The 46,462-nt window shown below is 62.8% G+C and carries 43 protein-coding genes and 2 pseudogenes; 21 read left to right on the top strand and 24 right to left on the bottom strand.

The window, feature by feature from the left end; genetic code table 11:
* The coding region (locus AC1DXX_RS23240) for a dihydrodipicolinate synthase family protein (RefSeq protein WP_478136568.1) at nt 1-638 on the bottom strand (638 nt) is incomplete at its 3' end.
* A gap of 240 nt (nt 639-878) precedes the next feature.
* The gene (locus tag AC1DXX_RS23235; protein ID WP_478136567.1) at nt 879-3,182 is read right to left on the bottom strand and encodes an NADP-dependent malic enzyme; all 2,304 of its coding nucleotides are present in this window, start codon (nt 3,180-3,182) and stop codon (nt 879-881) included.
* A gap of 228 nt (nt 3,183-3,410) precedes the next feature.
* On the opposite strand from AC1DXX_RS23235, the gene AC1DXX_RS23230 reads away from it, so the two are divergent.
* Nucleotides 3,411-4,748 carry an NAD(P)/FAD-dependent oxidoreductase gene (locus AC1DXX_RS23230; RefSeq protein ID WP_478136566.1) on the top strand — a complete coding sequence of 446 codons (1,338 nt, stop codon included), beginning with the start codon at nt 3,411-3,413 and terminating at the stop codon, nt 4,746-4,748.
* A 9-nt stretch (nt 4,749-4,757) separates the two neighbouring features.
* On the opposite strand, the gene AC1DXX_RS23225 is transcribed toward AC1DXX_RS23230, so the two are convergent.
* The 3 genes from AC1DXX_RS23225 to gcl are packed head-to-tail and all read right to left on the bottom strand — an operon-like array spanning nt 4,758 to nt 8,283.
* Nucleotides 4,758-5,669 (bottom strand): 2-hydroxy-3-oxopropionate reductase, encoded by a 912-nt coding sequence (locus AC1DXX_RS23225; RefSeq protein WP_478136565.1) that lies wholly within the window; start codon nt 5,667-5,669, stop codon nt 4,758-4,760.
* 20 nt (nt 5,670-5,689) lie between these two features.
* Nucleotides 5,690-6,475, bottom strand: a complete 786-nt coding sequence (hyi, locus tag AC1DXX_RS23220) for a hydroxypyruvate isomerase (RefSeq protein ID WP_478136564.1) — start codon at nt 6,473-6,475, stop codon at nt 5,690-5,692.
* 14 nt (nt 6,476-6,489) lie between these two features.
* The gene (gcl, locus tag AC1DXX_RS23215) at nt 6,490-8,283 is read right to left on the bottom strand and encodes a glyoxylate carboligase (protein WP_478136563.1); all 1,794 of its coding nucleotides are present in this window, start codon (nt 8,281-8,283) and stop codon (nt 6,490-6,492) included.
* A gap of 112 nt (nt 8,284-8,395) precedes the next feature.
* Here gcl and AC1DXX_RS23210 point away from each other — a divergent pair, with 112 nt between their 5' ends.
* Entirely contained in the window at nt 8,396-9,298 is a 903-nt protein-coding gene (locus AC1DXX_RS23210; RefSeq protein ID WP_478136562.1) for a LysR family transcriptional regulator, read from the top strand.
* A 33-nt stretch (nt 9,299-9,331) separates the two neighbouring features.
* Here the strand turns inward: AC1DXX_RS23210 and AC1DXX_RS23205 are convergent, their stop codons facing one another.
* The 5 genes from AC1DXX_RS23205 to AC1DXX_RS23185 form a co-directional block, all read right to left on the bottom strand.
* Entirely contained in the window at nt 9,332-10,828 is a 1,497-nt protein-coding gene (locus AC1DXX_RS23205; protein ID WP_478136561.1) for a carotenoid oxygenase family protein, read from the bottom strand.
* Nucleotides 10,829-10,835: 7 nt separating this feature from the next.
* On the bottom strand, nt 10,836-11,282 hold the full coding sequence (locus tag AC1DXX_RS23200) for a DUF2141 domain-containing protein (RefSeq protein WP_478136560.1): 447 nt from the start codon (nt 11,280-11,282) through the stop codon (nt 10,836-10,838).
* A gap of 111 nt (nt 11,283-11,393) precedes the next feature.
* Nucleotides 11,394-12,491: an AI-2E family transporter gene (locus AC1DXX_RS23195; RefSeq protein WP_478136559.1), complete on the bottom strand. Its 1,098-nt coding sequence runs from the start codon at nt 12,489-12,491 to the stop codon at nt 11,394-11,396.
* A gap of 92 nt (nt 12,492-12,583) precedes the next feature.
* Nucleotides 12,584-13,288, bottom strand: coding sequence for a GntR family transcriptional regulator (locus AC1DXX_RS23190; RefSeq protein WP_478136558.1), 705 nt, complete (start codon nt 13,286-13,288; stop codon nt 12,584-12,586).
* 8 nt (nt 13,289-13,296) lie between these two features.
* A complete protein-coding gene (locus AC1DXX_RS23185) occupies nt 13,297-14,628 on the bottom strand; it encodes a C4-dicarboxylate transporter DctA (RefSeq protein ID WP_478136557.1) in 1,332 nt (443 codons plus the stop codon).
* 551 nt (nt 14,629-15,179) lie between these two features.
* On the opposite strand from AC1DXX_RS23185, the pseudogene AC1DXX_RS23180 reads away from it, so the two are divergent.
* From AC1DXX_RS23180 to AC1DXX_RS23160, 5 genes and pseudogenes are all read left to right on the top strand, one after another.
* Nucleotides 15,180-15,520 (top strand): annotated as a pseudogene (locus tag AC1DXX_RS23180) (transposase); the annotation flags it as partial.
* A 534-nt stretch (nt 15,521-16,054) separates the two neighbouring features.
* Complete coding sequence (locus tag AC1DXX_RS23175; RefSeq protein ID WP_478136556.1) at nt 16,055-16,276, top strand: hypothetical protein; 222 nt, start codon at nt 16,055-16,057, stop codon at nt 16,274-16,276.
* Nucleotides 16,277-16,395: 119 nt separating this feature from the next.
* A complete protein-coding gene (locus AC1DXX_RS23170) occupies nt 16,396-16,773 on the top strand; it encodes a PH domain-containing protein (RefSeq protein ID WP_478136555.1) in 378 nt (125 codons plus the stop codon).
* 839 nt (nt 16,774-17,612) lie between these two features.
* The gene (locus AC1DXX_RS23165) at nt 17,613-17,951 is read left to right on the top strand and encodes a CPCC family cysteine-rich protein (RefSeq protein ID WP_478136554.1); all 339 of its coding nucleotides are present in this window, start codon (nt 17,613-17,615) and stop codon (nt 17,949-17,951) included.
* Nucleotides 17,952-18,010: 59 nt separating this feature from the next.
* Nucleotides 18,011-18,265 (top strand): hypothetical protein, encoded by a 255-nt coding sequence (locus AC1DXX_RS23160; protein WP_478136553.1) that lies wholly within the window; start codon nt 18,011-18,013, stop codon nt 18,263-18,265.
* A gap of 45 nt (nt 18,266-18,310) precedes the next feature.
* Here the strand turns inward: AC1DXX_RS23160 and AC1DXX_RS23155 are convergent, their stop codons facing one another.
* The 4 genes from AC1DXX_RS23155 to AC1DXX_RS23140 form a co-directional block, all read right to left on the bottom strand.
* Nucleotides 18,311-18,622, bottom strand: coding sequence for a hypothetical protein (locus tag AC1DXX_RS23155; RefSeq protein WP_478136552.1), 312 nt, complete (start codon nt 18,620-18,622; stop codon nt 18,311-18,313).
* A 66-nt stretch (nt 18,623-18,688) separates the two neighbouring features.
* Nucleotides 18,689-18,973, bottom strand: coding sequence for a hypothetical protein (locus AC1DXX_RS23150; protein ID WP_478136551.1), 285 nt, complete (start codon nt 18,971-18,973; stop codon nt 18,689-18,691).
* A gap of 237 nt (nt 18,974-19,210) precedes the next feature.
* Nucleotides 19,211-19,465 (bottom strand): GlsB/YeaQ/YmgE family stress response membrane protein, encoded by a 255-nt coding sequence (locus AC1DXX_RS23145; RefSeq protein ID WP_478136550.1) that lies wholly within the window; start codon nt 19,463-19,465, stop codon nt 19,211-19,213.
* Nucleotides 19,466-19,498: 33 nt separating this feature from the next.
* A complete protein-coding gene (locus AC1DXX_RS23140; protein ID WP_478136549.1) occupies nt 19,499-19,858 on the bottom strand; it encodes a DUF3761 domain-containing protein in 360 nt (119 codons plus the stop codon).
* 396 nt (nt 19,859-20,254) lie between these two features.
* On the opposite strand from AC1DXX_RS23140, the gene AC1DXX_RS23135 reads away from it, so the two are divergent.
* Complete coding sequence (locus AC1DXX_RS23135) at nt 20,255-20,410, top strand: HHHH-motif protein (protein WP_478136548.1); 156 nt, start codon at nt 20,255-20,257, stop codon at nt 20,408-20,410.
* A gap of 184 nt (nt 20,411-20,594) precedes the next feature.
* Here AC1DXX_RS23135 and AC1DXX_RS23130 read toward each other — a convergent pair whose 3' ends face one another.
* From AC1DXX_RS23130 to AC1DXX_RS23100, 7 genes are all read right to left on the bottom strand, one after another.
* Nucleotides 20,595-20,978 (bottom strand): hypothetical protein, encoded by a 384-nt coding sequence (locus AC1DXX_RS23130; RefSeq protein ID WP_478136547.1) that lies wholly within the window; start codon nt 20,976-20,978, stop codon nt 20,595-20,597.
* 372 nt (nt 20,979-21,350) lie between these two features.
* Nucleotides 21,351-21,602 carry a GlsB/YeaQ/YmgE family stress response membrane protein gene (locus AC1DXX_RS23125; RefSeq protein ID WP_478136569.1) on the bottom strand — a complete coding sequence of 84 codons (252 nt, stop codon included), beginning with the start codon at nt 21,600-21,602 and terminating at the stop codon, nt 21,351-21,353.
* A gap of 218 nt (nt 21,603-21,820) precedes the next feature.
* Nucleotides 21,821-22,228, bottom strand: coding sequence for an Imm45 family immunity protein (imm45, locus tag AC1DXX_RS23120; protein WP_478136546.1), 408 nt, complete (start codon nt 22,226-22,228; stop codon nt 21,821-21,823).
* A 95-nt stretch (nt 22,229-22,323) separates the two neighbouring features.
* Nucleotides 22,324-22,737, bottom strand: a complete 414-nt coding sequence (locus AC1DXX_RS23115; protein ID WP_478136545.1) for a hypothetical protein — start codon at nt 22,735-22,737, stop codon at nt 22,324-22,326.
* Complete coding sequence (locus AC1DXX_RS23110; protein ID WP_478136544.1) at nt 22,738-23,148, bottom strand: hypothetical protein; 411 nt, start codon at nt 23,146-23,148, stop codon at nt 22,738-22,740. It lies immediately after the preceding gene.
* Nucleotides 23,149-23,185: 37 nt separating this feature from the next.
* Entirely contained in the window at nt 23,186-23,431 is a 246-nt protein-coding gene (locus AC1DXX_RS23105) for a hypothetical protein (RefSeq protein WP_478136543.1), read from the bottom strand.
* Nucleotides 23,432-23,999: 568 nt separating this feature from the next.
* Nucleotides 24,000-24,458, bottom strand: coding sequence for a hypothetical protein (locus AC1DXX_RS23100; protein ID WP_478136542.1), 459 nt, complete (start codon nt 24,456-24,458; stop codon nt 24,000-24,002).
* Between the two features lie 974 nt (nt 24,459-25,432).
* Here AC1DXX_RS23100 and AC1DXX_RS23095 point away from each other — a divergent pair.
* The 12 genes from AC1DXX_RS23095 (at nt 25,433) to AC1DXX_RS23040 (ending at nt 42,467) form a co-directional block, all read left to right on the top strand.
* A complete protein-coding gene (locus AC1DXX_RS23095; RefSeq protein WP_478136541.1) occupies nt 25,433-34,672 on the top strand; it encodes a two-partner secretion domain-containing protein in 9,240 nt (3,079 codons plus the stop codon).
* 1 nt (nt 34,673) lies between these two features.
* Nucleotides 34,674-34,928, top strand: coding sequence for a hypothetical protein (locus AC1DXX_RS23090; protein WP_478136540.1), 255 nt, complete (start codon nt 34,674-34,676; stop codon nt 34,926-34,928).
* 80 nt (nt 34,929-35,008) lie between these two features.
* Nucleotides 35,009-35,611: a hypothetical protein gene (locus AC1DXX_RS23085; protein WP_478136539.1), complete on the top strand. Its 603-nt coding sequence runs from the start codon at nt 35,009-35,011 to the stop codon at nt 35,609-35,611.
* Between the two features lie 5 nt (nt 35,612-35,616).
* Complete coding sequence (locus tag AC1DXX_RS23080) at nt 35,617-35,805, top strand: hypothetical protein (protein WP_478136538.1); 189 nt, start codon at nt 35,617-35,619, stop codon at nt 35,803-35,805.
* 80 nt (nt 35,806-35,885) lie between these two features.
* Nucleotides 35,886-36,098 (top strand): hypothetical protein, encoded by a 213-nt coding sequence (locus AC1DXX_RS23075; RefSeq protein ID WP_478136537.1) that lies wholly within the window; start codon nt 35,886-35,888, stop codon nt 36,096-36,098.
* Nucleotides 36,099-36,235: 137 nt separating this feature from the next.
* Nucleotides 36,236-37,966 (top strand): ShlB/FhaC/HecB family hemolysin secretion/activation protein, encoded by a 1,731-nt coding sequence (locus AC1DXX_RS23070; protein WP_478136536.1) that lies wholly within the window; start codon nt 36,236-36,238, stop codon nt 37,964-37,966.
* A 783-nt stretch (nt 37,967-38,749) separates the two neighbouring features.
* A complete protein-coding gene (locus AC1DXX_RS23065) occupies nt 38,750-39,574 on the top strand; it encodes a hypothetical protein (protein ID WP_478136535.1) in 825 nt (274 codons plus the stop codon).
* Nucleotides 39,575-39,682: 108 nt separating this feature from the next.
* Entirely contained in the window at nt 39,683-39,838 is a 156-nt protein-coding gene (locus tag AC1DXX_RS23060; RefSeq protein WP_478136534.1) for a hypothetical protein, read from the top strand.
* A gap of 20 nt (nt 39,839-39,858) precedes the next feature.
* Nucleotides 39,859-40,269, top strand: coding sequence for a hypothetical protein (locus AC1DXX_RS23055; protein ID WP_478136533.1), 411 nt, complete (start codon nt 39,859-39,861; stop codon nt 40,267-40,269).
* 90 nt (nt 40,270-40,359) lie between these two features.
* On the top strand, nt 40,360-41,085 hold the full coding sequence (locus AC1DXX_RS23050; protein WP_478136532.1) for a hypothetical protein: 726 nt from the start codon (nt 40,360-40,362) through the stop codon (nt 41,083-41,085).
* A gap of 115 nt (nt 41,086-41,200) precedes the next feature.
* Nucleotides 41,201-41,614 carry a hypothetical protein gene (locus tag AC1DXX_RS23045; protein WP_478136531.1) on the top strand — a complete coding sequence of 138 codons (414 nt, stop codon included), beginning with the start codon at nt 41,201-41,203 and terminating at the stop codon, nt 41,612-41,614.
* 454 nt (nt 41,615-42,068) lie between these two features.
* Nucleotides 42,069-42,467 (top strand): hypothetical protein, encoded by a 399-nt coding sequence (locus tag AC1DXX_RS23040; protein WP_478136530.1) that lies wholly within the window; start codon nt 42,069-42,071, stop codon nt 42,465-42,467.
* Nucleotides 42,468-42,573: 106 nt separating this feature from the next.
* Here AC1DXX_RS23040 and AC1DXX_RS23035 read toward each other — a convergent pair.
* The 3 genes and pseudogenes from AC1DXX_RS23035 to AC1DXX_RS23025 all read right to left on the bottom strand — a co-directional run.
* Nucleotides 42,574-42,915, bottom strand: a pseudogene (locus tag AC1DXX_RS23035) (ATP-binding protein); the annotation flags it as partial.
* 182 nt (nt 42,916-43,097) lie between these two features.
* Nucleotides 43,098-44,849, bottom strand: a complete 1,752-nt coding sequence (locus tag AC1DXX_RS23030) for an ATP-binding response regulator (protein ID WP_478136529.1) — start codon at nt 44,847-44,849, stop codon at nt 43,098-43,100.
* A gap of 84 nt (nt 44,850-44,933) precedes the next feature.
* Nucleotides 44,934-45,464, bottom strand: coding sequence for a response regulator (locus AC1DXX_RS23025; RefSeq protein ID WP_478136528.1), 531 nt, complete (start codon nt 45,462-45,464; stop codon nt 44,934-44,936).
* A gap of 198 nt (nt 45,465-45,662) precedes the next feature.
* On the opposite strand from AC1DXX_RS23025, the gene AC1DXX_RS23020 reads away from it, so the two are divergent.
* Nucleotides 45,663-46,462, top strand: an 800-nt coding sequence (locus tag AC1DXX_RS23020; RefSeq protein ID WP_478136527.1) for a two-partner secretion domain-containing protein, incomplete at its 3' end; no start/stop codon positions are given.

The following is a 46,462-nucleotide window of genomic DNA, read 5'->3' as shown; positions in this document are numbered from 1 at the left end:
GCGCAGCCCACACCGGCCAGCAGGCCGTCGGCGCCCAGCGCCAGGCCTTCGTAGGCCAGGTCGTCCACCCCCAGGAACAGCTGGTAGCGATCGCCCACCGTGTTGCGCAGGTCCGTGATGCGGCGGATGTCGTCGGTGCTCTCCTTGATGGCCGCGATCCACTCGCAGTCCGCCAGCGCCAGCATGTGCTCGGGCTTCAGGTCCACCCGGTAGGCGACCGGGTTGTTGTAGACCATGATGGGCTTCCGGGCGGCATTGGCGATGGTGCGCACATTCAGCATGGCCTCGCGCGCATCGGCCACGTAGATCACCGAGGGCATCACCATGAAGCCGGCCACGCCGAGCTTGTTGGCCCCGTCCACGTAGCGCAAGGCTTCGCGCGTGCTGGTCTCCGACACATTGGCCAGCACCGGGATGCGGCCGTCGGCGGCCTCCAGGGCGATCTTGGCGACCTGGAGCTTTTCCTCCAGCGTCAGCGTGCTGGCTTCGCCGAGCGAGCCGCAGGTGACCAGGCCGTGGATGCCGTTGCGGATCTGGAAGTCGATGTGGCGGGCGGTGCCCTCGGCGTCGATGCTCTCGTCGGCGTGGAACTTGGTGGTGATGGCGGGGAAGATGCCTTGCCAGCGGGGGGTGCTCATGGGGGATGCCTCAGGGTGAATGGAGTTCGATTTAAATATATTAGTAAGATATTTGAAATATCCGATCAGGGTATTAGCAGATTGCATGCCAGCCGAAATGGTGGTTGGGGTGCCTGGAAAGGGCGTCCGGCAGCCATGACGGCACCGTCCTGGCGCATGCAGGCACCGCCGATGCGGCGGACGAAAAAAAGCCCCGCTGCGTTCACCGCAGCGGGGCGTGGGATTCAAGCCGGGCGCAGGCTACTTCAGCGCCGTCGTCGCATTTGCCACGGCCAATGCCGTCATGTTCACCACGCGACGCACGGTCGACGAGGGCGTCAGCACATGCGCCGAGCCGGCCGCACCCAGCAGGATCGGCCCGACCGTGATGCCGTTGGCACCGGTCATCTTCAGCACGTTGTAGAGGATGTGCGCCGAGTCGAGGTTCGGGCACACCAGCAGGTTGGCTTCGCCGGTGAGCGTGCTGTCGGGCAGGGCGGTGCGGCGCACCTCTTCGGAGAGGGCCGCGTCGCCGTGCATCTCGCCGTCGCACTCGATGTCGGGCGCCATCTGCGCGAACAGGTCGCGCGCCAGGCGCATCTTGCGTGCCGAGCCGCGGCTCGAGGTGCCGTAGTTCGAGTGCGAGAGGAAGGCCACCTTGGGCGGCAGGCCGAAGCGGCGCACTTCCTCCGCAGCCATCTGCGCGATGCTCGCCAGCATCTCGGCGCTCGGGTCTTCGTTGACGTTGGTGTCGGTGATGAACACCGTGCGCTTTTCCAGCGTCAGCGCATTGAGCGTCGCAAAGCCCGGCGCGCCGCGCTTCAGGCCGATCAGGTTGCGGATGTGCTCCAGGTGCACGTCGAAGCGGCCGACCAGCCCGCAGATCATCGCGTCGGCGTCGCCCAGGTGCAGCATCAGCGCCGCGATGGTGGTGTTGGAGCGGCGCACCATGGTCTTGGCGGCTTCGGGCGTCACGCCGCGGCGGCCCATGAGCTTGTGGAAGCTCTCCCAGTAGATGCGGAAGCGCGGATCGTCCTCGGGGTTGACGATTTCCACGTCGGTGCCGATGCGGATGTGCAGGCCGGCCTTCTTGATGCGGGCCTCGATCACGGCGGGGCGGCCGACCAGGATCGGCTGGGCCAGGCCTTCGTCGACGGCCAGTTGCGCGGCACGCAGCACGCGCTCGTCCTCGCCCTCGGCGTAGGCCACGCGCTTGGCGGTGGCCAGCTTGGCGGCGGTGAACACCGGGCGCATGAACATGCCGGTCTGGTAGACGAAGCGCGTCAGGTGCTGGCGGTAGGCCTCCATGTCCTCGATCGGGCGCGAGGCCACGCCCGAGGCGGCGGCCGCCTTGGCCACGGCCGGCGCGATGCGCAGGATCAGGCGCGAATCGAAGGGCTTGGGAATGATGTAGTCGGGGCCGAAGGCCAGTTCCTGGCCGGCGTAGGCGGTGGCCACCTCTTCGCTGATGTCGGCCTTGGTGAGATCGGCGATCTCGCGCACGCAGGCCAGCTTCATTTCTTCCGTGATCTTGCTCGCGCCGCAATCGAGCGCACCGCGGAAGATGTACGGGAAGCACAGCACGTTGTTGACCTGGTTCGGGTAGTCCGAGCGGCCGGTGGCGATGATGCAGTCGGGCCGCACGGCCTTGGCCAGTTCGGGGCGGATCTCGGGCTCGGGGTTGGCCAGCGCCAGGATGATCGGCTGCGTGCCCATGGTCTTGACCATCTCGGCCGTCATCACGCCGGGCGCCGAGCAGCCGAGGAACACATCGGCGTCCTTCACCACGTCGGCCAGGGTGCGGGCGCCGGTGTCTTTCTGGGCGTAGCGTGCCTTGGATTCGTCGAAGCCGCCCGCGCGGCCCATGTAGATCAGGCCCTTGGAGTCGCAGGCGTAGATGTTGGCGGGCCTGGCGCCCAGGCCGACCATCACGTCGAGGCAGGCGATGGCGGCCGCGCCGGCGCCGGAGACGGCGATTTTCACGTCCTCGATCTTCTTGCCCACGAGCTCGAGGCCGTTGAGCAGTGCCGCGGCCGAGATGATGGCCGTGCCGTGCTGGTCGTCATGGAACACCGGGATGTTCATGCGCTCGCGCAGCTTCTTCTCGATGTAGAAGCACTCGGGCGCCTTGATGTCCTCGAGGTTGATGCCGCCCAGCGTGGGCTCGAGCGCCGCGATGATGTCGACCAGCTTGTCGGGGTCGTTCTCGGCCAGCTCGATGTCGAACACGTCGATGCCGGCGAATTTCTTGAAGAGGCAGCCCTTGCCTTCCATCACCGGCTTGGCGGCCAGCGGGCCGATGTTGCCCAGGCCCAGCACCGCGGTGCCGTTGGTGACCACGCCCACGAGGTTGCCGCGGGCGGTGAACTCCACCGCGAGCGACGGGTCGGCCGCGATGTCGAGGCAGGGATAGGCCACGCCCGGCGAATAGGCCAGCGACAGGTCGCGCTGGTTCAGCAGGGGCTTGGTCGGGGTGATCGAGATCTTGCCCTTGACGGGCGAACGGTGGTACTCGCGCGCTGCTTCGCGAAGTGCTTCTTCTGCGGGAGAGAGGGGTGCAGCCATGAAAAATCTCCTTGTTTCTGACGGGCAATGAGGCTACCGCAAAAGCGAAACCTCTTCTCTTGGTGGGAACGACAACAGCCGCATCTTCCGCCCGAAGGGGGCGGCCGGCCGACTCGCTAAACTCCAACACTGTTACCCGAGGTTAACTGGGGTAAACGCCATGCCGCGCGCGAACCGCGCGGCAAGCCATCGTCAACACAAAGACAAAACGACTCGGAGGGGCAGCGCATGACACCCGGACCTTTCACCAGCAACGACCCGGACGTCGTGGTCATCGGCGGCGGCCCCTCGGGCTCCACCGTGGCCGCGCTGCTCGCCGACAAGGGCCACGACGTGGTGCTGATCGAGAAGGCGCAGCACCCGCGCTTCCACATCGGCGAATCGCTGCTGCCGATGAACATGCCGCTGTTCGACCGGCTGGGCGTGCGCACCGAGGTCGAGGCCATCGGCATCCGCAAGCACGGCGCCGAGTTCGTCTCGCCCTGGCACGACCACAGCAGCCACTTCCACTTCGGCGAGGCGATGGACAAGAGCTTTCCGTACGCCGTGCATGTGCGCCGCTCGGAATTCGATGAACTGCTGTTCCGCCACGCCGGCCATCGCGGCGCGCGCACTTTCGAGGGACAGCGCGTCACCGGCGTCGACATGGATGCAGGCAAGGGCAGCCCCGACAACCGCCCGCTGGTGAAGGTCAAGGCCGACGACGGCACCGAGACCCACTGGCGCCCGCGCTTCGTGATCGACGCGAGCGGGCGCGACACGCTGCTGTCGAACCAGTTCGACGTCAAGCAGCGCAACCGCAAGCATGCGAGCGCTGCGCTCTACGGCCACTTCGCCAATGCCGAGCGCCGGCCGGGCCGCTTCGAGGGCAACATCACGCTGTTCTGGTTCGACCACGGCTGGTTCTGGTACATCCCGCTGAAGGACGGCACCGTGAGCGTCGGCGCGGTGGCCTCGCCCGCCTACTTCAAGCGCCGCAAGGGCACGCTCGAAGAGTTCCTGATGGAAACCATTGCGCTCGCGCCCAAGCTGGCGGAACGCCTGAAGAATGCCACGCTGATGGAGGGCGCCACCTCCACCGGCAACTACGCCTACGACTCGAAGTTCTGCCGCGGCGACCGCTTCATGATGGTGGGCGACGCCTACGCCTTCGTCGACCCGATGTTCTCCTCGGGCGTCTACCTGGCGATGAACAGCGGCTTCGAGGCCGCGACCGCGGCCGACCACTGGCTCAAGGGCGAGGCGAGGGAGGCCGCGAAGGCCTTCCGCCGCTACGACAAGGTGATGAAGCACGGACCGAAGATGTTCTCGTGGTTCATCTACCGCATCACCTCGCCGGCGATCCGCCGGCTGTTCATGAACCCGCGCAACGTGTGGCGGATGCAGGAGGCGATGCTGTCGATCCTGGCCGGCGACCTGTTCCGCGACACCCCCATCGGCCCGCGCTTCTGGGGCTTCAAGGTGACGTACTACGTGTCGTGCATCGGCATCCTGCCGCAGGCCGTCAAGACCTGGGCATGGCGCCGGCGCAATCTCAAAGAGTCCCTCGAGACTGCAAAGACCTGAGCCGGAGGCTCAGTCCGGGGTCACGGTGTGCTGGGCGAGCGCTTCGAGCGCGCGCACCAGTGCCGAGTGGTCCTGCTGGCCGTAGCCCAGCGCCGCACAGGCGTTCATCAGCTGCGCAGCGCCCGCCGTCTGTGGCAGCGCCACACCCAGCGAACGCGCACTCTGCAGCGCAAGGTTCAGGTCCTTCTGGTGCAGCGCGATGCGGAAGCCCGGCGCGAAGGTGCGCTTGATCATCCGTTCGCCGTGCACTTCGAGGATGCGCGAGCTCGCGAAGCCGCCCATCAGTGCCTGGCGCACCTTGGCAGGGTCGGCGCCGGCCTTGGAGGCGAACAGCAGCGCCTCGCCCACCGCCGCGATGTTCAGCGCCACGATGATCTGGTTGGCCACCTTGCAGACCTGGCCGTCGCCCACGGCGCCGACCAGCGTCACGTTCTTGCCCATCTTGTCGAGCAGCGGCTTCACGCGCTCGAAGGTGCCTTCGTCGCCGCCGCACATGATCGTGAGGCTCGCGGCCTTGGCGCCGACTTCGCCGCCCGAGACCGGCGCATCGATGTAGCCGCAGCCCAGCGCGAGGATGCGCTTGGCGAAGCCCTTGGTGGCGATCGGATCGATGGAGCTGCAGTCCACCACGATCTTGCCGCGCGAGTCCTTCAGGCCTTCGGCCACGCCGTGCGTGCCCGGCTCGCCGAACAGCACCTTCTCCACGTCGGGCGTGTCGGGCACCATGATGAAGATGATGTCGGCCTGGCGTGCCACCTCGGCCGCCGAGGCGCAGATCGTGGCCTTCGAGATAAAGGGCTCGGGCGTGTTGCCCTGCGTGTTGACGAAGAGCTGGTGGCCCGCGTCGAGCAGGTGCCCCGCCATGGGCGCGCCCATGATGCCGAGGCCGATGAATCCGATTTTCTGTTGCGTTGCTGACATGTCTCTGCTTCCGTTGGGGTTCACTGTTGCCGGGTCAGGGCCTGGCGCCAGCCGAGGCCTTCGATGGTTGTCGCGCGGGGCTTGTATTCGCAGCCGATCCAGCCGTCGTAGCCGATCGAATCGATGTGCTGGAAGAGCCACGGGTAGTTGATCTCGCCCGTGCCCGGCTCGCCGCGGCCCGGGTTGTCGGCCAGCTGGATGTGGCCGATCTGCGAGAGGTGCTTGGTGAGCGTGTTGCCGAGCTCGCCTTCCATTCGCTGCGCGTGGTAGATGTCGTACTGCACCCGCAGGTTGGGCGAACCCACCGCTTCGATCAGCGCCAGCGCCTTGTCGGTGCGGGTGAGGAAGAAGCCCGGGATGTCGAAGCTGTTGATCGGCTCGATCAGCAGGCGGATGCCCGCGGCTTCGAGTTCGCGCGCGGCGAGGCGCAGGTTGTCCAGCACCGTGCGGTTGACGACGTTGATGTCGGCATCCGCCGGCACCTTGCCGATCAGGCAGTTGACCTGCGGGCAGCCGAGCGCGGTCGCGTAGTCGATGGCCATCGCGATGCCTTCGGCGAGCTCGCCCGTGCGGTCCGGGAGGCAGGCGATGCCGCGCTCGCCCTTGTCCCAGTCGCCGGCCGGCAGGTTGTGCAGCACTTGCTGCAGGCCGTTGGTGCGCAGGGCGGCCGTCAGCTCCTTCTTGTCGTACGCATACGGAAAGAGGTACTCGACGGCCTTGAAGCCCGCCTTGGCGGCGGCTTCGAAGCGTTGCATGAACGGCAGCTCGGTGAAGAGCATCGTGAGGTTGGCTGCAAATTTGGGCATGTGTGTCTCCTCGCTCAGTCCAGCATCTCGGCCGCGACGGCGGTGGGTGCATCGGCGGCGTTCTCGGCCAGGGGTTCGAACTCGGTGATGTTGTCGATCTCGGTGCCCATCGCGATGTTGGTCACGCGTTCGAGCATCACCTCGATCACCACCGGCACACTGAACTCGGCCATCAGGGCCTCGGCCTGGCGGATGGCCGGCGCGATCTCTTCCTGCTTGTTCACCCGGATCGCCTTGCAGCCCAGGCCTTCGACGACCTTCAGGTGGTCCACGCCGTAGCTGCTCTCGATGCCGGCGTCGGGGCCCGCGTTGATGTTGTCGAACGCGAGCTGCACGCAGTAGTCCATCTCGAAGCCGCGCTGCGCCTGGCGGATCAGGCCGAGGTAGGAGTTGTTGACCACGATGTGGATGTACGGCAGCTTGAACTGCGCACCGACCGCGAGCTCCTCGATCATGAACTGGAAGTCGTAGTCGCCCGAGAGCGCGACGATCTTGCGCGTCGGGTCGGCGGCGCGCACGCCCAGCGCGGCCGGGATGGTCCAGCCCAGCGGGCCGGCCTGGCCGCAGTTGATCCAGTGGCGCGGGTTGTAGACGTGCAGGAACTGCGCGGCCGCGATCTGCGAGAGCCCGATGGTGCTCACGTAGCAGGTGTCGTTGCTGAAGTTGTTGTTCATGCACTGGTACACACGCTGCGGCTTCATCGGAACATCCGCGAAGTTGGTCTTGCGCAGCATGGTCTTCTTGCGCTCGACGCACGACTTGGCCCACTTGCGGCGGTCGGGCAGCTTGCCGGCGGCCTTCATTTCCTCGGCCACGGCGACGAACTGCTCGAGCGCGGCCTTGGCGTCCGACACGATGCCGAAGTCGGGCGTGAAGACACGGCCGATCTGCGTGGGCTCGATGTCCACGTGCACGAAGGTGCGGCCCTTGGTGTAGACCTCGACCGAGCCGGTGTGGCGGTTGGCCCAGCGGTTGCCGATGCCGAGCACGAAGTCCGAGGCCAGCATCGTCGCGTTGCCGTAGCGGTGGCTGGTCTGCAGGCCGCACATGCCGGCCATCAGCGGATGGTCGTCGGGGATCGCGCCCCAGCCCATCAGCGTGGGGATCACCGGCACGCCGGTGGCTTCGGCAAAGCGCACGAGCAGGTCGGAGGCATCGGCGTTGATGACGCCGCCGCCGGCCACGATCAGCGGGCGCTCGGCCGCGTTGAGCATGCCGATGGCCTTCTCGATCTGGGCGCGCGTGGCGGCCGGCTTGTAGGGGGTGAGGGGCTCGTAGCTGTCGATGTCGAATTCGATCTCGGCCATCTGCACGTCGAAGGGCAGGTCGACCAGCACCGGGCCCGGGCGGCCCGAGCGCATCAGGTGGAAGGCCTGCTGGAAGACTTGCGGTACCTGGCCGGGCTCGCGCACCGTGACCGACCACTTGGTGACCGGCTTGGAGATCGACTCGATGTCGACCGCCTGGAAGTCTTCCTTGTAGAGCCGTGCGCGCGGCGCCTGGCCGGTGATGCAGAGGATCGGGATCGAATCGGCCCATGCCGAGTAGAGGCCCGTGATCATGTCGGTGCCCGCGGGCCCCGAGGTGCCGATGCACACGCCGATGTTGCCGGCCACGGCACGGGTGTAGCCCTCGGCCATGTGCGAGGCGCCCTCGACGTGGCGCGCGAGGATGTGCGAGATGGTGCCGCGCTGGCGCAGCGCGGAATACATGGGGTTGATGGCGGCACCGGGCACGCCGAAGGCCTGCGTCACGCCTTCCTTTTCCATCACCAGCACGGCGGCCTGGACTGCTTTCATTTTTGCCATGGGACTGTCTCCGTTAAGTGACGTCCACTGTAGGAAGCGGGGGCCATTCGAAGAAGACGGCTGCAGGCCATAAAACCTATTCCATGGCGGAATAAGTGACTACCATCGGCCCATGGACAGACTGTTGGCAATGGAGATGTTCGTGCGCGTGGTCGAGACCGGCAGCTTCTCGAAGGCGGCGCGCGAGTTCAACACCACGCAACCCACCGTGACCAAGCAGATCGCGGCCACCGAGGCGCGGCTGAAGGTGCGGCTGCTCAACCGCAACACGCGCGGCGTGAGCCTGACCGAGCCCGGCGCGCTGTACTACGAGAAGTGCAAGACCATCGTGCGCGATGCCGAGGAGGCCGACAGCGTGGTGCAACTGCGGCAGAACCAGGCGCAGGGGCTGCTGCGCATCGGCACCTCGGTGGCCTTCGGCCGCCGCGTGGTGGTGCCGCTCGCGCTGGAGTACATGCAGCGGAATCCGCAGGTGCAGCTCGACCTGAGCTTCGAGGACCGTTACGTGGACCTCATCGCGCAGGGCGTCGACGTGGCGATCCGCATGGGCAAGCTGGCCGATTCATCGTTGGGCGCGCGCTACCTGGGCGCTAATCCGTGGGTCATGGTCGCCGCCCCGGGCTACCTGAAGAAGCACGGCACGCCCAAACGCGCGCAGGACCTGAGCGCGCATGTCGCGCTGATCTACAGCAGCGTGGTGGGCGACGAGTTCTGGCGCATGCACACGCCCAAGGGCGAGCCGGTGACGGTGCCGGTCTCGGGGCGCTTCCGCTCGAACAACCTCTCGGCCGTGCTGGCGGCGGCGCGCGACGGGCTCGGCATTGCGCTGATGCCGCGCTACGTCGCGAGCGAATCGCTGGCCTCGGGCAAGGTGCTCGCGGTGCTCGGCGACCATGCGCTGCCCGAGCAGGAGATCCACGCCGTCTTTCCCTCGCCCAAGCTGGTGCCGAGCAAGGTGTCGAGCTTCGTGGCCTTCCTGCAGGGGCGCTTCGACGAAGGCTGGTGGAGCGCCTGAGCGGCAGGCCTGCCTTCGCTCTCTTTTTTCTCTTCAGGCCCGAACGAAGGCGCCGTGCAGACCCAGCGGCAGCGCATAAGGCAGCGTGGCCTGCGCCACCGGCCCCGCTGCCAGGTGATCTGCCGCGAAGCACGACAGCACCGTCTTCTGCCGCCCGAAGTCGAGCACCGTGCCGAGCACCCAGCCCGGGCGCGAGCCGTCCGGCACGAAGACGTGCTCTTCCACCACCGCCTCCGGCCCGTAGCCGAAGCGCTGGCTGCGGCCGGTTTCGACATCGGTGCGCGCGACGGCGCCGAACCCCGGCAGTGCGGCCCTGCTCTGCGTCGCGTGGACCACGTGGCGGTGGCGCAGGCCGACGCGGCGCGGATCGATGCGCGGGAACTCGGCGTCCTGCGCCAGCGCGGTCTGGGTGGCCCGGCCGGTGCCGAGGTTCAGCGTGGCAACCGTCAGGTGCGGCGAGGTGTTCTTCACGCGGCGCCCGCGCATCACCTCGCGGTTGGTCGTGAACACCGAGTCGGCGTTCTCCGAGCGCACGTAGTCGATGTGGATCAGCGTGCCGCGCGGCGTGTCTTCTTCCCAGGCGTTGCCCACATGGAACAGGAAGCCGGCCGGCAGCGCGAGCACCTGGCGCTTGTCCCAGTTGCGCTTGTCGACGACCAGCGCGCGCATGCCCAGTTCGGGCCGCCAGACATGGGCATCGAGAAAGCTTGCACCGGCCTCCTTGCGCTTGCCGTCGTAGACCAGCGGCGGCATCAGGAACACCAGGTGCCGCTCGGTCACCGCGAAGTCGTGAACCATCGGCAAGTCGGCCACCGGCAGCACGGCCGCGCGGCGCAGTGCGCCGTCGGGCCCGATCTCGTACAGCGCCAGCAGGCTCTGCCCGTTGCTGACGCCGAAGTTCCAGACGGTGCCGTCCGGGTCCACCTTGGGGTGGGCCGAAAAGGGCATGCCCGCGAGGTCGGCGCGCCAGGTCTTCAGGCCCAGCGTGTCCAGCGTGCGCGCGTCGATGCGCGTGGCCGAGCCGCCCTCCCACAGCGCCAGCACCTCGCCCTGCATCGGCAGCACGCTGGTGTTGGCGACATTGATGCTGTCGGCCGAGGCCGGCGGCTCGACGCCCGGCGGCATCGTGCCGAAGGCTTCCATCAGGCGGCGGCCGGCCCGCACCTCGGCCACGCGCTTGGGCGTGGCGACGTAGCGGCCCTGGTGGCGCACGTCGGCACCGTCGATCACGAAGCGATGCACCATGCCGTCGCCGTCGAACCAGTGGTGGTAGCGCTCGCCGCCCAGGTCGTGGCCCGCCGGACCGATGCGGAACAGCGTGCCGGCGACGGCATCGGGGAAGCGCCCGCGCACCGCGGCGCGGGTCAGCGGCAGGTCGTCCGGCGGCGTGGCGAAGCCGATCTTCCAGGGCGTGCCGGCGGCCTCGAAGTCGGCCTGCCAGCTGTCGGTACCGGCGGCGCGCGCCAGGGGCGCAAGAAGGGGCAGCGCACCGGCCGAGGCCAGCAGGCGAAGGAGTTCGCGTCGTTCCATGGCAGCCTCAGCGCAGGTGGATGACGGTTTGCAGGTCGGCGTCGACGCCGATCGCGGCGGCCTCGAAATCGGGCGCCCCGCGGTTGCCCTTGGCGTCGTTCGAGAAGCCGTAGCGCTCGGTCGGCATGCCCAGGAGGTTGGTGTCGAGCTTGCCGTTGCCGTTCTCGTCCGCAAACGCCCGCACGGCGTAGCGCCCTGGCGCCAGGCCCGGGAAGACCAGCCGCGCCGTGCCGGCGCGCATCGGCACCGTCTGCGCGGCCAGCGACTGGCTGCCCGTGAAGCCGGCGGCGCTGTCGTACAGCGCGACGTACAGCGTGGCGTCGGCGGCGGGGCCGTCGGCGAAGCTCAAGCTCAGGTCGGCGGCCAGGGCGCCCAGCGGCGCGAGGAGGGCGGCGGCGCACAGGGCGCGCACGGCCGGGCGGGAGAACAGGAACAGGGAAGCGGAAGGTTGCATGAGAGGCCTCGTTGCAGGTTGGAGGCCCCGACGATCCCGCAGGCGCCTCGCGGTGCCCAGCGCCATGCGACGAAATGCAGGAATGCGTGCGCGAAATGCACGCAGCGGGGGTCAGCCCGTCTTCTTGTCTTCGCCGGCTTCGGCCGGCTCGTGCCCATTGCCCACATGCCCCGAGTCGGCGAACAGGCTCCACGCGGCCATGAAGAGCGCCGCGATCACCGGCCCGATCACGAAGCCGTTGATGCCGAAGATCGCCATGCCGCCGATGGTCGACATCAGCACGATGTAGTCGGGCATCTGCGTGTCCTTGCCCACCAGCACCGGGCGCAGGATGTTGTCGACCAGGCCGATCACGAACACGCCCACGAAGATCAGCACGCCGCCCTGCCAGAAGTGCCCGGTCGCGAGGAAGTAGATGGCGACCGGCCCCCAGATCAGTGCCGCGCCCACCGCGGGCAGCAGCGACAGGAAGGCCATCAGCACTGCCCACAGCAGCGCACCCTGCACGCCGAGGAACCAGAAGGCCACCCCGCCGATGGTGCCCTGCGCGATGGCCACGGCCACGTTGCCCTTCACGGTGGCGCGGATCACGGTGGTGAACTTGTTGAGCAGGTAGTGCGTGTGCGGCTTGGCGAGCGGCACGGCGTCGCGCATCGTCTTCGACAGCGTCGAGCCGTCGCGCACCAGGAAGTACAGCAGGTACAGCATCACGAAGAAGCTGACGATGAAGTCGAAGGTGTTCTGGCCGATGGTGAGGGCCTGGCTCGCGATGATCTGGCTGGCCTGCCCGGCGGCAGCGGAGATGCGGGCCTGCCAGGCTGCCATGTCGCCGAGGTTGAAGCGCTCGACCAGGTTCAGCAGCCACTGGGGCGCGGCGTCCAGGATCTGCTGGAAGTAGGCCGCGAAGTTGATCTGCCCCGAACGGATGTTCTGCGTGACCAGCGCGATCTCCTGCACCAGCGACACGCCCACCATGGCGAGCGGAAGGATCACGATGAACAGGCAGATGGCCAGCGTCGAAAGCGCGGCCGCGTTGCGCTTGCCGGGCATTTTCTTCAGCAGCCACTTGTAGAGCGGCGTGAACAGGATTGCCAGCGCCACCCCCCAGAGCACTGCGCCGAAGAACGGCAGCAGCACCCAGATGAAGGCGACGGTGACGGCAGCAAGCAGGGCGAGGAACACGCCGCGCTGGAGTTGGGGTGAGTTCATAGGTGTCTCGGACTGTAGCCGAGCGCGGACTCAGGACCCTGTCAGCGGGCACGCCCTTGTGCAGTGCAGCGCCGCGGCACTAATGCACAGCCTCAGCGCCTGAAACGCGGCAGCGCGACCGGCGCCAGGGTGGCGCGCAGGCGGCTCGGCGCGTCGGGCTCGGCAGTGGCTTCCACCTCGAGCGAGCGCTCGACATTGCCGATGTGCTCGAGCATCAGACGGCGCGCCTGGGCCGTGTCGCCGGCTTCGAGGGCGGCAACGATGGCGCCATGCTCGGTGCACGACTGTCCCGCCTCGTGCTTCGACTGGTAGAGCGTGGCGGCCAGCGTGGTGCGCGCCGTGAGGTCGCGCAGCACGTCGACCAGCAGCTGGTGGCCCATCTGCTCGGCCAGGCAGACATGGAAGTCCGCCAGCAGGAAGGCGCGCGTCGCGGCATCGGCGCCTTCGATGGCGCGCTGCTCGTCGGCAATGTGGTCGCGCAGCTTGCGGATCACCTTGCCCAGCGGCCGGCCTTCGCTCTCGGCCAGGATGCCGGCCTCGACGATGCGGCGTGCCGAGAACGCATCGCGCGCCTCTTCCGCCGAAGGCTCCACCACGTACCAGCCGCGGCGCGACTGCACCTCGACAAAACCGCGGGCCTGCAACTGCATGAGCGCCTCGCGCACCATCGTGCGGCTAACCGCGAAGTTCTCGGCCAGGGCCTGCTCGCCGAGCCGCTCGCCCGGTGCGAGCTTCTGCGCGAGGATGGCTTCGACCACCCGTTCTGCGATGGCGGTGGGGTTGACGTCGGTGGCCATGGATGTCTTCAGTGGCTGGTCGAAGCGGTTGCGGTGCCGATGTCGACCCCGGGTTCGGCCAGCGGCTCGTCGTCCGGCGAGTAGGTGCCGTCGAGCACCGAATGCGCGCGTTCGCGGTCGATGTCGCCTTCCCAGGCCGCGATGGCCACGGTGGCCACGCAGTTGCCGATCAGGTTGCCGAGCGCGCGGGCGATACCCATGAACCAGTCGACCGACAGCACCAGCACCAGCCCGATGGCAGGAATCGCCGGAATGGCGTGCAGCGTGGCGGCCAGCACCACGATGGCCGAGCCCGGCACGCCGTGCGCGCCCTTGGAGGTGACGAGCGCGATCGCAAGGATCGTCAGCAGGTCCGCCATCGAGATCGGCGTGTTGGTGGCCTGCGCGATGAACACCGCGGCGAGCGTGATGTAGATCGAGAAGGCGTCGAGGTTGAACGAGTAGCCGGTCGGGATCACCAGGCCCACCGTCGAGTCGCGAATGCCCATGCGGCGCAGCTTGGCCATGATCTGCGGCAGCACGCTGTCCGACGAAGTGGTCGCGAACACGATGGCGAGCTCCTCGCGCAGGTAGCGCAGCAGCTTCCAGAGGCTGAAGCCCGACATGCGCATCACCAGCCCCAGCACCACGAACACGAAGACCAGCACCGCGCCGTAGAAGAGGGCGACCAGCATGCCCAGCTGCTTGAGCGAGCCGATGCCGTATTGCCCGACCGTGAAGGCGATGGCGCCCAGCACGCCGAGCGGCGCCAGCTTGATGATGATCCCCATGATCTTGAACAGCACCAGCGAGAGCGCGTCCACCACCACCGCCACCGGCTTGCCACGATCGCCCAGCAGCGTGAGCGCGCAGCCGAACAGCACCGCGAAGAGCAGCACCTGCAGCACGTCGCCGGTGGCGAAGGCGTTGACCACCGTGGTGGGAATCAGCTTCATCAAGAACTCGACCGTGCCGCCGCTCGTGAGCTTGTCGGCGTTCGAGGCATAGGCGCTCATGGCGGCCGGATCGAGCTTGGCCGGGTCCACGTTCATGCCCGTGCCGGGCTGGAACACGAAGGCCAGCACCAGGCCCATGGCCAGCGCGACGGTGGTCAGCACCTCGAAGTAGATCAGCGCCTTGACGCCGACGCGCCCCACGCGCTTCAGGTCGCCCGCGCCCGAGATGCCGTGCACCACCACGCAGAAGACCAGCACCGGGATGATCATCTTGATCAGCTTGATGAAGCCGTCACCCAGCGGCTTGAGCTTGACGGCGTACTCGGGCGCGAAGAGGCCGGCGAGCACGCCGAGCACCAGCGCGATGACCACCTGACCGAAAAGCGATTTGGCGAAGCGAGGCATGGGAGTCTCCTGTTTGTCTTGTCGAGGTTTGCATGCAAGCAACGCCTTGTCTTGCATACAAGAACTGTAGGCAAGAAGACTTTGGAGAGGTCAGAGGGTATTCCCGGGCTTCGCGGTGCTGCCTACGGGGAATTAAGTCGTGGACCGGGGAATAAAGCCCTGGACTGGGGAACAAAGCGGTGGACTGCAGGCGCGGGAGGCATCTAACCGGGGGGGGGCACACCCGACCCCAGCAGGATCTGCAGGCGTCCGGGCGACGGGAAGTGCCGCAGCATCCACGGTCCGACAGGAATTACCGGCGAGCCTTCTTGATCCGCTGTTCCCTCGGGGCGACTTCCAGGACCGAAATCGAATCGAGGCAGTCCCGCAATGATGCGTCCTCCAGCCTCTTGTGCAAGGCCTTGATCTCCAAGCCCACCTTGGAATGAACCAGCGTAGCAAAGAGTTCATCGGCTGCAGCAGAGTTGGCAACACTCTTTCTGATCAACTGACCTTGCCCCCGAAAAACGTATCCCTTGCTGAGTGTTTCAATTCAAGCAAGGAGAACGGAAATGACGCAGACGACGAGGGCGCGCTACACGCTGGAGTTCAAGCGAGAGGCCGTACGGCTGGTCGAGGGCGGCCAAAGCATCGCGGCGGCGGCGCGCACATTGGGCGTGGTCGAGCAGACCTTGTTCAATTGGGGCAAGGCGCAGCGCCAGGGCAAGCTCACCGGCGCTGACAGCAAGGTGGTGAGCGCCGAGCAGATGGAGATCAGCCGGCTGTGTGCGAAGTTGGCCCGGGTGAAGATGGAGCGCGACATCCTGGAAAAAGCGACGGCGTACTTCGCGAAAGCGCAGCGGTGAAGTACGCCTTCGTGCAACGCCACCGACGGGTGTGGCCGATCACCGTCAGCACGAGCAGTCGAGATGGTCCATGGCTCAGCCCTCGAATCTGCGCAACCCAATTACCGGCAGGATCCGAGCTCCGTCCAAGTACGGATGTAGGCATATGCCGGTATCCCACGAATGGGGGATGCACAGGCATGACGAGGATGTGCAGACTGACCTCCTCGCGAGAAAAGACCAAAAAATGGAACACATGCACTGGATGTTCGTCGGTACCGCTTTGCTGGGGATGCCCGTGGGATGGTTCCTTTTCGCTCTCCTCGGTCGCGATTGGAAATCTTGGAGCGAGCAGATGGTGGACCAGATTTCGCGATCAGCGACGTTGACGGCGACATGTGCGACGACAACTGAGGCCGAGACCTGAGAGCAGTTCGAGATCAGGTTCCGAAGCACACATTCACCCACCGCTCATGCACTGTCCGCCCTTGGTGCCGTCAGCTCACTATGGTGCTTGACGAGGCCTTCGGCGCAGGAATCCATTGGATCGTTGAGCGGGAGACGCCCGACTGCGACCTGACCTCCCCGTCACAATCAGCACCATGACCGAAACAGAGAGGCTGCCCGACGAGGAATTGGGCGTGCGGGCCGCTGAATGGCGCCGGCGAGCGCTACAGGGCGATCTGCACGCTCGCGGCGTAGCTCATCAACTGGAGGCGGAGTTGCGGCGACGCGCTGGTGCGCCCCATCCTGATTACGGCACCCTGGACCTGCGGCCGCTCGAGCATCGACAGCAGCGGCGGCGCTGGTGGAAACCTTGGTGATCTGCTTGCGCTGAGCAAGCATTCAACGCAGAGCGCCCTACTACTCACGCGCTGCGCCCCGCACAGCTTTTGAAGACCGCCAACGGTCGCATGATCAATTGAGCTTGGAGGAAGCAACAATGGGACTACTTGATGGGATGCTCGGCAACGCAGCCAAGATCGACCCGGCGAAGATCCAGCAGGAGTTCAGCCAGATCCTGGCGAAGGGGGAAGTGGTCGAGCACGCCTACCAGCTCATCCGCGACTACTTCGTGTTCACCGACAAGCGTTTCGTCCTGGTCGACAAGCAGGGCATCACGGGGAGCAAGGTCGAATACCACTCGATTCCCTACAAGAGCATCACGCACTTCAGTATCGAGACCGCCGGTACCTTCGATCTCGATGCCGAGCTCAAGATATGGATCTCGGGGACGGCCGCTCCTATCCAGAAGCAGTTCAACAAGAAGCTCAGCATCTACGAGGTGCAGAGCGTGCTGGCGAGTTACGTGCTCAGGTGAGTCGAGCGTTGGGGCTGGCGGAGTGTCCCGTTCCGACTCGGTCGGCCCGACCTGTGCTACTTCATGCTCCCCAGATCGCGGACATCGGCTCACAGAGACGCCCGTGAAACGCTCCGCGACCTTTGGCAGTGATTTGCATCGACTTTGGCAGCAAATGCCGTTGTCGTTTGCAGCGAAGTTAAACCCCGATTTGTCGCCGCCTTTGGCGGTTTGACGCCCTATTGGCAGTTCCTGGCAGCCACGAAAAAGGCCGCCCTGCGGCAGCCTGTTCGCTTGGATGGCTAGCGTATCAGGTGCTGATCCATACTGCAGTCGGATAGTCGCGTTCGCCGCTCCGACGGCCCGAGTGGTCGAACTATCCGTTCGTTGATCATGCACGTGGCCGCGACCCACGCCTCCATCTCGCTCTGGTATGGCGTGTTGTCGACCTCCAACGGCTGAAACGACAGATAGTCCGAGGCCTCGTTCACGGGCTCCAGCAACGTGAAATGAAATTCTCACGGCTCCAGCTCGTGCACAGCGATTGCGAAATGGCCCATGACGTGACTCCCCGTAGTTGTTGAACCGCCGTTGTATGCCTACGCGGCCTCAACGTGTGTCAACCACTGTCAACGCACCCGTGAGTAGTTCACGCTGGACCAGGATTTCAATATCTGCCGCACCTCGCATAATGCCCACATGGCCACGCTCGTCGGACGTGCCTCCTGGGCTGAAAGGACCCTGATCGACTGTGGCCGGTTCTACCCCGCCGACGTGAAGACCCTCGAAGCCAGGCTGCGCTTCGGTATTCCCCACTGGTCGAGGTCGACAGCAGCTACTAAGCCATCCCAGCCCAGTCCATGGTCCAGCACTGGGTCGAGCGGCCGCCACCCGAGTTCAAGAGCTGTTCAATTTTGGTCATGAATGAGCCCATGTATGTCATCCCTCCGAAAGCGCTAGGCCTTCCATGTCCCTGCTGCCACTATCTAACGCTCGAGGAACGAGGCGGGTATGAAATTTGCCCCGTGTGCTTTTGGGAAGACGACGGACAAGACGACAGTGACGCTGCTGCCATTCGAGGTGGCCCGAACGGCAATCTCAGTCTGACGAAAGCGCGAGAGAACTTCAGGGCATTCGGGGCAAGCGATTCGCGCTCTATCCGAAGTGTGCGGGGGCCCTATCAGTTCGAGCGTCCCTGACGCCTTGCACACAGCCTCGACCAGAAGCGACCGTTCGCATCTTGCCGGATATATGAGTCATGGACGAAATTCTTAAGCCTTACGTCGTGGTGCGCGTTCTCAAGTTGGTTGGACAAGCTGGCGACTATGACGGCTGGAGAGTCAACCAACGTCCTCCTGCGGTTGGAGACGTCGGAACCTTACTCGATGTCCTAGCTGTGCCTGGCGTCGCCAACAGGTACGTCGTTGAAAGCAGCCAAGGGGACGGAACCACGGTCTGGCTGGGTGACTTCCTTGCCGATGAACTAGAGGTTGTCGAGGCCCGTCCTGCGTAAAGCCGGCGAAGGGCAGAATCTGCCCTCGTAGAGGGCTGTCGCCGCTCAAATTGTGAACCTGATGACGGACCTGAGCGCTTTACCGAAAACTAGAAACAAGCCAAGCGAAAATACAGCGACCAGCCACAGGTACCAAGACACGCGGACAAAGGCGCGGAGCAGCAATTTGCAGATTAAAGGCGTGGTTGGCTCTTCCGAAAGGTACTTTGCACGTGCATAGAGAGCTTGCACCATTCGCTGTAGGCGAAACGCAGCACTGAAGATGCCTTCGCCGATATCGTGCGACTTCTCGCCAGCGATCACATACAAGAGGCCAAGCGCCATAGCAGCCAAAAGAAGTACCGATGTCCATTCCATGTGAAGACTCTTTAACGTTCTAGGTGTTTTGGTTCTGGCGTCGTGGCGAAGGTCAGGCCGCACCAATTACGCGTTCAGCTCACGCAGGACCCTGAGAGCCAGCGCTCCGCGTCCAACGCCTATTCCTCGATTGTGCTCGTTGAAGTTTTGTAGGCTTGTGATTTCCTCCCACTGCTCCACTCGCACTTCATCCGTCGTATCGATTTCAAATGCGATGAAACGATGGTCTTGCGTCACTAGCTCACCGGATATGCCGGGCATTCCTGGAAAGTCAATGCCAAGCTCAATACCGATTGATCTGCCCCAGTTGATGCCCCGCTCTTCTCCCAGGCTCGCCAGCGTCGGTGGCACGCCGTGCTGCCTCCGGTTGCTTCGGCACGCAGCGAACGCTCGACACTAGCGTTCTGTTGCGCTACGTTCAACTGCCGCGGTCTACGTGTTCGCATAGGCTGGATTGAGTTCGGTCTTGTGTGCTACGGCGTTTTTTCTGGTGTCGAGGCCCGAATCAGCGGTAGTTTCGAAATTTCAGCGTAAGAGGGCGTGGAAAAAGCCGCTTAGATGGGCGGCTTGTGTGCTCTCGCAGCGCAATCAGCGTGGCAGATGATTCCAGGCGAACAACAGGATCAACGCGCCGATCACTGACATGATCAGACCTGCTGGATGAATCAATGACTCACCGGTGGGCCTGCTGAAAACATTTGCAATGACACCGCCGACGAAAGAGCCCACGACACCGAGCACGCCAGTCATCAGAAGACCAATGTGCTCGGAGCCCGGCATGATGAACCGCGCGATTGCACCGACGGCAATGCCGACAATGAACATCCAGAGATAGTGAAGCATGATTCCTTTCGCGCGTTCAGAGTAGTCCGGTGATCAGCACGCCTTGCCGTGAACTCCGTGCGCGCCTTTGGCCTTCGCATCGGCCTCCGACATGTATGAGCCGCGCTTGGTCTTGCCGAAATACTTGTCGTTCGCGCAGTGGTAGACCTTGCCATTGACCCACACTTGACCCGGTGCAGCCGCCGGCGTCGGTGTGGCTCCCGCCGATTTCGCAGCAGATGCTGCAGTGAGCGGTTTCGCGGCAGGTGCTGCAGGTGCGGTGGATGTTGCGGCAGCCGCTGGCGCTTGGGCGGCGGGCGCAGCAGCAGGCGTTGCAGCCACTGGCGGCGTCTGCGCAAAGACCGAAGCTGCGAAGACCGTACCGGCAGCCAGCAAGAACAGAGACTTTTTCAAGATTGCACCTCATGGGTCGCACGAAAACACGTGCATGTTGCAAGCAACGTGTTCCTTGTGATCCGGTTGACTGGCAGGAATTTCCGGATGTGACGATCGAATCGGCACGAGAGCTTTTTCACATTCAAGAAGAACAAGCGCCTTGTCGCCAGCCGGGATGCGTATCTCGGCACGCCATTCTTGTTCATCACCAGTGAACCCGATGACGAGATACTGAGCCGATAGGCGCTGGCGATCGAGTTCGTTTGCGCGACATGTTCATGAAGTAATTCACGATCTGGGTGGCCGATCGCGAACGCCGAATCTCTATGCGTCGTCTGAAATTTGAGGTGCCTCGTTGTCCGGTTTGCGCCGCTTCGGCAGCGCATCCCGTCGTCATTGCTTAGAAAGAACTTCATGAAAATCAAGCAGGTCCTCCTCTCCAGCATCGTTGCCTTCACGGCCTTCGCCACGCTGGCACCGACCATCGCATCGGCCGCACCGCACCGGGCACACAAGGTGTGCAAGTGGGATGCGCGCCACCACCACCGCGTTTGCCACTGGGTGCGCTGAACAGTCTCGCGCATGTTCGCGGTTCGCCGGTTAACTCTCGCGGCCGCGCTTCTTGCTGTGGCGACGGTGTCTTTCTCGGGCACGCCACGGGATGCGCAGCTTGACCAGGCGCTTCAGGGTGTTTGGTGCGATTCCGACGACGCGGGCCTGACTTGCCGGGGGTACGAGGAATACAAGAAGGGCGTCAGCTTCGGTTGACCAGGTAGGCCGTCAGCGCGGCCTGAACGATCGAATTCCACGCAAGCATCGCCCATGCCGAAATCCGCGCAGTTCGATCCAGGATCGAACGACGGAGGGTCCACACTCGGGCAGCAGCCAGAAAAGCACCCGAAAACACCACCGGACCGCTGGCGTACCTGAAGGCGATTTCCCAAAAATCGAACTGATTCAAGGAGACMCCGAGCAAGAACGAAAATCCCACGCTCGGTGCCGCATAGATGAGCAGTGACCACCAGTCCGATTGCCACGAGGGCGCGTTGGGACCAGAACGAGCCAACAGTCCGCCAGCCACAGGCATCGCAACCAGAAAAAAGGTCAGCGCAAAGCCGCCGATCGCGATCGGTCGCAAGCAAAGGCAGCATGCTGGAAATATCGAGTTGCGGTAACTCCCCGAGATCCAAAAAGAACGGTACCCAGCAGAAAGCAGCCGAACGCCAACGCAGCGGTGCTGAGCGCCTTGAAGGGGGTGCTCTTGAAATAATCGACAAGCCACGCGATCAACGCATGCCTGGAATGATCAGCGCTTTTGGGCGCGGGGGAGGTCATGAAATTTTAGGAGGGAACCTTCGATCGTCAGTCGCGGCGAGTGCGGAGTGCAAGATGATCGCCGCGCATCTTCTCGTCGAGCCGAGTCCGACTGAATCCAACCGGGTGAACATCCAACTGCTTGACTCATGCTCGACGAGTTGTTCCGGCGCGCCCGCCTTCTGAATGTTGGAAACTACGCGCGCTTGATGAGGCGAACAATGAACAGGAGTACGACGGCACCCACGGTGGCAACAACAAGACGGCCGATGAGGCCGCCGCCCAGGGACACGCCAAACGTATTGAAGAGGAAGCCTCCGAGGAAGGCGCCGATCACGCCGACGATGAGATCGCCGACAAGGCCAAAGCCACCACCCTTGACAAGAATGCCGGCCAACCAGCCAGCAACAAGCCCAACAACGAGAAACCACAGAAGACTCATTTGCATACTCTCTTGATTGGTCAACGTGACCATGAGGGCGCCAGCGTAGCAGCGGTATAAATCTTGAAGAGGCAGGGATAAGGGAGAACCGTGAATTTGTGCCTTCTTCGAAAGCTATTGCATGGCCTGTCGATCGACAGTGCCCTTGAGCCAGGTCAAGAACCCCCCGGGGCAAAGAACGTGTGACAAACTCCCGTTGCTGACCGGAGACGGTCCGCTCGCAGTTAGAGTTTGAGGTCTCTCGAGGGTGAAGATGGTGCTCCTTCAATGCGAACTTCGGCAGGGTAATTTTCAATCACGTGCACCGACTCGGCTGGACACTCTGGATAGATCCATCTGCTCCAGTTCTCAAGTATCCATGCCGTGGACAAAGCTCGAACATTTCCTGCTGACCTCGCCTCTGCTGGCAGATGAACAAGGACCAAGCCGGCTTTGTATCCGGTGGCCACAATGACAGAGAGTCCACTCGGGGAATTTGGAAGCTCGACGAGCATGAAATCTACGAGGCTTTCATAGGGCCACGCCGCCTTACACCGAAAGACCGTTCCGCGAAATAGCGCCGCGGGCTCCCACTCAAGAAGCTTGCTCCACTGTGCTACCACGCCCTCTATGGCGGAGCCCTTTGTCTGCATCGATTCATTCCTCCTCTTCGTCTCGGCGTCGCCGGTCGGTCGATTTGCACGACCATTCCTCGCCGCAGCGAGTCACAGCCGCATACCCAGCCAGATCATGGAGAACGTAATAAGCGCTTCCACCATGGCAATCTCGGACCTGGGGGCGGTTTCCACGGTTTCCATGCACCATCTGCGCCATAGCTGCTTCCTCCATCCTCATCGAGAACAATCGCATCGAGCCTTTTGGCCAACGACACGAGCTTTGCGATGGTGGCCTGGTCAGGACTTTTGATATGAACCGCACCGTCGCTGAACCAGAGTCGAGGCCGATTTGGATGCTTGATATAGAGCCACGGATGGAGACGCTCAATCTCTCCTGTATCTAGGCGGCGTTCGAACCAATCATCGGTCGAATAGACGAGCTCATCATCGGAGTCAGCGACGTCCTGCCACTCGTTTCGCGAAATAGGAAACTCCTTTGTCTGAAGGTTCGATGGTGCGCGAGTGATGTACACCTCATAGCCCATTTAGGTCCACCTTTCGCCTGTTTCTGATCGCGAACTGCGTTGGGCGATGGTAGGCGGCTCGGCCGCCAAAACACTGACGCATTGCCCCTCTCCCGCAACGAAGAATTCGCGAACCTTTCCATAGAACCCGGTCAACACGTAGCCCGTATCAACGCCGGCTGCAGCAAGCCACCCACCTTTCACAATCTCGAAGACCGTGCCTCTCGAGCAGGCAGGCCAATAGGAAAGCAGATCTCTTTCGTCGAACACGCGATAACCTACAAGCGAGGGAAACGCGACCTCCCACACGACGTTCTCAGGCATCAGCCTTATCGCGACCATCATGCTGTCGCCTTCAGATGAAACCTTTTCTACAAGGCGATAGCGTGTGAGAGGTATCCGTGGCAGCAGTTCTACAGACTCAATAGGCATATCAGGGTTGATTGGCGCAGCAGCGATCGCTCACATCCTAAGCGGAAGCGAAGTACATGATGAGAGGGAAGAGGAACGCGAGAACAAGGAAACCAATGAGCCACCGGCGATGCCGGTCGTAGATTTGTTGTCCCAAGTAGCCACTGGCAAGAACATGAATCGCGCTCACCATGACGAGCATCCAACCGGGAGCGTCGACTTGGCCATGGTGAAGGCGCAGCACCCAATGAAAAAGAATCGTGCTGACAAGGCCGGTCCAGAAGCCGCTAAGGCGCAAGGTCATATGTGGTCCATGAGGGCCGTTCCCCCAAGGCGTTGAAGCAGCTTGCTCGGTCATCGATGGGAACGGTTTGAGGAAATAGAGGGATGGTGTCGAAGGGCCAAAATTGGTCGACCTCCGTCAACCATGACCCAACCATGGGCCGCGAGATGCGACAACAGCCAGCGATTTCCAAAGCAACCGAACACGAGCATGGCGGACGGATAGATGAGTAGCCCGGCGACGCTTAGAAGCGGAACGCCATTCGTCCTTGCGGCTTCAAGAGAGATGCGTGTCGCAAAGGCCGCAAGTACTGAGAGCGCACATTGGCGCCAGAGCCCTTCGGACAAAGCCCAAAGTGTTGGGACAAGGAATGCGGGCCAGCAGAATCCTTTTTGAATGCGGCGGCACTTTCCTTCTCGGTCAACCATGACAGTTTTTTCGGACATCTCGGTCAACTCTATCTGTCCATCGGTAGGCGGGAGTTCGTAGTTCGAACCAAAACTGAGCGTTCGTGACGAAAGGCCGGTTCTGGCCGACCGTAGCCGGAGACGTGGCTGTCGCGGAGGCCCTCGGCAGACGCCATGCCTACCTAGTTCGAAAGCGGGCGACGTCTCTGATATGGCGGGATTTCCAAAGCTGGACAGATGATGCTGTTCAGTAGCCCCTGGTGACCGGTGACGATTTCTACGTTGGCGCTCGTGACGAGTCCTCGAGAGTCATGACTCGCCGCATATGAGATATTTTCTCGTTGCATGAACTCCAAGAGTGGATCAACGTGCGCGCCCCGGTCCGGGAACTCCGGACCGTACTGAATGAGATCATTCGTTGAATACTCAAGCGTGTAGTACACGCCCACCCGTTTCAGGATCGGGCCAGAAAACCAGAACGTAGTCCTTCCATTGATCCAGAGTTCAGCCTCGTCCGGTGAACTGCCTCGATGAAACTCGCTCGGTTCGCCAGCAACCGCAAGAACTTCCGTTCTGTGCATGCCAACTCGGACGTCACCGAAGACGCCATCGGCAAGAAATGGCTTGAGTGCGACATGCATTTCTGGATGAGAGGATCGAAGATTGCTGTTGACTGAATGTAGCCGCGCCGATCAGCGCACGGAGTATCGGCATCCGCCAAATCTTAGAGCGCCTGATGAATCTCTGGTTGTGGCCGGTATGGGACCTTGCGCCTTGACTGGGAATGCCCGGTGACCACCAACTCCAATGACTGCATGGCCATCGGCCGAATCTCAGCAAGTGGCGTCAATCGGCTCAAGCAATTCCCTGTTCGTGTTTTTCGGAAACAGTGTGCGAAATTCACGATTTGGCGCTCGGCGTATTCGGCGCCGGGTAGGCGGAGTCGCCGCGCGCCGCGTTGCTCTGGGTAATTGAACGCCTACTAAAGAGACATGCCATGAATGGTCTTCGCCACATTCCAGGAACCGCATCGATGAGGTGCGTCACAAAGCCTCGCGCGATGCTGTCGATGATTTCTCGCAGGTTGGCAAGGCTCACTGGCACGCAGCGAGCCAATGAAAGACACGCACGTGAGCGGCTGCACCAGTTGGAACGGCTGGAGTGGGAACTGGACCGGTGTGTCCGTGAAGTGGGTGAGTGGTGACACGGCGCTCGCCGTGATGGCTCGGGCATTGACGTCCCCATTGAACTGCGCACGCAGCGAAGGACTTCGGCTGGTGCTCTGATCGGCGTGCTTGGTGACACGCAAGCGCATCGCGCTCGATCCCGGCTTCGCGCCGGGGTTTTCTTTTGGCGAGGCGAATGTCGAGTGGCTGGACTTGCGCCTGGGACCTCAGAGCCGCTCGCCGAGGACTAGTGTGGCGGCGCAGCGACTTGAGAGCGTGAGGTAAGTGGCGCTTTCGAAGCGAATCTTCGCGCCCTGAGATTTCTTGACATTTGCTCTCGCATTCCGATCCCAAAATCCGGGCACGTAGACGCCGAACTCGGCATCTCAGCACATTGCCTTTCGCAGCGTGCGTTGCTGTCACACGAACGATCGGGGAAGAGGGACGCGATGAACAAGAACCTACACCGCATTGTGTTCAATGCGAAGCGCGGGCTGCGCATGGTCGTTCAGGAGACCGCCAGGGCCACGGGCAAGGGCGCATCCAGGGCCACGGGAGGAGCCGGTGCTGCGGCAGCGGCAGTGGCGCTCTTCGGTGTGCTGGTCGCGCTTCCTGGCCAGGCCCAGATCGTGGGGGCGCCCAACGTCCCCGGCAGCCTGCGCCCCACCGTGCTCGTGGCCCCGAACGGGGTGCCCCTGATCAACATCCAGACCCCGAGCGCTGCCGGTGTCTCGCGCAATGTCTACAGCCAGTTCAACGTGGGAACGAATGGCGTCATCCTGAACAATAGCCGGACGACAGTGCAGACCCAGCTCGGTGGAATCGTCCAGGGCAATCCCTATCTCGCAACAGGTTCCGCACGCATCATCTTGAACGAAGTCAACGGCGGCAGTCCCAGCCAGCTGCGCGGCTACATCGAGGTCGGCGGCTCCCGGGCCGAGGTGATCATCGCCAATCCCGCGGGCATCAGCGTCGATGGCGGCGGCTTTATCAACGCGTCTAGGGCAACGCTAACGACTGGCACGCCGCAGTTCAACGCCATCGGTGGCCTCGACAGCTTCCTCGTTCGCGGCGGCACCATCACCATCGACGGCGCGGGCCTCGATGCCAGCAAAACCGACTACGCCGCCATTCTCGCGCGTGCCGTGCAGGTCAATGCCGGCATCTGGGCCAGCGAACTCAAAGTGGTCACGGGTGCGAACCAAATCAGCGCTGATCATACCCAGATCACGCCCACGACGGGCACCGGTGCTGCACCAACCTTCGCCCTCGACGTGGCCGCGTTGAGCGGCATGTATGCAAACAAGATTTGGCTCATTGGCACAGAAGCTGGCCTGGGCGTGCGCAACGCCGGCAACATCGGCGCCGGTGCCGGCGGTCTTGTCGTCACCGCAGCAGGCCGTCTCGAGAACACCGGCACGCTGGAGGGCCAGCGCGTCGAACTGATCACCCCCGGTGACATCGACAACCGCGGCGGCACGATCCGCCAGACCAGCACGGCCGGCCTGACCATCACCGCGCCAGTCTTGAGCAATACCAATGGCGGAGTGATCGGCGCTGAGCCTGTGAGTGCCAGCACAGGCAGCACAGGCACAGGCAGCACAGGCACAGGCAGCGGTGGCACAACAAGCTCGGGAAGCACGAGTTCTGGCAGCAGCGGCGGCACGACGACGGCATCCGCAACGGACGGCACCAGCACTGGTGGAACAACCACCACGTACACGCCACTCGCACCTGGCGCGATCACCGCAGGCGGCACCATCTCCAACGACGGCGGGCGCATCTACGCGGGCGGCCCCATCACGCTGAACACGCCCCGGATCAACAATGCGGGCGGCTCGCTGTCGGTGACCAGCATGGCTGTCACCGGCCCGAACTTCAGCAACGCAGGCGGGACCCTCAACGTCAGCAACAGCTTCAGCGCCAATGTCGGTCAACTGGACAACACCGGTGGCAAGCTCTATGCCGGCTCGCTGAACATCGCCACCAGCGGCGACCTGATCAACACCGATGGCGTGTTGACCAGCGCCACCGATGCCAACCTCACGGTCGGCGGCAAGACCGAGAACACGCGCGGATCGATATCGGCCGCAGGCGCACTGACTGCGAACGTGGCCGGAGCCACCATCAACAGCAGCGGCACCCTGGCTTCCAATCAGGGGCTGACCCTGAACACCAGCTCGCTGCAAAACACCCGGGGCAGCATCCAGTCCGCACAGGCCGGCGCGCAGCTCGGGGTGACCAACCAATTGGTCAACGGCACCGGTGGCAGCATCAACGCAGCCACCGACCTGGGCATCCAGGCCGGCTCGCTCGCCAATGGCGGCAGCCTGCGCGGTGCGAACGACGTCAATGTGGTGGTCGGCGGCGCGCTGACCAATGACGGCAGCATCACGGCGGGCCGCAATACCACCCTCACGGCCGGCAGCGTGCAGAGCAGCAGCACCGGGGTGCTCGGCGCTGGCGTCCAAAACGACGGCACACTCAGCAGCACGGGCGACCTGCGTGTGACCAGCACTGGCGCCCTTGTCGCCAACGGCACCAACCTCGCGGCGGGCAATGCCACGCTGCAAGGCTCGAGCGTTGACCTGTCAGGCAAGCAGACCAGCGCGGCGAACATTGCCATCACCGCGACGCAAGGCAACGTGATCACCAGCGGCGCCACAGTGACCACCCCCGGCACTCTGAGCGTGACGGCCAACAGCCAACCCACGCAGACCTTGGTCAACAGCGCGGGCAAGCTCAATGCCGGCCAGTTGGACCTGCACGTCTCGAACATCACCAACACGAACAACGGCGAGATCGTGCAGACCGGGGCTGGTGCCACCACTATCGCGACCAGCGGCACCCTGAACAACGACGGCGGGCGCATCGCCAGCAACGGGCAGGACCTCACGCTACAGGCCGCGGCCATCACCAGCAACGCTGGCAAGATCGAGCATGCCGGTGCCGGCACGCTGAGCATCTCGGGCGGCAGCTACAGCGGTGCCAACGGCCAGATCACGGGCAACGGTGCATTGACGGTCGCCATTTCCGGCAGCTTTGCCCAGGATGGCGGCAGCACCTATGCCAAGCAGATCACCATCGACGCGGGCGCCCTGAGCAACCGCAGCGGTCAGATCGTGCAGACCGGGCCCGGTGCCATGGGCGTCACCGTGTCCGGTGCCCTGGACAACACGTCCGGCACCATCGCCAGCAACGATGTCACGAGCGACTTGAACATCGGCGCCGCGAGCGTGACCAACACCGGCGGCTTGATCCGCTCGGCGGCCACGACGACGATCAATGCCGGCAGCGTTGCCAACACCAGCACCCAGGGCACCGATCAAGGCATCGAGGGCAAGAACGTCGTCATTGCTGCTGGCAGCCTGGACAACACCTCGGGCGCCATCCGCGCCGATGTCGATGCGACCATCACCAGCGGCGGCACCGTCAACAACACCTCGGGCCTGATTTCGGCGGCGAACGAGCTGGTTATCAAGGACCCCAACGCGGCCAACCCGGGCGCCAAGACGCTCAGCGTGGTGAACACGGGCGGCACCCTGGTGGCAACCAACAGCCTGAAGATCGACGCGGCGAACTTCAGCAACGACGGGCAGTTCACCAGCGGCAAGGACATGTCCGTCGCGCTCACCCAGGACATCGTCAACAGCAAGGACGTCAGCGTCGGCGGCAACCTCACCTATGGCACCACCGGCCACCTGACCAACAACGCCAAGCTGCTCGCGGGCGATACCCTCACGGTCAACGGCAATGTGGTCGACAACACCGCCACGGGCGAGATGTCGGGTGGAGATACGACCGTCAACGCCAGCACCCTCAACAACCGCGGCCTGATCGACAGCCAGGGCAACACGCAGGTCAATGCGGGGACGCTGAACAACATCGGCACCGGCCGTATCTACGGCAATGCGATCTCTATTGCAGCAGGCACGCTGAACAACGACGCCGAAACCGTCAACGGTGTCACCAAGGCCGGGACCATCGCGGCGCGCGACACCCTGGACATCGGCGCGAACACCATCAGCAACCGCGAGCACTCGCTGATCTTCAGCAGCGGCGACATGCGCATCGGCGGCGCGCTCGACGCCAATCGCCAGGCCGCCGGCCAAGGCAGCGTGCTCAACAACCTGAGTGCGGACATCGAGTCCTTGGGCAACATGTCGATCTCGATGGCGCAGGTCAACAACCGCGACGTGCACATCCAGAAGGGCACGCCCACGGTGACGCCCGGCGTTCTGGTCGGAATCGCGCCGGTCACGCCTTTGGGCAGCGGCGTGGGAAGGACCACCACCTACGCCTTGGACGAGGTCAACGTCGATCCGGCCAACGGCCTGGTCTATCGCAAGGACACCGGCGAACTCGTGGGCATGGATGGCTACGGCATCTGGAACAACGTCATCACGACGACCACGGACACGGCCATCAATGTCGATCCCGCCCACCTTGTCGCGGGCGGCAACATGACGGTCAATGGGCGCCTGTACAACCAGGACAGCCAGGTGCTGGCTGGTGGAACCATCAACGCGACCGACTACCAATCCAGCCAGTTGACCGGTCAGGTGACTGTCACGGGCTCGGCGACCGTGGTCAACAACAAGGGGCAGGTGCAGGCGCAGAACATCCCGATTGTTGTCGCTCCGACTTCGATCAACCTAGGGGCCTACAAGTATCAGCCCAACCTCAACGCCGCCACGGCCTACAACGCGGGTACGGCTTCGGTGGGGGCTGCAGGAGGCAGTGCAGGTGGCACCAGTGGCACCAACGGTGGCCCCGGTCCGGGCGTCGTGGTCGAGGTCGCGGCCAATGTGGGCAGTACCAGCGGCAGCCAGAGCATGCCCATGGTCGTTCGCACCAGCATGCTCAACATCGGTATTCCCACCGCCAGCCTGTTCAGTATCCATGCGGGCCCTGGCGGCTACCTGATCGAAACCGATCCGCGCTTCGCGAACTATCGCAACTGGCTCAGCAGCGACTACCTGCTGAACAACCTCGGGCTCGATCCGAACAACACCCTGAAGCGCCTGGGTGACGGCTTCTACGAACAGAAGCTCATCCGCGAGCAGGTGGCGCAGCTCACGGGCTACCGCTATCTGGACGGCTTCAGCAATGACGATGAGCAGTACACCGCATTGATGAATGCGGGGGCAACGTTCGCCAAGCAATATGGCTTGCGTCCAGGCATAGGGTTGAGCGCCGCTCAGATGGCGCAGTTGACCAGCGACATCGTCTGGCTGGTCGAGCAGACCGTGACGCTGCCGGACGGCACGACGCAACGCGTGCTGGTGCCGCAGGTCTATGTGCGCGTGCAGCCGGGTGACATCGATGGTTCGGGGGCGCTGTTGAGCGCGGACGCGGTCAAGATCAAGAGCACGGGCGACGTGACGAACAGGGGCACTATCGCCGGCCGGTCTCTGGTGTCGATCACCGCTGACAATGTCAACAACCTCGATGGCGGGCGGATCGCAGGTGGTGTCGTGGGCATCAACGCGCGCGGCAATATCAACAACATCGGCGCAAGCATTACCGCCAGAGATGCCGCCGTTCTGAAGGCCGGTGGGGATATCAACGTGGAGACCACCACGAACTCCCGAGGCACGAGCACCGCCATCGACCGCGTGGCGGGCGTCTATGTGACCAATCCTGGCGGTGTGCTGGTCGCCTCTGCGGGGCACGACGTCAATCTGATCGGCGCGGCCATGGTCAGTGCAGGCTCGGTAGCTGTCGGTGCCGGACACGATGTCAATCTCGGTACCGTGACCGAGGGATACACCATCTCGTTCGCCAGCAAGAACGTTGCGGGTATCTCGTCGCAGAGCCGGGAGGTGGGTTCCGTCATCCAGGGCCAGGACGACGTGCGTCTTGCAGCCGGCAATGACCTGAACATCCGCGCGGGCGCAGTCGCCAGTGTGGACGGCGCGTTGACCGCCACGGCCAAGAATGACATCAACATCACCGCAGGGCAGGCTACGAGCAGCGTGGCCACCGCCACGCAGCACTCATCCAAGTCCCTGTTCAGGAAGAGCAGTTCCAGCACCATGGACAGCTCCAGCATCGTGGACGTGCTGTCCAGCAGCCTGAGCGGCAAGACCGTGGCCCTGGTCGCGGGCAATGACATCAATGCCCAGGCCGCGCAGCTGAGTTCGCAGAACGCGATGGGCTTATCGGCTGGCCGTGACATCAACTTCACCACCGCCACAAGCAGCAGCACCGAACTGCACGCCAGCCAGCAGCGCACCAGCAGCACGGGCTTGTCCAAGGCCTGGGCCCTCGCCTCCGATGCCGGAGGGCCGGTCGGCGGCTACGGCAATCGCAAGAATTCGGGCAACAGTGTCAACGCCGACATCAAGACCCAGGCCGTGGGCACAACCATCTCGGCTGGCAGCCTGCAGACCGTCAGCGGCCGCGACACCACCTTGCAAGCGGCGACCGTCGTGGCCGACGGGAACATCACCATGATGGCTGGGCACAACCTCACCATCGAGAGCGCCCAGAACACCGAACTCAGCAGCAGCTCCTCGGCCAATGCCAAGAGTGGCTTTATTGGTTCCTGGTCAGCACCTGGACTGGGCAATATCAAGGACTTCGGAGCCCAGGCGACCACCCGTACCACCCAGCAAGCCAGCCAGGTCGCAAGCCTCACGGGCGACGTCACCTTGGTAGCCGGCAATGAATACCGCCAGACCGCCAGCAGCGTCCTGGCTGCGGGGCAGGCAGGCCCATCGGTGGGCGGGGACGTGAACATCCTCGCGAAGAACGTCACCATCAACGAGGCCTACAACACCGAGCAGACCGTGAGCATGCAGCGCAGTTCCAGCAGCAAGCTGGGCGGCAGTGCCAGCTTCATGGGACTGAGCACCGACAGCCTGCGCAACGCCAAGAAAACCGTGAAGGCGGTTGGAGACACCAATGGAAACGGTCGCATGCAGGCCCTGGGTGCGCTGAATCTGGCCATGGCGGGCCAGCAAGCCTACGGCGCGGGCAGCACGCTCGCTGGCGCGCTGAGCGGCAGCGGCCCCAGCCTGACCAGCATGAGTGAAGCGGGCACCCTGAGCTACGGCGTGAGCGTGACCGCGAGCCGCAACACCAGCCAGGGCACCAGCTTCAGCAACAGCACAACGGCCGTGGGCTCCAGCGTCACGGGGGCCAACAACGTCAACATCGTGGCCACCGGCGCGGGCGCTGACTCCAACATCCACGCCGTGGGCTCCACCATCGCGGCGGGCAATACCGTCAACATGGCGGCGGACAACGACGTCATTCTGGAGGCCAGCAAGGACACAAGCGTGACGACGGGCCAGAACTCCAGCCATGGCGCCAACGTGGGGGTGACCTTTGGCGCGGGCGCGCAGACCGGCTTCAGCATCCAACTGGGCGTGCAGAACGGCAAGGGCAGCGATAAGCAGAACGAGACAACCTACAACGCCACCCAGGTTTCCGGCGGCAACGCCGTGAACGTCTCCAGCGGCCGCAACCTCACGCTCAACGGGGCGACGATAGAAGGCAACCGCGTGACAGCGGACGTTGGGGGCGACCTGAACATCACCACCTTGCAGGACGTGAGCGTGGGCCAGAGTCGCCAGTCCAGCAGCGGCTTCGGGGTGAGCCTGTGCATCCCGCCGATCTGCTATGGGGCGGTGGCCACCGTCAGCGGCAACGCCGCCAGTGCCAAGGCCGATGGTGTCTTTATCAGCCCGAACACCCAGTCAGGCATCAAGGCGGGGGATGGCGGCTTCGATGTGAAGGTCAAGGGCAACACGAATCTCACCGGTGCCGTGATCGAGAGCACCCAGGTGGCCATCGACAACAACAAGAACAGTTTCTCCACTGGCGGTGCGCTCACGATGAGCGACTTGCAGAATATGAGCCGCAGCAGTGGAAGCAGCTATTCAGTCGGCGCAAGCGCGAGTGTAGGCGTGACCAGCGACCCGAACGCCCCAATAACTGACACCAAGAAGCCGCCCCCGAAGACTGGCCTCTCCGCCCCTACAGTCGGCCTCGGAAGCTACAACGGCAGCAGCCAGAACAGTGTCACGAAATCTGGCGTCTCTGGTATCGCGGGCGACCAAAGTGTAAGGACCGGGGACAACAGCAGCGCAGGCACATTGATCAAGGATTGGAACACCCAGGAGATCGTCAAGAATGTTCAGGCACAGAGTTACCTGACTGAACAGTTCAACGCGCCAGCGGCCAGGGCCGTGGGCCTCTTTGCCGATCAACAGGTGCAGAAGTCTTTAGACCTTCTGGCGCAGGCGCAGGGGCAGGCACAGGCTGCTCGGCAGGTGCTGGATGACCCAAATGCAACGCCGGAACAGCAGCAACAAGCACAGCAAGCACTGGATGGGGCCAATAACGTCATAGCCAACGCACAAAACAACTATGACAACTGGAAGGAAGGTGGTCTTGGCCGCGTAGTCGCGCACATGATCGTCGGGGCGTTAGGCGGCAAGACGGATGGTGCGCTGGGCGCTGGTTCGGCAGCACTTGCGGCCCCCCTCATTGATGAGTTCACGAATGACATGCCACCAGGCGTCAAGAACGCGGTTGGCGCGGCAGTTGCGGCCGGAATCGGAGCGGCCGCCGGCGGAATTACCGGAGCCGCAGCGGCTTACAACGAGGATGTGAACAACAGGCAACTTGCACAGGCAGAGCGAGATTGGCTGGCGGCAAACAGAATGCGCGTTGCGAGAGACGCCAGAGCCAGGGCTCCTGGCGCATTTGCGCTGCTAAGTGACGAACAAGTGGCCAACCTTGTCGATAAATTTGCGCTTTTGAACCTCGACGATGCCAACACGCAAATGCTTGTGCAGCAATATGGCAAGACCGCCGTAGCGGCAATGGGAGCTATTCGAGTTTCCCTTCTTGCCGATACCCAGGGAATGGTATTTACCGACAACAATGGCATCACGCTGCAAATGTTCACCAACACCGCGGTGACCCGCGGTGGACTTACTCCGCAACCGAGTTTCTTCTACGACTCGAGTATGTACAGTGAGGTTCTTCCTACCACGGCAAAGGGAATTTCCGATTTTTTCAATCAATACGGATATCCTCCGCCGTTGAATCAAAATCAAATCGCAGGGCTTGATGCTGATGCCAAATCAGCTTTAGGGGAAGCCATGAGCGATCAACTGCTATCCTCGTCGGGGAATGTCGCTACCACTGTTCTCAACCTAATTGAGATGTTCGGTGGCTCCGGCATTGGAAAGGGATTCAATCTTGATGGAGTTGTGCCAAAGAGCGGGGAGGTCGCGACAGCACCGATCGATCCGATCAAATCGTCCAGTTCATCTTCTGGGAGAACGCCAGATGTTTTGGGACCTGATGCGCCACCTGCGGGTACGAACCTAAATCAAGGAGAGAGAATTGCACTATATTACAAATCACTTGAAAACGCTCCGGCTGCAAACAGTGCAAAGGAAGCTTTCAATTTGATGGCAAATACATTGAATGCGGTTGAAGACGCATATAGCGGCGTTACGGCTGAGGCCAACCCGGGACTGGCTTATAAAGGAAGAATGTATCCTCCTAGGCCGGATTACACATCCACAAATCCTGATGGCAGTCTGTCGGCCACTACCAAAGGCAACAAAATTGATATGGCGGCGGATGGCTCAATAACTATTTACAAATTAAATCCGGATAGAACTGTGGGGTCTGTTGTTCTTTTCAAGCCGGGGGCAAAATAGCATGAGTAATGATGAATTTTTGGCCGAGATCAAGCGTCTTTTTCCGGCCGCAAAAATTGGGGCAACTCAATCCGGCGTGTGCACATGGGTGGGGGTTGATGACATCAGTCACCCCTTCACGGTACAAATAACCTCTGATGACGGAATTGGCGTCTCTGAGGTTAATTATTTACTGTCGATTGATTTTTCAGGTCATGATGAGGTCTTTGAAAATCTTGACTTGGCACTCAGATTTATAGAGTCAAAATTCAAATAATTTCACTTGCTTTTCCAAAGTCGAGAGTCGGAATTTGATTGGAATGCGACCGACGCTCAAAGAGCTTTAGATCGATATCAATGAAACAGTCACAAATTTCACCGTGCCGCCTGGCGCGCATTGCACTGATTGCCGCCATAGCAGCAGCCATGTCGGGATGCGCCACCAAGCTCACGCAGCCCATCACCGGCTACACCTGCTGCAACCTGCGCCCCGACTACGGCTGGGTCTCCAGCGCCAACATGCTGGGAGGCCCCATCGTGCCGGCCGGCGAGCCCGCCACGCTCGACACCATGAAGCGCGACACCTACTTCTACGGCACCATCGGCGGCGACTACATCTCCATGCGCGACGACGCGGCGCGCAGCAAGGAAGATGCATTGCGATGGGCGCGCCAGATCGTGGTTCCCACGGACCCCAAGGTGGCGCTGGCCGGCTGGAATCCTGAAGTGCAGAAGGCGGTCTACGCCGCCAAGGTCGTGGTCGGCATGACCCGGCCCCAGGTGCTGATGGCGCTCAGCTACCCGTCGCGCAACGACACCAAGGACCTGAACGCCAACACATGGCGGTACTGGACGGTGCAGGAAGACGAGCCGGTGGATGTGCTCTTCGGTGCCGACGGCACGGTGAGCGGCTTCTCGGGCAAACCCTCGGCGGTTCGCACGGTCGAATTCCGGCGCTGATCATCATGGTGCTTTCTCTGGGTGTGCCTCGGCGCACGCGCATGGCTGTGGCCGCAGCCCTTGCGGCCTGCCCGCTCTTGACGGTCGCACAGCAATCTCCGACCACCCCCCAGCCCATCATCGAACAGCAGCGCCAACAGGAGCGCGAACGCGCCCTGCGCGAGCAGAACGAGCCCTCTCCCCCCAACAAATAAAAGCTTTGACACAGGGGCCAGACACGACGGTTGGTGGTTTTTTGCAACAGCACTGCATGTCTTAAAAAGTGAGGTGAAGAATGGAAAATAAGCTCAAAGAGTACGTTGCGATTGTGTGGAAGAAAAACTCAAGCGAGCCAGGCGTGCACGAGATGTTCTACGCGCAGAGCTATGAGGAGGTTGAGGCACTTCTTGAAGAAAAATATGGGAAAGAAATTATTGTTTCTCTTATAGATGTAGAGGCCGCGGATCGCCCTCGCGCGACTCCAGCGGGACCTCCACCCCAGTGTTAATTGCCAGCAGTGCGTACGGCTAACCCGACCGACCCGAACAACCTAATAGGGCGCTGTCGAAGTACCGCACGACATATTCATCCAACGGCGGCGAGGCCGCTGGATAGGCCTAAAAAGATTGCCAGGGAATTTTCAAATTGAACCGCCATCTGCTGGCAGCCGCTGCGCTGTCTGTTCCGTTACTGGCCCTCGCTCAGCAAGCCAGCGCACCTCAACCTTTCGTCGAGCAGCAGCGCCAGCAAGAACGCGAGCGCGCTTTGCGCGAGCAGAACGAGAAGTCGGTCAACGAACGCCTGCAGACCGCGCCCGCCGCGCCCATTGCCCGCATCCCCGACTCCGAGTCCCCGTGCTTGCGCATCGACCGCGTGCTGCTGGTCGGTGAGCAGTCCGAATCTTTCCAATGGGCCGTCGCCGATCTGTCCGGCCCCGAGGGCAACGACTCGCCGGTTGGCCGCTGCCTGGGCACGGCCGGCGTCAACGTGGTGCTCGCACGCGCCCAGCAAGCCGTCATCGCCAAGGGCCGGGTCACCACCCGCGTGCTGGCTGCGCCGCAGGACCTCTCGGGCGGCACCTTGACCCTGTCGCTCGTGCCCGGCCGCATCGCCGCCATCCGCCTGACGCCGGATTCTTCATCCTCGACGCTGCTCGGCAGTGCCGCCTTGTTGACCACCGCCATCCCCGCGCGGGTCGGTGAACTCTTGAACCTGCGCGACATCGAGCAGGGCCTGGAGAACCTGAAGCGCGCCCCGACCGCCGAAGCCGACATCCAGATCGAGCCATCGACGGCCGCGAACGCCAGGCCCGGCGACAGCGACCTTGTCGTCAAGTACGTCCAGACCCGCAAGGTCCGCCTCACCCTGAGCCTGGACGACAGCGGCACCCAGGCCACGGGCCGCTACCAGGCCGGCGCCACGGTGTCGGTGGACAACCCCTTCGGCCTGAATGACCTGTTCTACGTCAGCGCCAACCACAGCATCAACAGCCGTTTCCTTTCGGAGCCGAGCTACGGCACCGAGGGCCAGACCGCGCACTACTCGCTGCCCTTCGGCTACTGGATGCTGGGCTTCACCGCCTCCAATAGCCAGTACCACCAGAGCGTGGCCGGCCTGAACCAGGACTACGTCTACGCCGGCAAGACCAACAATGCCGAGGTCAAGCTCTCACGCCTGCTCTACCGCGACCAGCATCGCAAGACCACGGCGGCGATCAAGGGCTGGCGCCGCGAGTCGCGCAACTTCGTGGACGACACCGAGGTCGAGGTGCAGCACCGCGTGGTCGGCGGCTGGGAACTCAGCCTGAACCACAAGGAGTTCATCGGCGAGGCGACGCTCGAAGGCACCCTGGCCTACAAGCGCGGCACCGGCGGCTTCGGCTCCCGCGCTGCGCCGGAAGAAGAGTTCGGTGAGGGTACCTCGCGCCCGAAGCTCTACACGGCCGAGGTCAGCCTCAATGCGCCGTTCAAGCTCGGAGAACAGAAGCTGCGTTACTCCGGCCTGATCCGCGCGCAATGGAACCGCACGCCGCTGACGCCGCAGGACCGCTTCGCCATCGGCGGGCGCTACACCGTGCGCGGCTTCGATGGCGAGACCAGCCTGCTGGGTGAACGCGGCATGCTGATTCGCAACGACATCGGGTGGGCCATGGGGCAGAGCGGGGCGGAGCTGTATGCAGGCATGGACTACGGCCATGTCGGCGGGCGCTCCACGGCCGACCTGCTCGGCCGGAATCTGGCCGGTGCCGTCATCGGCGTACGCGGCCAGTGGAGCAAGTTGAGCTATGACTTCTTCATGGGGGCGCCGATCAGCAAGCCCGAGGGCTATCGCACGGCCAAGGTCACCTTGGGCTTCAATCTGAATGCAGGCTTCTGATGAGCCTTGATCTGCGATTCACCTGTAAATCGAGCCCCCAGGCCTCCCCGCTTGTTTGGAGCGCTGCTGTCAGGTTAACTGGCTTGGGACTCGTCTTGGCAGTCTCAGCCTGCGCTGGTCCTGCGAAGCAGGCTTCACCGATCACTGCTGCGGAACAGCGTGCCTCGCAAGTGATCATTGCCCGTTGCTTGAAGTCGACCAATCCAGACGAAGCCGCAAAGACCGCATGCCGGCTTCTCTGGGATGTGTTTGGGCGCAGCGGAGTCCGTTGGGCCGCATCTCACCTGAATCCCGATGGATCTCTACGTGAAAGTCGCGCGGTGTTCGATGTGACTTTGCGCGAGCAGATCAAGCTGGAGCAGCGGAACTGTATGAACTCGTGGCTGGCCAAAGAGGAGGAAAAAGGTCCACCCAACCTAGACCCTGCGTTGCTAGGTCCGCAGCAGTCTTTTTGTTTTATGGCGGCTAAGCAATTCTTTGAGAGTGCCAGCGCTCTGGCAGACGAAGCAACCAGGAAACCGTGGCCTGATAGGACGACCCAATGATGGTCGCGAGCAGAGGCGATGGAAGCGCTGCTACGTCAACAGTGGGATGCCCGTCAGCAAGCCTGAGGGCTACCGCACCGCCAAGGTTACGCTCGGCTTCAATCTCAACGCAAGTTTTTGATATTAGTAGCCAGCATCTTGAAGCCCGTTTCGCTGTACGGCGGCGAAGAACAGAAACCTGCTGGTCGGTACCGCTGGCCCGCTCCGTCAAAAATTTCATCATCTGGACGAACAAGCCATGAAAAAAAGAACCTTCTGTCTGCTCCTGAGCATGCTATTGACCGCGTGTGCGAATCAACGTGAGGTCGCCTCCCCCGCAGACGTTGAATCTCTGACAAGAAAGCTGGTTGGGATTTGGCAAATGGCTCCGTTGCGCAATGGCATTGCCAATGTCGTCGAGTTCACCCAAGGGGGCGAGAGCAAGCTGTACTCATTCAACTGCATAACCTCCTCTGCGGAGGAGCCTGAGGTCAGTCGCTACACGGTAGACGACTCAAGGAGGCAAATCAACCTTTCCGCTGATGGCGCCGAGCAGTCGCTCAAGATCTTGGACATCACACCGACCAATCTGACGCTCAGCCAAAAGGTCGGCGAGGAAAGCCTTCGATTCCGGTATCAACGCAGCAACCGAGTCGCTCCGCTGTGTGGCTCGGGGAAGGAATGGGCCGCYGAGAAATCGAGAAAAACGCCATTCTCTCCTTCAGATTTCGACGGTAACCCCTACATACCCGCCAGCCCAAGTATCGAAAGATACGTGGGAAAGTGGGCGAGCGAGCGCGGGGTTGTTCAGATCGAAATTTTGCAAGATGCCACCAGCGGGAAGTACAAACTGAATCACGACCCCAGCGAGAACTGGCGATATCTCTACGGGTCAGTGATATGGCGGGGGAATGAGCTTCACTTTAGAAGCTTCGCATATTCCGAGAAGAAGGAGCTGTTTGATCACCCGTATCACAAGGCGGAGTCGCCAGCCTTTCTCGCTCCGCTCGCAGACTCAAACAAGATCAAATGGACGTTCTTCACTAATGGCAAGCCATCTGAGTACACGCTGACCAGAAAATAAGTCGTGCTGTGAACTCTGTACATGCGGCAGGGAACTTCTGTTGGGTCAGCCATCTGCAACGACATCGGATGCGCAATATCCTGGCTGTGGGCGGAGTTGTACGCAGGCATGGACCACGGACAGGCGGGCAGTCGTTCAACCGTCGACCTTCTTGGCCGCAGCCTTGTCGGCGCCGTCATCGGCGTGCGCGGCCAATGGAACAGTTGCCCCGAGTTACCGCACGGCCAAGACCGCCTTAGCTTCAACCTGAACACAGGCTTTTGATAACCAAGCCTCAACCTCTCATGCGCAAGTACCTTGTTCTTCTCGCCATTGCCGCATCCCTTGTCGTGCCCGCCGCCTGGGCCCAATCGAAGCCGGCACCGGAGTGCCGCAGCCAGCAAGTTGAAAAATCGCGTGTCGACATCTGCCTCGCGCGCGGTGCCGCATTCCAGCACGACACCTACATGCTGCGTATCGACGGTGCATTGATCTTCGCGCTCACCGACGATTACGCCGAGCAAGTCGAACTGACGCACACCGTTCCCGAAGGCCTCACCATCGAGTACCCGTTGTCCAAACAGGGCGAGAAGGTCGTGAAGATCACCGGCGGCTGCTTGCCCGAGAGCAAGGACGGCGCAGAAGTCGCCCGGGTATGCAACTTCCGCTGGGGCAAGCACCAAGTGGTGAAGGACCAGCGCTTCGAGTTCCAGTGACCGAGCAAACGATCACGGCTGCTCGAAACGGGAGCCGTCTGAGACTGCTCAACCGACTTCAAACATCTTCAAAAAAACCATGGGAGCTCCATGAAACGCATCTTTTCCGTCTGCGCCGTCGCAGTCATGCTCGTCGCGTGCGCCGGCCGGCCCAAGCAGGCGGCCAACGAAGAGCCGGAACCGCTGTCACATCCCCGGGTAGAGATCGTCTACAACGCCAAGTCCGAACTGGGGGTTTTGGATACCGGCGCAACGCCGACGGTCGGGCTTGGCGGCTTGTTCGGGCCGGTGGGGGCGCTGGTGGCGATTGGCGTGGACGCTGCCAGCCGCAACAATTCGATCAACCAGGTCGCGAGCCGCAGCAAACGCTTCCAACAGGCGGTAGAGGACAGCCAGGGCGAGTTGACGCTGCACCGGGAATATGCCGAACGCCTGGCCGAAGCTATGCGTGCGACGGGTCGCGAGGTCAAGCTCACGCCAAGCGATCGCGCCACGGGCGCTGCGCGAAAGATGGAACTCGCCGGCCTGGCGGCGACGCCGGGCTACGAGGTGATGCTGCTGCGCATCACCGCCGGCTATGGAGCGCCGAGCTTGACTGCAGACTTCCGGCCCATCATCGTGGTGGAGTACGCACTGCGCGACGACAAGCTCCAGCCCATCACGTGGAACTCCGCCACGTCAAACCGGGGCAGTCCCAGCTACTTCTCCTATGACACGCTGCTGAACGAGAACAAGGCCGCATATGAGGGCCTGCGCCAGGAACTGTTCGCCACCATCGGGAGAGTGATGAGCAACGATTTCCCGAAACAGGAATAGCGATCATTGTCCGTCGAGGATGGCCATTCTCAAGCACACATCGACACGCCACTGATTGATTCGGACGAACAGGGAAGACTTCACCATGCCAACGGGCATACCCAATCCACCGTCCATGCGCGGCATCTGGCGCATGGAAGACCGCTGGGAGGTCACACTCATCCGGCAAGGCCAGCGCCATCGACGCGTGTTCCTGTTCAGCACGCACGGCGGGGTTCGTGCTTCACTGAAAGTCGCCAAGCAATGGCGAGACGAGATTGAAGGCGAGAAGCCGCTGACACCGCGCTATGTGCAGGCAACCAGACCGCGCGTCGATTCACCCATCGGTATCGCTGGTGTGACGTGCATCCGTTGGACGCCAGACGGAAAACCCGCCATGTGGCGAGCCCAGACATGCATCGACGGCCGAAACGTGAGCAAGTCGTTCAGCGTCGGCCGGCACGGCGAGCGAGCGTTGGGCCTGGCCATCGAAGCGCGTGAAAAGCAACTCGAACAAATGAAGCAGTGGCTGCTTTCGCGCGACGCGTGAGCGGCGCAACAGTCCAATGGGAGAACGTTCAATGCAATCCAACAGCGGTCCTCAGGAGCGTAGAGCTACGGCCCCGCGTGAATCGTCATTGACCGCCACGGCGAAGACGCAGCCGCGACGCCAAATCCATGGCGGCGCAGAAGCCGTGCGATATCCACTCGCCGCTGAAACACGAAGCGCTCCAAGCGCGCGCACCCCACGCGTCCGAAATTGGCGCGCAACATTTCTTGGCGCTCTGATCGGTCTGATGGTTGTCCTGGTGCTGCTCATGAAATGGCTCATGGAGCATCAGGTCGAAGCAGCCGCAGYGCGCCGAGAACAAGAGGCCGCTGTCCGCGCGGCAGCGGCGCGCTGCTCCGAACAGGCCTCGCGTCAAGCGACCGATGCGTGCTTGAAGCTCCTGCGGGTCGTGGACTGATTCCCGCAGCTTGCGAAGTGCCAAAGAAATTCCCAAATGCCCCACATCCTGCTGCTTCTGAGACGCCCCAAATTCTGGATTTTCATTGGCTTGCCGATCGTCTTCAGCGTCGCAATTGCGATATTTTTTCCCTCGCGGTCAGATGGTGATGGCTACTCCAGCAGCTTTGAACGAGCCATGGCTTCGAGGTGTGAGATGACTCTTCTTCCCGAATCCCCGTTGAAGAACAGCTTACCCGCTGACCCTGTCAGTGCGGAGCTGCTTCGGAGGGCTTGCTTCTGTTTCGTGAAAGGGGCCAATGAGCGTCTCTCCTGGCGCCAGCGCGGAACCTTCTATGGTGGTCAGGCCCAGAACGACCCTGTAGTCCTGGCAATCGTGAAGAGCGAACTCCAGCGTTGCGCGGTGCCTCTGCGGATGTATTGGGCGGAGCACTAAATGCCATCACGCCGGATCGGCTTGGACGACCTCCAGTTCATTGGCAAGGAAGTCCCCCAGCCAGACTGTCGTGCCGTCGCCTTGGCAACTTTCAACCACGTACCTGTCAGAAACGCCTGGTGCCGAGAGCACATCGAGCTTCCAGCCCAACGACCAGCCTCGGCAAGTCATTGGCCGTTGAGAGAACAAAGGTGAAGACCCTGGCCTTGATACGCTTCTTCGCCGTGGCGCTGCTCTGCAGGAAGCGATGGCTCTCGTTGCCCGTCTCCACGATGTGGCAGTGGTGCGTGAGGCGGTCAAGCRAGGCGGTCGTCATCTTTGCGTCGCCGAACACCGTAGACCATTCGGCGAAGTCCAGATTGGTCGTGATCACCACGCTGGTGTGCTCGTACAGCTTGGACAGCAGGTGGAACAGCAACGCGCCGCCGGCTTGACTGAACGGCAGGTACCTGCACCTGCAGGCAAGCCAGTCCACGACACTATTACTTGTGCAGTTGCCATTTGGAGCTTGGGCTGGAGGGCCAGTCCATGACTTTGCTTTTTTGACCGTTTCTTGCAGTCGTGGCGGATCGACGACTTACCTGTCTTCTGTTCCATCAGTTTATTCCCCTTGGGCAGGTGCCTATGCGTTCATTCGGTCTGCAACGCCACCAGCGCCCGGTACAGCTGCTCCGGTGAGATCGGCTTGTGCAGCAGTGGAATACCGCTGGCCAGGGCTTCGCGCAGGCGCTCCGGGGCCGTGTCTCCGGTGATGATGAGGGCGGGTGTATGGCGGCCCCCCTGCCGATGCAATTGCTGACGCAATTCAGTGATGGCGTGAGCCCCGGTGCGCGGCCCACGCAGTCGATAGTCGCTGATGATGCACGCAGGAGGGTTCTGCAAGACCAGCGGCAGGGCTTCCTCCAGGGATTCGGCGCTGTCGCAGGGGCAGCCCCAACTTTGTAGCAGGTGCACCATGGCGCTGCGCACGGCGGCATCGTCGTCGATCACCAGTACCCGCATGGGTTGCAACTGCGGCCCCTCTTGTCGTGGGGATGGCACGGGTGCGACCGACAGGGGCAGCTCCAGCCGGAACACGCTGCCGCGCTCAGGCTTGGACGACAGCGTCAGTCCATGGCCCATTGACTTCGCCAGTCCGTCGGCAATGGCCAGGCCGAGCCCCAGGCCCTTGTGCCGGTCGCGTTCAGGGTTGCCCAGTTGGTGAAACTCCCGAAAGATGGCTTGCTGGTCGGCGGGTGCGATGCCGATACCGGTGTCCCACACCTCGATGCTCACGGTGTGCCGGCGTTTTCGGCAGGTAATCAGCAGGCCGCCGCGCTGGGTATAGCGGATGGCGTTGGAGACCAGGTTGCGCACCACCATGCCAACCAGGATGGCATCGGATTGCACGGCAAGCCGGGTTTCCCGCGAGCGGTAGACCAGGCCTTTGGCATCGGCCAGCGGAGCGAAGTCGTTCTCGATCTGGTACAGCAGGTCTTGCAGGAGAAAGGGTTGTATCTGGGGCTGCACCACGCCGGCTTCGATGCGCGAAAAGTCCAGCAGGGTGTTGAGCATGTCGCTGGAGGCGCGCCAAGCCGACCGGGTGCTGACCAACACCTCGCTTTGGTACATGGACAGCGGGGTCCGCGACAGCACGTCCAGAAACAGGCCTTGGGCGTGGATGGGTTGGCGCAAGTCGTGGCTGGCGGCGGCCAGGAAACGTGACTTGGCCAGGTTGGCTTGTTCGGCCGCTTCTTTCTGGACATGCAGGCGTTCGGCCAGGTCGGCAATCTGGAAGCGAGCCCGCAACGATTCGGTCAGCTTGTCGTTGAGCGTCCGCGCAAAGCGCGCCGCCAGCAGCGAATAGGCAAAAATCGTCAGGGCGACGGCCTGGTACAAGCGATTGCCAAGCATCAGGTTGCCCGCGACGGCACTCACCGCGCAGGGCAGGAAAAAGCCATGGAAGGTCGGCAGATGGATCGTCTGCGAAATCAGGGAGCTCGAGACCATGCCGGCCAGCATGAGGGTGACCAGCAAGCGGTGCTCGACTTCGCCGTATTGGAGCAAGCACAGAGCGCCACCACCCCACAGCAACCCCGAGGCGAGCGACAGGACCGTGTGCAGATGAATCCGGCGGCCCACCTCCGCTTCTGTCACGGTCTGGTGCCGCGGCCACCACCAGCATGCCAGGCGCACCAGCGCGTGCCCAACCAGCAACCCGCTCCACACCAGCAGCACGGCCAAGGGAAGAACCTCGTGCATCACCCACAGCAGTGCAGTGGCCACCAACAGGCTGCCAAGGACGATGAAGGGCACGTTGCTCTGCAACGTGATGAACTGGTGCAGCTGGATCTGGGATTCGGCCTTGGAAGACAGGGGCGCAGGAGCGGGAGGCGGATTCATTGAGGCAGTCTTCGGAAACTACCGGAGCCTGAGTTGTTTCACGTTGAGGATTTGCCTGCGCAGCGCCCCGCTGCGCAAGTCCTGTTAACCAATCAGCCCGTTTTGGCGTGCCGCAAACGTGGCCTGCGAGCGGCTGTTGACCCCCAGCAGGCCCAGCACCGCTTGCACATGCCCGCGCACGGTGAACTCCGACACCTGCAGGCGCCGGGCAATGAGCTTGTTGGGCAGACCCTCGCACAGCAGGTCCAGCACCTCGCATTGGCGGGGGGTCAGCCGGGGCACGCTGGGCTTTGTCGGGGCGCTGCTGGCGAGGGGCGGCTGCTGCAGATGCGCCAGGGTTTGGCGAATCACCGAGATGATCTTGTCCGGGGTATCGCCCTTGGAGACGAAAGCCGCCGCGCCGCGTGCCAGGGCCTGGGCAATGGTGTCGGGCGTCGCGATGGAGGACAGCATCACCACCGGCGCCTGTGGCCAGCGCTGCCGAAGCAGCCCCAGCCCCTCCAGTCCGTTGACACCCTGCAGCTGGATGTCGAGCAGCACCAGCGCGGGGGGCTCGTCCGTCGTGCGCACGGCTTGTTCCAGGGATGCTGCCTCCAATACCTCGACGTCGGCCATGCCCTGCAGCAAAACCAGACGCAGACCCGAGCGGAAAAGTGCGTGGTCGTCTATGAGCAGTAAACGAAAAAGCGGCATACGCAAATTACAACACCAGTTTCAAAAAGTTTCCAACAGTCAATTTTGACTATATGCGGGTCGGTACGCCCTCTGCACCATGCAAATCTTTTTCATGCAAAAAACAGGGGCTATTTCTCCATGAACCACGCCTACCGCCTCGTCTGGAGCGACGCCGCACGCTGCGTGCCCGCCCCCGAGACCGCCAAGGGACGCGGCAAGTCGTCCGTTCGTGTCGCCGCCGTCGTCGTGGCGCTCTGTGGGCCGCTGCTGGCCAGCGGCGCGTGGGCTGGCCCCAGCGGTGGCAGCGTGAGCGCGGGCAGCGGCAGCATCAGCCAGAGCGGCGCCACCACCACCATCACCCAGGGCAGCCAGAACCTGGCCATCAACTGGGCCAGCTTCGGCATCGCCGCCGGCGAGCGCGTCAACTTCGTGCAGCCCGGCGCCAGCGCCATTGCACTCAACCGCGTCATCGGCCCGGAGTCCTCGGTSATCAACGGCAGCCTGAGCGCCAACGGCCAGGTGTGGATCCTCAACCCCAACGGCGTGCTGTTCGGCAACACCGCCAGCGTCAATGTCGGTGGCCTGGTGGCCTCCACGCTGAGCCTGAGCGATGCCGACTTCCTGGCCGGCAAGCGCAGCTTCAGCGCGAATGGAAGCCAGGGCACGGTGGTCAACCAGGGCAGCCTGAGCGGCGGCTACGTGGCCCTCTTGGGCAAGCAGGCCAGCAACAGCGGCACCATCACCACCGCCAACGGCACGGCGGCACTGGCCGCGGGCGACAAGATCACGCTGGACTTCAGCGGCAGCCGGCTGCTGTCGGTGCAGGTGGACGAAGGCACCCTGAACGCCCTGGCCGAGAACAAGGGCCTGATCCGCGCCGACAACGGCACGGTGATCCTCACGGCCAGCGCCAAGGATGCGCTGCTGAACACGGTGGT

The organism is Variovorax sp. P4_B10 (assembly GCF_056402375.1).
The sequence above is the reverse complement of the archived record's forward strand: the minus strand, read 5'-3'. Positions and strand labels throughout refer to the sequence as shown.

Coding starts and splice junctions, on each gene's coding strand:
- AC1DXX_RS23185 (WP_478136557.1), bottom strand. CDS start 14,628: ATGCCTCGCTTCGCCAAATCGCTTTTCGGTCAGGTGGTCATCGCGCTG.
- AC1DXX_RS23190 (WP_478136558.1), bottom strand. CDS start 13,288: ATGGCCACCGACGTCAACCCCACCGCCATCGCAGAACGGGTGGTCGAA.
- AC1DXX_RS23165 (WP_478136554.1), top strand. CDS start 17,613: ATGGTCCAGCACTGGGTCGAGCGGCCGCCACCCGAGTTCAAGAGCTGT.
- AC1DXX_RS23170 (WP_478136555.1), top strand. CDS start 16,396: ATGGGACTACTTGATGGGATGCTCGGCAACGCAGCCAAGATCGACCCG.
- AC1DXX_RS23025 (WP_478136528.1), bottom strand. CDS start 45,464: ATGGCCGACGTCGAGGTATTGGAGGCAGCATCCCTGGAACAAGCCGTG.
- AC1DXX_RS23210 (WP_478136562.1), top strand. CDS start 8,396: ATGGACAGACTGTTGGCAATGGAGATGTTCGTGCGCGTGGTCGAGACC.
- AC1DXX_RS23175 (WP_478136556.1), top strand. CDS start 16,055: ATGACCGAAACAGAGAGGCTGCCCGACGAGGAATTGGGCGTGCGGGCC.
- AC1DXX_RS23115 (WP_478136545.1), bottom strand. CDS start 22,737: ATGGGCTATGAGGTGTACATCACTCGCGCACCATCGAACCTTCAGACA.
- AC1DXX_RS23040 (WP_478136530.1), top strand. CDS start 42,069: ATGCCCCACATCCTGCTGCTTCTGAGACGCCCCAAATTCTGGATTTTC.
- AC1DXX_RS23060 (WP_478136534.1), top strand. CDS start 39,683: ATGGACCACGGACAGGCGGGCAGTCGTTCAACCGTCGACCTTCTTGGC.
- AC1DXX_RS23145 (WP_478136550.1), bottom strand. CDS start 19,465: ATGCTTCACTATCTCTGGATGTTCATTGTCGGCATTGCCGTCGGTGCA.
- AC1DXX_RS23160 (WP_478136553.1), top strand. CDS start 18,011: ATGGACGAAATTCTTAAGCCTTACGTCGTGGTGCGCGTTCTCAAGTTG.
- imm45 (WP_478136546.1), bottom strand. CDS start 22,228: ATGCAGACAAAGGGCTCCGCCATAGAGGGCGTGGTAGCACAGTGGAGC.
- AC1DXX_RS23080 (WP_478136538.1), top strand. CDS start 35,617: ATGGTGCTTTCTCTGGGTGTGCCTCGGCGCACGCGCATGGCTGTGGCC.
- AC1DXX_RS23110 (WP_478136544.1), bottom strand. CDS start 23,148: ATGCCTATTGAGTCTGTAGAACTGCTGCCACGGATACCTCTCACACGC.
- AC1DXX_RS23100 (WP_478136542.1), bottom strand. CDS start 24,458: ATGCATGTCGCACTCAAGCCATTTCTTGCCGATGGCGTCTTCGGTGAC.
- AC1DXX_RS23085 (WP_478136539.1), top strand. CDS start 35,009: ATGAAACAGTCACAAATTTCACCGTGCCGCCTGGCGCGCATTGCACTG.
- AC1DXX_RS23125 (WP_478136569.1), bottom strand. CDS start 21,602: ATGCAAATGAGTCTTCTGTGGTTTCTCGTTGTTGGGCTTGTTGCTGGC.
- AC1DXX_RS23050 (WP_478136532.1), top strand. CDS start 40,360: ATGAAACGCATCTTTTCCGTCTGCGCCGTCGCAGTCATGCTCGTCGCG.
- AC1DXX_RS23045 (WP_478136531.1), top strand. CDS start 41,201: ATGCGCGGCATCTGGCGCATGGAAGACCGCTGGGAGGTCACACTCATC.
- gcl (WP_478136563.1), bottom strand. CDS start 8,283: ATGGCAAAAATGAAAGCAGTCCAGGCCGCCGTGCTGGTGATGGAAAAG.
- AC1DXX_RS23075 (WP_478136537.1), top strand. CDS start 35,886: ATGGAAAATAAGCTCAAAGAGTACGTTGCGATTGTGTGGAAGAAAAAC.
- AC1DXX_RS23155 (WP_478136552.1), bottom strand. CDS start 18,622: ATGGAATGGACATCGGTACTTCTTTTGGCTGCTATGGCGCTTGGCCTC.
- AC1DXX_RS23230 (WP_478136566.1), top strand. CDS start 3,411: ATGACACCCGGACCTTTCACCAGCAACGACCCGGACGTCGTGGTCATC.
- hyi (WP_478136564.1), bottom strand. CDS start 6,475: ATGCCCAAATTTGCAGCCAACCTCACGATGCTCTTCACCGAGCTGCCG.
- AC1DXX_RS23055 (WP_478136533.1), top strand. CDS start 39,859: ATGCGCAAGTACCTTGTTCTTCTCGCCATTGCCGCATCCCTTGTCGTG.
- AC1DXX_RS23095 (WP_478136541.1), top strand. CDS start 25,433: ATGAACAAGAACCTACACCGCATTGTGTTCAATGCGAAGCGCGGGCTG.
- AC1DXX_RS23030 (WP_478136529.1), bottom strand. CDS start 44,849: ATGAATCCGCCTCCCGCTCCTGCGCCCCTGTCTTCCAAGGCCGAATCC.
- AC1DXX_RS23090 (WP_478136540.1), top strand. CDS start 34,674: ATGAGTAATGATGAATTTTTGGCCGAGATCAAGCGTCTTTTTCCGGCC.
- AC1DXX_RS23225 (WP_478136565.1), bottom strand. CDS start 5,669: ATGTCAGCAACGCAACAGAAAATCGGATTCATCGGCCTCGGCATCATG.
- AC1DXX_RS23135 (WP_478136548.1), top strand. CDS start 20,255: ATGAAAATCAAGCAGGTCCTCCTCTCCAGCATCGTTGCCTTCACGGCC.
- AC1DXX_RS23200 (WP_478136560.1), bottom strand. CDS start 11,282: ATGCAACCTTCCGCTTCCCTGTTCCTGTTCTCCCGCCCGGCCGTGCGC.
- AC1DXX_RS23235 (WP_478136567.1), bottom strand. CDS start 3,182: ATGGCTGCACCCCTCTCTCCCGCAGAAGAAGCACTTCGCGAAGCAGCG.
- AC1DXX_RS23205 (WP_478136561.1), bottom strand. CDS start 10,828: ATGGAACGACGCGAACTCCTTCGCCTGCTGGCCTCGGCCGGTGCGCTG.
- AC1DXX_RS23195 (WP_478136559.1), bottom strand. CDS start 12,491: ATGAACTCACCCCAACTCCAGCGCGGCGTGTTCCTCGCCCTGCTTGCT.
- AC1DXX_RS23105 (WP_478136543.1), bottom strand. CDS start 23,431: ATGACCTTGCGCCTTAGCGGCTTCTGGACCGGCCTTGTCAGCACGATT.